50 protein-coding genes (1 of these 50 only partly in view) are annotated in these 56,463 nt (G+C 63.4%); 26 read left to right on the forward strand and 24 right to left on the reverse strand.

Translation table 11 applies throughout. The features are described from left to right. Nucleotides 1-522 precede the first annotated feature (522 nt). Complete coding sequence (locus GGR36_RS00005) at nucleotides 523-975, forward strand: hypothetical protein (protein ID WP_183630549.1); 453 nt, start codon at nucleotides 523-525, stop codon at nucleotides 973-975. 76 nt (nucleotides 976-1,051) lie between these two features. Here the strand turns inward: GGR36_RS00005 and minE are convergent, their stop codons facing one another. The 5 genes from minE to GGR36_RS00030 form a co-directional block, all read right to left on the reverse strand. Then, nucleotides 1,052-1,327 (reverse strand): cell division topological specificity factor MinE, encoded by a 276-nt coding sequence (gene minE / locus GGR36_RS00010; protein WP_183630551.1) that lies wholly within the window; start codon nucleotides 1,325-1,327, stop codon nucleotides 1,052-1,054. Nucleotides 1,328-1,329: 2 nt separating this feature from the next. Beyond that, nucleotides 1,330-2,142 carry a septum site-determining protein MinD gene (gene minD / locus GGR36_RS00015; protein WP_338086596.1) on the reverse strand — a complete coding sequence of 271 codons (813 nt, stop codon included), beginning with the start codon at nucleotides 2,140-2,142 and terminating at the stop codon, nucleotides 1,330-1,332. A 51-nt stretch (nucleotides 2,143-2,193) separates the two neighbouring features. Continuing rightward, nucleotides 2,194-2,970, reverse strand: a complete 777-nt coding sequence (gene minC, locus GGR36_RS00020) for a septum site-determining protein MinC (RefSeq protein ID WP_244971031.1) — start codon at nucleotides 2,968-2,970, stop codon at nucleotides 2,194-2,196. A 76-nt stretch (nucleotides 2,971-3,046) separates the two neighbouring features. Then, nucleotides 3,047-3,898, reverse strand: coding sequence for an Hsp33 family molecular chaperone HslO (hslO, locus tag GGR36_RS00025; protein ID WP_183630555.1), 852 nt, complete (start codon nucleotides 3,896-3,898; stop codon nucleotides 3,047-3,049). 2 nt (nucleotides 3,899-3,900) lie between these two features. Continuing rightward, nucleotides 3,901-4,248 (reverse strand): ArsC family reductase, encoded by a 348-nt coding sequence (locus GGR36_RS00030; RefSeq protein WP_183630557.1) that lies wholly within the window; start codon nucleotides 4,246-4,248, stop codon nucleotides 3,901-3,903. A 240-nt stretch (nucleotides 4,249-4,488) separates the two neighbouring features. Here GGR36_RS00030 and GGR36_RS00035 point away from each other — a divergent pair, with 240 nt between their 5' ends. Then, the gene (locus tag GGR36_RS00035) at nucleotides 4,489-4,695 is read left to right on the forward strand and encodes a cold-shock protein (RefSeq protein ID WP_183630559.1); all 207 of its coding nucleotides are present in this window, start codon (nucleotides 4,489-4,491) and stop codon (nucleotides 4,693-4,695) included. A 71-nt stretch (nucleotides 4,696-4,766) separates the two neighbouring features. Here GGR36_RS00035 and GGR36_RS00040 read toward each other — a convergent pair whose 3' ends face one another. Beyond that, complete coding sequence (locus GGR36_RS00040; protein WP_183630561.1) at nucleotides 4,767-5,615, reverse strand: 23S rRNA (adenine(2030)-N(6))-methyltransferase RlmJ; 849 nt, start codon at nucleotides 5,613-5,615, stop codon at nucleotides 4,767-4,769. 105 nt (nucleotides 5,616-5,720) lie between these two features. After that, entirely contained in the window at nucleotides 5,721-8,036 is a 2,316-nt protein-coding gene (locus GGR36_RS00045) for a Tex family protein (protein ID WP_183630563.1), read from the reverse strand. Nucleotides 8,037-8,245: 209 nt separating this feature from the next. Between GGR36_RS00045 and GGR36_RS00050 the strand changes: the two genes are divergently transcribed. After that, nucleotides 8,246-8,857: a hypothetical protein gene (locus GGR36_RS00050; protein WP_183630565.1), complete on the forward strand. Its 612-nt coding sequence runs from the start codon at nucleotides 8,246-8,248 to the stop codon at nucleotides 8,855-8,857. Nucleotides 8,858-8,864: 7 nt separating this feature from the next. Here the strand turns inward: GGR36_RS00050 and GGR36_RS00055 are convergent, their stop codons facing one another. From GGR36_RS00055 to GGR36_RS00065, 3 genes are all read right to left on the reverse strand, one after another. Continuing rightward, complete coding sequence (locus GGR36_RS00055) at nucleotides 8,865-10,529, reverse strand: methyl-accepting chemotaxis protein (RefSeq protein WP_183630567.1); 1,665 nt, start codon at nucleotides 10,527-10,529, stop codon at nucleotides 8,865-8,867. 50 nt (nucleotides 10,530-10,579) lie between these two features. Further along, a complete protein-coding gene (locus tag GGR36_RS00060; protein ID WP_183630569.1) occupies nucleotides 10,580-12,244 on the reverse strand; it encodes a methyl-accepting chemotaxis protein in 1,665 nt (554 codons plus the stop codon). Between the two features lie 90 nt (nucleotides 12,245-12,334). Further along, the gene (locus GGR36_RS00065; protein ID WP_183630571.1) at nucleotides 12,335-13,198 is read right to left on the reverse strand and encodes a tetratricopeptide repeat protein; all 864 of its coding nucleotides are present in this window, start codon (nucleotides 13,196-13,198) and stop codon (nucleotides 12,335-12,337) included. A 182-nt stretch (nucleotides 13,199-13,380) separates the two neighbouring features. On the opposite strand from GGR36_RS00065, the gene purL reads away from it, so the two are divergent. Next, nucleotides 13,381-17,316 (forward strand): phosphoribosylformylglycinamidine synthase, encoded by a 3,936-nt coding sequence (purL, locus tag GGR36_RS00070; protein WP_183630573.1) that lies wholly within the window; start codon nucleotides 13,381-13,383, stop codon nucleotides 17,314-17,316. A gap of 38 nt (nucleotides 17,317-17,354) precedes the next feature. Further along, nucleotides 17,355-18,434 carry a BamA/TamA family outer membrane protein gene (locus GGR36_RS00075; protein ID WP_207064358.1) on the forward strand — a complete coding sequence of 360 codons (1,080 nt, stop codon included), beginning with the start codon at nucleotides 17,355-17,357 and terminating at the stop codon, nucleotides 18,432-18,434. A gap of 68 nt (nucleotides 18,435-18,502) precedes the next feature. Here the strand turns inward: GGR36_RS00075 and GGR36_RS00080 are convergent, their stop codons facing one another. From GGR36_RS00080 to GGR36_RS00095, 4 genes are all read right to left on the reverse strand, one after another. Further along, a complete protein-coding gene (locus GGR36_RS00080) occupies nucleotides 18,503-20,122 on the reverse strand; it encodes a methyl-accepting chemotaxis protein (protein ID WP_183630576.1) in 1,620 nt (539 codons plus the stop codon). 148 nt (nucleotides 20,123-20,270) lie between these two features. Beyond that, a complete protein-coding gene (locus tag GGR36_RS00085) occupies nucleotides 20,271-21,200 on the reverse strand; it encodes a carbohydrate kinase family protein (protein WP_183630578.1) in 930 nt (309 codons plus the stop codon). Then, complete coding sequence (locus GGR36_RS00090; RefSeq protein WP_183630580.1) at nucleotides 21,197-22,408, reverse strand: AGE family epimerase/isomerase; 1,212 nt, start codon at nucleotides 22,406-22,408, stop codon at nucleotides 21,197-21,199. Before GGR36_RS00090 ends, GGR36_RS00085 begins: the two co-directional genes overlap by 4 nt. Beyond that, nucleotides 22,405-23,424 carry a LacI family DNA-binding transcriptional regulator gene (locus GGR36_RS00095; protein ID WP_183630583.1) on the reverse strand — a complete coding sequence of 340 codons (1,020 nt, stop codon included), beginning with the start codon at nucleotides 23,422-23,424 and terminating at the stop codon, nucleotides 22,405-22,407. Before GGR36_RS00095 ends, GGR36_RS00090 begins: the two co-directional genes overlap by 4 nt. A gap of 291 nt (nucleotides 23,425-23,715) precedes the next feature. Between GGR36_RS00095 and GGR36_RS00100 the strand changes: the two genes are divergently transcribed. From GGR36_RS00100 to GGR36_RS00115, 4 genes are all read left to right on the forward strand, one after another. Next, nucleotides 23,716-24,960 (forward strand): ABC transporter substrate-binding protein, encoded by a 1,245-nt coding sequence (locus tag GGR36_RS00100; RefSeq protein ID WP_207064400.1) that lies wholly within the window; start codon nucleotides 23,716-23,718, stop codon nucleotides 24,958-24,960. Between the two features lie 114 nt (nucleotides 24,961-25,074). Then, nucleotides 25,075-26,016, forward strand: coding sequence for a carbohydrate ABC transporter permease (locus tag GGR36_RS00105; RefSeq protein WP_183630587.1), 942 nt, complete (start codon nucleotides 25,075-25,077; stop codon nucleotides 26,014-26,016). Further along, the gene (locus GGR36_RS00110) at nucleotides 26,009-26,893 is read left to right on the forward strand and encodes a carbohydrate ABC transporter permease (RefSeq protein WP_183630589.1); all 885 of its coding nucleotides are present in this window, start codon (nucleotides 26,009-26,011) and stop codon (nucleotides 26,891-26,893) included. The genes GGR36_RS00105 and GGR36_RS00110 overlap by 8 nt, the downstream gene beginning before the upstream one ends. 31 nt (nucleotides 26,894-26,924) lie before the next feature. Then, the gene (locus GGR36_RS00115; protein ID WP_183630591.1) at nucleotides 26,925-28,040 is read left to right on the forward strand and encodes an ABC transporter ATP-binding protein; all 1,116 of its coding nucleotides are present in this window, start codon (nucleotides 26,925-26,927) and stop codon (nucleotides 28,038-28,040) included. 52 nt (nucleotides 28,041-28,092) lie between these two features. Here the strand turns inward: GGR36_RS00115 and GGR36_RS00120 are convergent, their stop codons facing one another. Both GGR36_RS00120 and otnI read right to left on the reverse strand, forming a co-directional pair. Then, nucleotides 28,093-31,026, reverse strand: a complete 2,934-nt coding sequence (locus GGR36_RS00120) for an HD domain-containing phosphohydrolase (RefSeq protein ID WP_183630592.1) — start codon at nucleotides 31,024-31,026, stop codon at nucleotides 28,093-28,095. A gap of 1 nt (nucleotide 31,027) precedes the next feature. Further along, on the reverse strand, nucleotides 31,028-31,867 hold the full coding sequence (otnI, locus tag GGR36_RS00125) for a 2-oxo-tetronate isomerase (RefSeq protein WP_183630593.1): 840 nt from the start codon (nucleotides 31,865-31,867) through the stop codon (nucleotides 31,028-31,030). 384 nt (nucleotides 31,868-32,251) lie between these two features. Between otnI and GGR36_RS00130 the strand changes: the two genes are divergently transcribed. Together GGR36_RS00130 and pal are read left to right on the forward strand one after the other, a co-directional pair. Then, on the forward strand, nucleotides 32,252-33,028 hold the full coding sequence (locus GGR36_RS00130; protein ID WP_183630594.1) for a carbohydrate-binding protein: 777 nt from the start codon (nucleotides 32,252-32,254) through the stop codon (nucleotides 33,026-33,028). A 335-nt stretch (nucleotides 33,029-33,363) separates the two neighbouring features. Further along, nucleotides 33,364-33,879 carry a peptidoglycan-associated lipoprotein Pal gene (pal, locus tag GGR36_RS00135; protein ID WP_183630595.1) on the forward strand — a complete coding sequence of 172 codons (516 nt, stop codon included), beginning with the start codon at nucleotides 33,364-33,366 and terminating at the stop codon, nucleotides 33,877-33,879. Between the two features lie 76 nt (nucleotides 33,880-33,955). Here pal and GGR36_RS00140 read toward each other — a convergent pair whose 3' ends face one another. After that, nucleotides 33,956-35,593, reverse strand: a complete 1,638-nt coding sequence (locus GGR36_RS00140) for an electron transfer flavoprotein-ubiquinone oxidoreductase (protein ID WP_183630596.1) — start codon at nucleotides 35,591-35,593, stop codon at nucleotides 33,956-33,958. Between the two features lie 132 nt (nucleotides 35,594-35,725). Here GGR36_RS00140 and GGR36_RS00145 point away from each other — a divergent pair, with 132 nt between their 5' ends. Next, nucleotides 35,726-36,139, forward strand: a complete 414-nt coding sequence (locus GGR36_RS00145; RefSeq protein WP_183630598.1) for an acyl-CoA thioesterase — start codon at nucleotides 35,726-35,728, stop codon at nucleotides 36,137-36,139. Nucleotides 36,140-36,184: 45 nt separating this feature from the next. On the opposite strand, the gene GGR36_RS00150 is transcribed toward GGR36_RS00145, so the two are convergent. From GGR36_RS00150 to GGR36_RS00160, 3 genes are read right to left on the reverse strand one after another with little or no spacing between them, the layout of a single operon-like run. Continuing rightward, nucleotides 36,185-36,730: an FMN-binding protein gene (locus GGR36_RS00150; protein WP_183630600.1), complete on the reverse strand. Its 546-nt coding sequence runs from the start codon at nucleotides 36,728-36,730 to the stop codon at nucleotides 36,185-36,187. Beyond that, on the reverse strand, nucleotides 36,730-38,046 hold the full coding sequence (locus tag GGR36_RS00155; RefSeq protein ID WP_183630602.1) for a hypothetical protein: 1,317 nt from the start codon (nucleotides 38,044-38,046) through the stop codon (nucleotides 36,730-36,732). The genes GGR36_RS00150 and GGR36_RS00155 overlap by 1 nt, the downstream gene beginning before the upstream one ends. Before the next feature lie 25 nt (nucleotides 38,047-38,071). Further along, nucleotides 38,072-39,292, reverse strand: a complete 1,221-nt coding sequence (locus GGR36_RS00160) for a cytochrome-c peroxidase (RefSeq protein WP_207064357.1) — start codon at nucleotides 39,290-39,292, stop codon at nucleotides 38,072-38,074. Between the two features lie 92 nt (nucleotides 39,293-39,384). Between GGR36_RS00160 and GGR36_RS00165 the strand changes: the two genes are divergently transcribed. Then, a complete protein-coding gene (locus GGR36_RS00165) occupies nucleotides 39,385-40,227 on the forward strand; it encodes an FAD:protein FMN transferase (RefSeq protein ID WP_183630606.1) in 843 nt (280 codons plus the stop codon). Beyond that, nucleotides 40,224-40,676 carry a hypothetical protein gene (locus tag GGR36_RS00170; protein WP_183630608.1) on the forward strand — a complete coding sequence of 151 codons (453 nt, stop codon included), beginning with the start codon at nucleotides 40,224-40,226 and terminating at the stop codon, nucleotides 40,674-40,676. The genes GGR36_RS00165 and GGR36_RS00170 overlap by 4 nt, the downstream gene beginning before the upstream one ends. On the opposite strand, the gene GGR36_RS00175 is transcribed toward GGR36_RS00170, so the two are convergent. Continuing rightward, nucleotides 40,673-40,990: a hypothetical protein gene (locus tag GGR36_RS00175; protein WP_183630610.1), complete on the reverse strand. Its 318-nt coding sequence runs from the start codon at nucleotides 40,988-40,990 to the stop codon at nucleotides 40,673-40,675. The genes GGR36_RS00170 and GGR36_RS00175 overlap by 4 nt on opposite strands. A 113-nt stretch (nucleotides 40,991-41,103) precedes the next feature. Further along, a complete protein-coding gene (gene cls, locus GGR36_RS00180) occupies nucleotides 41,104-42,561 on the reverse strand; it encodes a cardiolipin synthase (protein WP_207064355.1) in 1,458 nt (485 codons plus the stop codon). A gap of 211 nt (nucleotides 42,562-42,772) precedes the next feature. On the opposite strand from cls, the gene GGR36_RS00185 reads away from it, so the two are divergent. Further along, nucleotides 42,773-43,669, forward strand: coding sequence for a DUF6268 family outer membrane beta-barrel protein (locus GGR36_RS00185; RefSeq protein ID WP_183630614.1), 897 nt, complete (start codon nucleotides 42,773-42,775; stop codon nucleotides 43,667-43,669). Nucleotides 43,670-43,765: 96 nt separating this feature from the next. Here GGR36_RS00185 and aceB read toward each other — a convergent pair whose 3' ends face one another. Both aceB and GGR36_RS00195 read right to left on the reverse strand, forming a co-directional pair. Then, nucleotides 43,766-45,364: a malate synthase A gene (gene aceB, locus GGR36_RS00190; protein ID WP_183630617.1), complete on the reverse strand. Its 1,599-nt coding sequence runs from the start codon at nucleotides 45,362-45,364 to the stop codon at nucleotides 43,766-43,768. A 22-nt stretch (nucleotides 45,365-45,386) separates the two neighbouring features. Then, complete coding sequence (locus tag GGR36_RS00195) at nucleotides 45,387-46,085, reverse strand: haloacid dehalogenase type II (protein ID WP_183630627.1); 699 nt, start codon at nucleotides 46,083-46,085, stop codon at nucleotides 45,387-45,389. Nucleotides 46,086-46,239: 154 nt separating this feature from the next. Here GGR36_RS00195 and GGR36_RS00200 point away from each other — a divergent pair, with 154 nt between their 5' ends. The 11 genes from GGR36_RS00200 to GGR36_RS00250 form a co-directional block, all read left to right on the forward strand. Then, on the forward strand, nucleotides 46,240-47,142 hold the full coding sequence (locus GGR36_RS00200; RefSeq protein ID WP_183630629.1) for a LysR family transcriptional regulator: 903 nt from the start codon (nucleotides 46,240-46,242) through the stop codon (nucleotides 47,140-47,142). A gap of 202 nt (nucleotides 47,143-47,344) precedes the next feature. Then, nucleotides 47,345-47,851 carry a GspH/FimT family pseudopilin gene (locus GGR36_RS22040; RefSeq protein ID WP_207064354.1) on the forward strand — a complete coding sequence of 169 codons (507 nt, stop codon included), beginning with the start codon at nucleotides 47,345-47,347 and terminating at the stop codon, nucleotides 47,849-47,851. Continuing rightward, the gene (pilV, locus tag GGR36_RS00210; RefSeq protein WP_276509980.1) at nucleotides 47,851-48,453 is read left to right on the forward strand and encodes a type IV pilus modification protein PilV; all 603 of its coding nucleotides are present in this window, start codon (nucleotides 47,851-47,853) and stop codon (nucleotides 48,451-48,453) included. Before GGR36_RS22040 ends, pilV begins: the two co-directional genes overlap by 1 nt. Then, entirely contained in the window at nucleotides 48,450-49,337 is an 888-nt protein-coding gene (locus GGR36_RS00215; protein ID WP_183630635.1) for a PilW family protein, read from the forward strand. The genes pilV and GGR36_RS00215 overlap by 4 nt, the downstream gene beginning before the upstream one ends. Continuing rightward, nucleotides 49,334-49,927, forward strand: a complete 594-nt coding sequence (locus GGR36_RS00220; protein WP_183630637.1) for a pilus assembly PilX family protein — start codon at nucleotides 49,334-49,336, stop codon at nucleotides 49,925-49,927. The genes GGR36_RS00215 and GGR36_RS00220 overlap by 4 nt, the downstream gene beginning before the upstream one ends. A gap of 19 nt (nucleotides 49,928-49,946) precedes the next feature. Next, complete coding sequence (locus tag GGR36_RS00225) at nucleotides 49,947-53,684, forward strand: pilus assembly protein (RefSeq protein WP_183630639.1); 3,738 nt, start codon at nucleotides 49,947-49,949, stop codon at nucleotides 53,682-53,684. 10 nt (nucleotides 53,685-53,694) lie between these two features. Further along, a complete protein-coding gene (locus tag GGR36_RS00230; RefSeq protein WP_338086599.1) occupies nucleotides 53,695-54,108 on the forward strand; it encodes a type IV pilin protein in 414 nt (137 codons plus the stop codon). Beyond that, nucleotides 54,096-54,857, forward strand: a complete 762-nt coding sequence (locus GGR36_RS00235; RefSeq protein WP_183630642.1) for a hypothetical protein — start codon at nucleotides 54,096-54,098, stop codon at nucleotides 54,855-54,857. Before GGR36_RS00230 ends, GGR36_RS00235 begins: the two co-directional genes overlap by 13 nt. Nucleotides 54,858-54,889: 32 nt before the next feature. Beyond that, the gene (gene tsaB, locus GGR36_RS00240; protein ID WP_183630644.1) at nucleotides 54,890-55,588 is read left to right on the forward strand and encodes a tRNA (adenosine(37)-N6)-threonylcarbamoyltransferase complex dimerization subunit type 1 TsaB; all 699 of its coding nucleotides are present in this window, start codon (nucleotides 54,890-54,892) and stop codon (nucleotides 55,586-55,588) included. Continuing rightward, a complete protein-coding gene (gene rimI / locus GGR36_RS00245) occupies nucleotides 55,585-56,049 on the forward strand; it encodes a ribosomal protein S18-alanine N-acetyltransferase (RefSeq protein ID WP_183630646.1) in 465 nt (154 codons plus the stop codon). The genes tsaB and rimI overlap by 4 nt, the downstream gene beginning before the upstream one ends. After that, nucleotides 56,042-56,463, forward strand: partial view of a uracil-DNA glycosylase gene (locus GGR36_RS00250; protein WP_183630648.1) — the 5' portion only. The gene runs 400 nt beyond the window's last position; 422 of the gene's 822 nt are visible here — the first part of the coding sequence; the start codon lies at nucleotides 56,042-56,044; its stop codon lies off the right edge, out of view. The genes rimI and GGR36_RS00250 overlap by 8 nt, the downstream gene beginning before the upstream one ends.

The raw sequence follows: 56,463 nt of genomic DNA on the forward strand, positions 1-56,463 counted from the left end.
TGATATTGCGGTCTCCCGTGAGAAAGTAGGTCAGCGTCAGACTACCCCATGCCAGAACCCCCGCCTTCATATGTTGGCGGGGGTTTTTGCTTTTGCGGCTCTCCCTCCTCAAATCAAGCGGACGGAACATCTTGTTGTCCCGGTAGAATTCGACTGTCCAACCTTTTCTCGGTCAGAGCACATGAGTGGATCTCAACGAGCAGTAGCGTTTGTGGTGTGCACGCTTGCTGCACCCATGGCCCTCGCGTTCAACCTTCAGTTTGCCAGTGAAGTGCCTTCAGCCCATTTCGGAGAGGTTGATCGCGGCAAGCATGAGGCAATGCTGAACGAGCTCTTTGACCAAGCGCCTGACGGAAAACACCTTTCGTGGGCGAATGCTGATACGCGGTCCGGCGGGGATGGTGTGGTACGCAAGACTTTCAAACGCGAGGGGAAGTCCTGTCGCGAAGTCCAGGTGAAGACTTACTATCGTTCGCTCCGCGCGACTAACGTTCTGCGAGCTTGCCGGGGGGAGGACGGAGCATGGTCGATCGCAAACTGATTTTCGTGGTGCTTGGCGTAGCGTTTGCGGTGCCGTGTTTTGCCGGAGACTTGAAACTTCCTCAGTCGCGCGAGGACTACAAGAAACTATCGGAAGGTGCTGAAGCGCCTGCGGCTGTTGGGCGGCGTGGCGTTGTGTTGCGTGTGACGGCCGTAAAGAGAACGGAACGAGCGCCGACCTTGATGGATAGCCAGGCGGCGCGAAGGAGTGCGGACATCATGTCTGACCGACCGTTGGTTGCTACGCCCGCGATTGGTAAGGGGGCGAGTGAGGCGCGGTCCGCATTGGCAGAGGTCCCGAAGGTCGAATATCAAGTTGTCGTGCGCTGGACGGACGGTTCGGTAGGAGTTGTGCGGCAAGAGCACGATCCGAAGCTGAAGAAGGGTGATGCGGTCAGCATCGTCGAAGGGAAGCTTGGGCGAGTAGCCCCTTGAGGCGGGAGCATTTCGCTCCCGACGACACGAACAAAAAAGCGCCGCAATTGCGGCGCTTTTTGCTGTCTGCACAGGGTTATTGTCTGATTACTCCGTGCTCTGGTAGCACGATATTGACCTTCAGAGCTTCGTAGTTGTCCTGCTTTTCAAGCTGCACGGAAATATCATCCGGGTTCACCGTGACGTACTTGGAAATCACCGCGATGAGATCTTTCTGCAGTGCCGGCAGGAAGTCAGGGCTCGGAGCGCCGTCGTCCGAACGCTGGCGTGCGATGACAACGGTCAAGCGCTCGCGAGCGATGTCGGCGGGCCGCGGCTTCTTCTGCGTGAAGAGTTCGGACAGCCAGGACATGATTAAGCTCCACCGAAGAATCGTTTGAGAAGGCCAGGCTTTTCGTAGTTCACGAATCGCAACTCACGTTGTTCGCCGAGGAAGCGCGCCACGACGTCCTGATACGCTTCCGCCACATCGGTGTTCTTCATGTGGATCGACGGAATACCCTGGTTGGATGCCTGCAATACGATTTCCGATTCCGGTATCACCCCGAGGAGCGGCACGCGAAGGAGCTCCTGCACGTCCTTGTACGACAGCATTTCGCCTTCTTCGACGCGTTTGGGCGAATAGCGAGTAACGATGAGGTGTTCCTTCACCGGCTCCCGACCTTCCTTCGCACGACGGCTCTTGCTTTGCAGGATGCCGAGAATTCGGTCCGAGTCGCGGATGGACGAGACTTCAGGATTGGTAACGACGAGCGCCTCGTCCGCGAAAGTCAGCGACATCACCGCGCCGTGCTCGATGCCCGCAGGGGAGTCGCACACCGCATAGTCAAAGCCCATGTGCTCAAGCTCCTTGAGCACCTTCTCGACGCCTTCCTCGCTGAGCGCGTCCTTGTCCCGCGTTTGGGACGCTGGCAGAACGAACAGATTCTCGCAGTGCTTGTCCTTGATCAGGGCTTGGTTCAGCTTCGCTTCGCCGTTGACCACGTTGATCAGGTCGTAGACCACGCGACGCTCGCAGCCCATGATCAGATCCAGATTGCGCAGACCGACGTCAAAGTCGATCACAGCGGTCTTGAAACCGCGCAGCGCCAGCCCGGAGGACACCGAGGCGGATGTGGTCGTCTTGCCCACGCCGCCCTTGCCGGAAGTCACCACGATGATTTTCACGATCTTCCCTTCAGTTCAACTTCGAGTAATGGATGCATGGTCGGTGATAGGTCAGCCAAGCTGCAGCGGGTCGAGCCGCAACTGTGCCTTGTCCCCTTCCCCTGTCAGTGTGATTTGTGCGGCGCGCCCGGCGACCTCTTCGGGAAGCCCGCGCTCAAAGGTACGGAACACGCCTGCAATCGACACCAGTTCCGCGCCCAGCGAGGTGGTGAAGATGCGCGCCTTCTGGTCGCCTTGTGCCCCTGCGATTGCTCGACCCCGCAATGGGCCATAGCAATGAATGTTGCCGTCGGCGATGATCTCGGCGCCATTGCTCACGCCGCCGACCACGATCAAGTCGCAACCGCGGGCGTAGATCTGTTGGCCAGACCGCAAGGGGCGGTCGATGACCATCGAGCGGTTCGCCGATGCGGGCGTGCTCTCCGGATCGGCTTTTGAGGCAACTGGCGCTGCAGCGGGTTCGGGTTGATTCGCGCCCGCCGCGGGTGCGTTGCGCAGGTCACCCGAAAGTACCGCCAAACCTGCCTTGCGGGCACCGTCGCCGTGGGCCTCTGGAATGCCGCGTACGGCAACTGGCTGCAGGCCATAACGGCGCAACAGACTGGCAATGCCAGACCAGTCCATGCGTTCGGGAAGGCTGGTGCCGGTCAGGTCGAGCACCGTTGGTTCGCCGGCAAAGAACTCACCCATTCCGCCGAGCATGGCGTGCATCGCGTCCGCGAGCTTCATGACATTGGGGTCGCGCACGATGGCCGTCATGGCCTGCAGCGTTCCGCCCTTGAATTCAATGGTCTTGCCGTTGCTGCGATTGGCCTGCATGCCTGTCATGTGCCGGGAATAGATCTGAAAAGTTTACCATCGACGCGAGCTCGGCTCGGCGGAATTCCTGCCGGATGCGTCAGGCTCAGTGCAGCGTGGGCGGTGGCGACTTGAAAATCGCGCGCGCCTGGTCTGCATCGAATCGGTATTCGTGGTTGGACAGATCATCGCGCACGACCACCTCGCCGTGCTCCGCAAGTATGGCTTCGATCTCGGCCGAGCCAAGCGCGCGCAAGGTTGCGCGTACCTTCTCCCAGTCGGGCAGGAAATCGTGGGAAACAGTGCGTGCCTCGAACAGCCTGAGCGTTTCTTCATGGAACAGACGTTGCAGCAACACCGGGGCTTCCAGCGATAGAAGCTCCCCTGGCGTAACGGTTTGTGCCAGGCCGGCAACCCGGCGCCAGCCATCCGGGTCTTTTTCGTCGGCGGCGGGCAATTTCTGTAGAAACAAGCCGGCTGCGTTGTCGCCATCGGCCGCGAGAAATAGTGCTGCGGGCGCCTGTTCCGACTGTCTCAGGTAGTGCTCGAACACTTCCGCGATGGTTTCACCTTCGAGCGGGACGTAACTCTGATAGGGCTGTGGCGCGTTCTTTGTGTCGAGGGACAACAACAGACGTCCGTCGCCCAGTAGCTCGCCCACCGAACGACCGACGATCGGCCCCTCGGATTTGGCGAAGCCACGCAGGTTAAGGGTTTCGGAGCAGTCGATGACGAGCAGGGGGACTGCGCCGTGGCCAGACAGCTGGAAGGTGATGCGACCAGGCGTCTTCAGATTGGCAGCGATGATCGTCGTGACCGCGGCCATCTCGCCCAGCAGAGTCTCGACAGCGGCCGGGTAGTCGCGGTCGCGCTTGATCTGTTTCCAAACAGGCCCGAGCTGAACCAGGGCGCCGCGCACGTCGAGTTCCTCGAAGATGAAGCGTTGCACGATGTCCATGATCAGTCCTTCAGGGCCGCCGCAAAGGCGGACTCGTCAAGACCGACGAGCAGCTGTCGGCCCCCTTCGATGACCGGCCGTTTGATCAGGCTCGGCTTGGCGACCATCAGGGCAATCGCGCGCGCTGCGTCGATGTCCTGTTTCTCCGATTCCTCGAGGCCGCGCCATGTGAGGCCCTGCGTGTTGAGCAGTTTCTTCCAGCCTGCTTCAGACGCCCAGCGTTCCAGTGTTGCGACGTCGATCCCCGACTTCTTGTAGTCGTGGAAGTGGTACTCGATACCGTTCGCGGCAAGCCAGTCGAACGCCTTCTTCATGCTGTTGCAATTCTTGATGCCGTAGATCGTGATCACGTCGGGATGCCAGATTCGGGTGAAATGTCACGCAATTATCCCTGATCGGACGCAAACAGTTGCCGTTTTGGCCGGACTGCATCCATAATGATTTGAGCAGGATTTCCAGGTCGTTGAATTGCGCGTGACCCCGCCGTCCAGAAACGGTGAAAGTTCGTCGGCTTTGCCTCCCTGAATTCCGTGCCAACGGGGCCGCCAGCCCCACAAATAGTAATTTTTTCGATTCGAGGACGCATCGACATGGCAACTGGTATCGTCAAGTGGTTCAATGACTCCAAAGGTTTCGGCTTCATCACCCCGGATGGCGGTGGTGACGACCTGTTCGCGCACTTCTCCGCGATTCAGTCCAAGGGTTTCCGCACCCTGGCTGAAAACCAGCGCGTGACCTTCGACGTCGTCGAAGGCCCGAAGGGCAAGCAGGCTGCGAATATCCGCCCGACTGAATAAGTAAGCGGCGGTTCCGCCAAATTGAAAACGCCCGGCTTGCCGGGCGTTTTTTCATTTCCGCGATCGCTGACCTATGCGTCGCCGCCGGTTTCCAGTTGAAAGCGCGCGTGACCATCCTGGGCAAGCGTTTGGGTCAGCCAGGGTAACGATTGCTCCAGAGTGGTCTTCAGTGTCCAGGGCGGATTGAGTACCAGCATACCGCTGCCGTGCATGCCCAGTCCGCTCAACGCGGGCTTGTGAACCGTCAGCGTGACGTTGAGCCATGCCTTTGCCGGGAGTTCTTTCAGCTGTTTGGGGAGTTCGTGGCATTCCGGACGCTGCAGCAGCGGATACCACACTGCGTAGGTGCCGGTGCTGAAGCGTTGCAAGGCGTCCTTGAGCACGCTGACAACGGTGCGATAGTCCGTCTTCACTTCGTAGGGCGGATCGATCAGCACCAGGGCGCGGCGCGGGGGCGGTGGCAAGAAGGCACGCAGGCCCTTGAAGCCGTCGGCGCAATCGATGATCAGTTGCGAGGCGAGGGGTTCGAAGTTCTGAGCGAGCAGATCAGCGTCCGTGGGGTGGAGTTCGAACAGGCGCATGCGGTCCTGATCCCGCATCAACTCGGCAGCAAACCAGGGTGATCCGGGGTAAAAGCGCAGCGGTCCGGGCCCGTTGAAACGCCGCACCAGATCGACGTAGCCGCCCAGCGCTGGCGGAAGATCGGGCGCGTTGATCAGGCGCGCGATGCCGCTTTCGAACTCCGCGTTTTGCACCGCATAACCGCGATCAAGCTCATACGCACCCGCACCTGCGTGGGTGTCGATGTACCACCAGGCTTTCTCTTTCTGGTTCAGGTAGCGCAGCAGTTCGACTTCGATGAAGTGCTTGAGCACATCGGCATGGTTGCCGGCGTGAAAGGCGTGGCGATAGCTGAGCATCGTGTGACTCCGGGCAGTGCTGCGCGTTTATTTTAGGTGACGAAGCCGCTGCCGGGCGGCGGAAACCTCCCGGCAGCGGTCGGCAGATGGGTTTGCGCGCCGCGCTCAGCGTTTGAGCGCTTTCGCGAAAGCGCTCGCGAAAGCGTTGGCCGGCGCCGGCTTTTCGTCGCGCCGCGGTGATCGTGCGGGAGCGTTGGTGCGACGGTCACCACCTTCCTGCTTGCGAGCTGCCTGGACTTCATCGGCAAGTCGCATCGTCAGCGCGATGCGCTTGCGCGCAACATCGACCTCCAGCACCTTCACCTTGACGATGTCGCCAGCCTTCACGACCTCTGCGGGGTCCTTGACGAACTTGTTCGACAGCGCAGAGACGTGCACCAGACCGTCCTGATGCACGCCGATGTCCACGAAGGCGCCGAAGTTGGTGACGTTGGTTACGACGCCTTCGAGCATCATGCCGGGAACGAGATCCTTCAGATCTTCGACGCCGTCGCGGAAGCTGGCGGTCTTGAACTCCGGGCGCGGGTCGCGGCCCGGCTTGTCGAGTTCCTTCAGGATGTCCTGCACGGTGGGCAGGCCGAAACGTTCGTCGGTGTAGCGCGCCGGCTGAAGCGAGCGGATGAAGCTCGCGTCGCCCATGATCTCGCGCACGTTGCGTTGCACGTCGGCGAGGATGCGCTCGACCACCGGATAGGCTTCCGGGTGTACCGCCGAGGCATCGAGCGGATTGTCGCCGTTCATCACGCGCAGGAAGCCGGCGCACTGCTCGAAGGTTTTTTCACCGAGTCGCGGCACGGCCTTGAGCGAAGCGCGGTTGCGGAAAGCGCCATGCGCGTCTCGGTGGGCGACGATGTTCTGCGCCAACGTGGTGTTGAGGCCGGAGATGCGTGTCAGCAGTGCGGCGGACGCGGTGTTCACGTCAACGCCGACCGCGTTCACGCAGTCCTCCACCACCGCGTCGAGCGACTTGGCGAGGCGCGATTGGTTGACGTCGTGCTGGTACTGGCCGACGCCGATCGATTTCGGATCGATCTTGACCAGTTCGGCGAGCGGATCCTGCAGGCGGCGTGCGATCGACACGGCGCCGCGCAAGCTCACATCAAGCTGCGGGAATTCCTTGGCCGCCAGCTCCGAGGCTGAGTACACCGATGCGCCGGCCTCCGACACGACGATCTTCGTCATGTGCAGTTCCGGCAGTTGTTTGACCAGATCGCCCGCGAGCTTGTCGGTTTCGCGACTGGCGGTGCCGTTGCCGATCGCGATGAGTTGCACATTGTGCTTCTTCGCCAGCACGGCCAGCGTATGCAGCGCGCCATCCCAATCGCGGCGCGGCTCGTGGGGATAGATCGTGGCGGTGTCGAGCAGCTTGCCGGTGGCGTCCACCACCGCGACCTTCACGCCGGTGCGCAGTCCCGGGTCGAGGCCCATCGTGGCGCGCGGGCCGGCCGGTGCTGCGAGCAGCAGGTCCTTCAGGTTCTTTGCGAAGACGCGGATCGCTTCTTCCTCGGCCTTCTCGCGCAGCACGCCCATCAAGTCGAGCTCGATATGCAGCGAGAGCTTCACGCTCCAGGCCCAGCGCGCGGTTTCCACCAGCCAGCGGTCGGCCGCGCGGCCTTCGTTGCGGATGCCGGCCGCGCTCATGATGCGGCGTTCGCAGGGGTTGGGTTCGGCGAGGCGGGTGCCGTCCTGCGGGTCGGTGTCGAGCACCAGCTTCACGCGCAGGATGTCCTCGTTGCGGCCGCGGAAGAGGGCCAGCGCACGGTGCGAGGGGATGTCCTTGAGCGGCTCGCGGTAGTCGAAGTAGTCGCGGAACTTCGCGCCGTAGTTCTCCTTGCCTTCGACGACGTTGGAGACGACGACGCCATGCGCCTCGACATACTCGCGCAGATTGCCGACCAGGCCAGCGTCTTCCGAGAAGCGCTCCATCAGGATCTGGCGTGCGCCGTCCAGCACCGCCTTGGTGTCGGCGAAGCCGGCCTCGGCGTTGAAGAAGCGCGCAGCCTCGGTTTCCGGCACCAGCGTCGGGTCGGCGAGCAGGGCGTCGGCGAGCGGTTCGATACCGGCTTCGCGCGCAATCTGCGCCTTGGTGCGGCGCTTCTGCTTGTAAGGCAGGTAGAGGTCTTCCAGGCGCTGCTTGGTTTCCGCGTGTTCAATCTCGTCGCGCAGCGCAGGCGTCAGCTTGCCTTGTTCGCCGATGCTGGCGATCACCGCGGCGCGGCGGTCTTCCAGTTCGCGCAAGTAGCCCAGGCGCTCTTCCAGCATTCGAAGTTGGGTGTCGTCTAGGCCGCCCGTCACTTCCTTACGGTAGCGAGCGATGAAGGGCACGGTGGCGCCAGCATCGAGCAATTCGACGGCGGCGATGACCTGGCGCGCCTGCGCGCCGAGTTCAGTGGCAAGGCGGGATTCGATCGGGGGAAGCATCGGGACTCTGCGGCAAAAAACGGAAGGCGCGGACTATGGCGGAAAGCGCCGCCGTCTTCAAGCGAGCATGCCCGACCGCCCCGGTGCGGATGGGATGCCCTGTCCGCTGCGGTAGAATTGCCCCACTGCATCCACTCGAACGGGCGATCCGCCCGGCAAGGTATCGCGTGAAGTTCATATCGTCCCCCCTGGCACGGCGCGCCTACGCCGTGCTGTGCGCGCTGATGTTCGGCCTGGTCGCGGGCACAGCGTTCCCATCTGTCGCGGAAGCTGCCCATCACCACGCCCATTCGGCGTCTGCCGGGAGCCATTCCAGCGGAAAGCACGCTACGACGAAGAAGCAATCTCACGGGTCGGGTTCGCACAAGTCCGGCCACTCTTCGTCGAAGAAGTCGTCGGGCAAGTCGAAGACCTGTTACGAGACGGTGAAGCGCAAGGGCAAGTCAGTGAAGGTCAAGAAGCCTTGCGGCGAGCCGGCAGAAACGGTGGTGAGCAAGAGCCCGATCCGGCAGGGTTCGCTGGAAGGGGCGGCGGCCGGCAGCGAGGGTGCCCCGCTGAAAGCGCGATCCGCGCCGATCCGTGCCTATGCGGTCGACGGCACAACCTTCTTCCACAACGGTCGCAAGATCGTCGTGGACGGTCTGCCGCTCGACGCGAACGCCGGTCTGACGCATGAACATGCCGCCCAGCGCTTGCAGCGTCTTCTCGATTCGGGGGCGGTATCGATCGATCCCGTGTCGGCCGATGACAACGGCGCGCTGCGCGCGCGCGTACGCGTGGATGGGAAGGATGTTTCGGAGCTGATGCGCGCCCAGCCCTGAGGGCCGCTCAGACCTTGAAGCGGTTTGCTGCCTCGCGCAGAGCGACAGCGAAGGCCTGGAGTTCTTCGGCGACACGTGAAGTTTGCTCGGCGGCGTCGGTATTCTCGTGGCTCATGCGTGCAACGTCCTCGACCTGACGCGCTATGTCCTGCGCAGCGGCGCTCTGCTCGGTCAAGGCCGCAGAGACTTCACTGATGGCCGATCGAACCTGCGTGGCGGACGCCTGGATTTCGTTCATCCGGCCAGCTGCCTGACCTGAAAGCGCCTTGCCGTCGAATACGCGATTGATGACTGAATCCATGCCGGACACCGCGTTGCGGGCCGACCCCTGCATCGTGACGACCATCTGCGCGATCTCTTCGGTAGCCTTGCTGGTACGTTCGGCGAGCTTGCGTACTTCGTCGGCCACCACCGCAAAGCCACGGCCCTGTTCGCCGGCGCGCGCGGCTTCGATCGCCGCGTTGAGGGCAAGCAGGTTGGTCTGGTCGGCGACTTCCTTGATCACCTGCATGATCCCGGAGATCCTGTCCGACTGACGGCCCAGATCGTTGATCGTCTCGCCGGCTGTCTGCACCGTACCTGCGATCTGGTCCATTTCGCTGTTGGTCTGCGCGATGATCGACGCGCCCGAATCGGCGGCCGAGCCGGCGTCCTGGGCGCGGACCTGAGCGTCGCGGGTGTTGTCGGAAATGTGGTTGATCGACACGGTCATCTCCTTGATGGCCGACGCCATGGCTGCTGCCGATTCGCTCTGGTTTGCCGAAGCGTCTGAGACCTGCCGCGCTGCCAGAGAGGCCCGGTCCGAGGCTTCCGCGATGCGCGCGGCGTTCGCCAGCACTTCACGCAAGGAGCTCTGCATCTGTTCGATCAACTGATTGAAAGCTGACGCGGTCTGGCCGGCCTCGTCATGTGACCGCACCGTGGCGCGCAGCGTGAAATCGCCGCTACCCGCCACGGCCACGATGGTTCCCCGCATCGCGTCGAGCGACCCGGTGATGGCACGCACGATCAGAAAGGCAAGCACCACGACGGCGGCAATCGAGCCGAGCGACACGAGTGCCACGAAGCCGCTGAAGCGCGAAACGGTGGCGCCGGCCTGCGCCTGGGTTGCGGCCATCCGCTTGAGGCTGAGGGCCTGGAGTTTGCCGAGGTCGCCTCGCACCGCATTGGCAGCATTGCGCTGGGCGTCGATCAGCTTGTAGTACGCCTCGAACAGTTCGCGCTGTTTGACCGGCTGATCGTTGGTGCTGAGGCTGGCGATGACCTCGTTCAGCGCGGTGTCCTGCTCGCGCCAGGCTTCGAACGGTTTCTTCAGCGCGATCCAGGCCTGCTCTTCCTCAGCGTTGCGGGGCGCGGCGGCGTAGGCCTTCCAGCCTGCGTCGATCTCGCTCCACGCCGCGTCCTTCTGGGCCATCAGCCCCTTGAAGAACTCCTGCGCGTACATGTCCTGCTCTTTCAGGGCGACTTCAAGCGTGGCCTCGATCACCCGGGCCTGCCCTGCGCGAACCTGCTGCAGGCCGACCAGGCCGGGCATCTGTTGCTGCGTGACGCCCGCGAGCGTGGCACCGAGCGCGCGCAGGCCCACCCATCCGCCAAGCGCAGCGGCACCGACCGCAAGGACAGCGATGAATGCGAGGATGCCGAGGCGCATCCGTATGCTGATGTTGCGCATGCAAAGCCCCCTTGCATCGACTCCGGCGAAGTGCAGGCCCTGGGCGGACGTCAGACCTTGAAGCGCGAAGCGGCCTCTCGCAGTGCGGATGCGAACGAATCAAGCTCCGTCGAGATCCGGGCGGTCTCCTGCGCTGCGTAGCTGTTGTCCTCGCTCATGCGGGCAACGTGCTCGACCTGCCGTGCGATGTCCTGCGCGGCGGCACTCTGCTCGTTGAGCGCAGCGGAAATCTCGTTGATCGCTTCGGTGACCTGGGTGGCGGAGCCCTGGATCTCGTTCATCCGCGCAGCAGCCTGATCGGACAATTCCTTGCCTTCGAACACGCGGCTCACGACCGAATCCATGCCCGACACCGCATTGCGGGCCGAGCCCTGCATCGTAACAACCATCTGCGAGATTTCCTCGGTCGCCTTGCGGGTGCGCTCGGCGAGTTTGCGCACCTCGTCGGCCACCACCGCGAAGCCGCGGCCCTGTTCGCCGGCGCGCGCGGCTTCGATCGCCGCGTTGAGCGCGAGCAGGTTGGTCTGGTCGGCGACTTCCTTGATGACCTGCATGATCCCGGAGATCTTGTCGGACTGCCGGCCCAGGTCGTTGATCGTCTCGCCTGCCGTCTGCACGGTGCCGGCAATCTGGTCCATTTCGCTGTTGGTCTGCGAAATGATCGTGGCGCCTGAATCGGCGGCGGTACCGGCTTCATGGGCCCGGTGCTGCGCATCGCGGGTGCTGTCGGTGATGTGGTTGATCGAGACGGTCATCTGTTCGATCGCCGAGGCCATGGCCGAGGCGGATTCACTCTGGCTGGTGGATGCGTCGGAGACCTGGCGTGACGCCTCGGCGGCCTTGCCGGCCGCGCCGGAGATGCTTTCGGCGTTGGTCAGCACCTCGCGCAGCGACTCCTGCATTTGCTCGACGAGCTGGTTGAACGCACGGGCGGTCTGGCCGGTCTCGTCGTTGCTCGTCACGTCGGCACGGATGGTGAAGTCGTTGTTCGTAGCGACCGAGGTGATCGCACGGCGCATCTTGTCGAGCGCGCCCGTGATGCTCTTGAAGAAGAGCCAGCCGAGGGACAGCAACACCGCAACGGCGATCGCGAACACCGTAAGCATGACGCCGATCGCTGCCTTGCTCGACGTTGCGCCCGACGCGCCGGCTTCTTTCGCGTACTTGACGTTCAGCTCGACCAGCTTGTTCAGGTTGCGCTCGACTGCGTACTGCGCGTCTTTCCAGTCGGTGACGTAGAAGTAGTACTTCTCGAACAGCTCAGCCTGATGTTCGAACTCTGTGTTGTTGCCCAAGTCGGTGATCACCGCGTTGAGCTTCACATCGAAATCACGCCAGCGTTTCAGGCCAGGCTCGAGTGTCTTCCACGCTTTGTCCTCATCCTCGGTGCGCGCCTGAGCCGCGTACGCCTTGAGTGCGGCGTCGAGGGCCGCGGTGGCCTTCTGCTTTCGTTCAAGAATGTTCTTGAACTGGGAGTTGGCGTATTTCTCCTTCTCCCAGGTGGCCGCTTCAAGCGTGTAGGCGTACAGCGCGTACTGGTTGCTGCGAACGTCAGAGAGCGCGATCACAGATGGCAGTTGGGTGCTGCCCAGTTGCGTCATCGCATTGCCAACCCGGCTGATGCCGACCCAGCCGGAAAGACCGACCAGTACGAGTGTGCCGATCGAGATGAGAACCAGCAGACCGAGTTTGGCCTTGACGGTCAGGTTGCCCATGAGGGTGCTCCTCCAGCTTTAAGCTTGTCGTTATCGATAGTCCACCGGCGCAGGTGGCTACTACGGATAACGGCACCCTGTGGGCGGGCTTTAGCGATTGAGTGTCGCGGCCAGTTCCGAACGGTAGCGGCGTACCAAAGATTCGTCCGGGATCGCTGCAAACAGTTGCAGCATCATCAGGCGTCCGGCGTCGTCCTCGAAACTGCGGTCGCGACGCACGATTTCGATCAATTGCGCGAGCGCCGGCTCGTAGTCGCGGCGCGCCGAGAGCAGGCGGGCAAGCGCCAGCCGGGCGCCGAGGTCACCGGGGTTTGCCGCGATGCGGGCTTCCAGCGCGTCGCGTTCGCTGTTGTCCGGCGCGCCTTCCTGCAGGGCAAGGCGCGCGCGCAGGGCAGCGAGTCGATCGACGTCGCGGGCGGGTTCAGCTGCGCCGTCGATCAACAGGCGGGCGGTCGGCAGGTCTTGCTGATCGAGCAGCACCTCGATCAGGTCGAAATAGCTGGCTTCGTCGCGTGGGTCGATGTCCTGCGCCTGCTCGAGCAGCGAACGTGCTTCGTCGAGGCGACCCGCGTCACGGGCGATCCGCGCCGCCTCGCGCAAGGGCGCGGCGGGCGAGGGCAGCAGGCTTTCGATGAAGGCGCGCAGCGTCGCTTCGGGCAGGGCGCCGGTGAATTCGTCGACCACCTCGCCGGCGACCACGGCCTTCACATTCGGGATACCGCGCACGCCGAACTTCGCGGCCAGCGCCTGGTTCTCGTCCGAATTGACCTTGGCAAGCAGGAACTTGCCGCCAAACTCTGTGGCGAGTTTCTCGAGCACGGGGCCGAGCGCGCGGCAGGGGGCGCACCAGGGCGCCCAGAAGTCGACCAGCACCGGTGCGTGGTGCGACGCGGCAAGCACGCGCTGCTCGAAATCGGCGGTGGTGACATCGAAGATGAATGCACTGCTTGCCATGGTGGACTCCAATGATTGCGTTTTACTGCTCAAGTTTGGGCAGCTGCCGGCCGTTTCAAGAGACTTCGAAACCCTGCCGACGAGGCGCCAAGTCCCGGTATAATCACGGTTTTTCACCGCCGGCGCCCATTCAGCGCGTCGGTCAGAACCGATTTCCCCTGGCTAGCCCCTTCGGAACCACCATGCCCGAGATCCTCAAGCTGCGTGGCGCGCCCGCGCTTTCCGCTTCCCGTCTGGAGCGCCTCACGGCCCAGCTCAAATCCGCCCTGCCGAAGTTGAAGGGGCTCGCCGCTGAACACTGGTACTTCGTCGAGATCGACACGCCGCTCGCTGGCGACGAGGCCGAGCGCCTGGCGGACCTGATCGGCGCCTATCCGCAGGGTGACGCGCCCGCGGGCGAACTGCTGCTGGTCACCCCGCGCCTGGGCACGATCTCGCCCTGGTCGTCGAAGGCCACCGACATCGCGCACAACTGCGGCTTCGCGAAGATCAAGCGGATCGAGCGCGGCACCGCCTACACGCTTGAAGTGCGTGGTGGCCTTGATGCCGACGCCCGCGCTGCCGCGCTGCCGGTGCTGCACGATCGCATGACCGAATCGGTGCTCGACAACGTCGACGCTGCGCACGGCCTTTTCGCCCACTATGCGCCGCAGCCGCTCACCACGGTCGACATCATCGGCGGTGGCCGTGCCGCGCTGGAAGTGGCCAACGGCGAACTGGGCCTGGCCTTGTCGGATGACGAGATCGACTACCTGGTCGACAACTTCACGAAGATGGGCCGCAACCCGACCGACGTGGAGCTGATGATGTTCGCGCAGGCGAACTCTGAGCACTGCCGCCACAAGATCTTCAACGCCAGCTGGGTGATCGACGGCCGCGCCGAAGAGAAAACCCTGTTCGGCATGATCCGCGATACCCACAAGGCGCAGCCCGAGCACACCGTGGTCGCGTACTCGGATAACGCCGCGATCTTCGAGGGCGCCGAGATCCAGCGCTTCTATCCGGAGAAGGATGGTCGCTGGAGCTACAAGCCGGAGCTGACCCACATCCTTGCCAAGGTCGAGACGCACAACCACCCGACCGCGATCTCGCCCTTCCCGGGGGCGTCGACCGGCGCGGGCGGCGAAATCCGCGACGAAGGCGCGACCGGCCGTGGCTCCAAGCCCAAGGCGGGCCTCGCGGGCTTCACCGTGTCGAACCTGCGTATCCCGGGCTATGAGCAGCCTTGGGAAGTGAACTACGGCAAGCCGGAACGCATTGCCTCGGCGCTGCAGATCATGATCGACGGCCCGCTCGGCGCGGCCGCGTTCAACAACGAGTTTGGTCGCCCGAACCTGACCGGCTACTTCCGTGCCTTCGAGCAGGAAGTGATGGGCGAGGTGCGCGGCTACCACAAGCCGATCATGATCGCGGGCGGCGTCGGCAGCATCCAGGCCGAGCAATCCTTCAAGAGCGACTTCGCAGCCGGCACGCTGCTGATCCAGTTGGGCGGGCCCGGCATGCTGATCGGCCTGGGCGGCGGCGCTGCCTCGTCGATGGCGACCGGCACGAATACCGCGGATCTGGACTTCGCCTCGGTGCAGCGCGGCAACCCGGAAATCGAACGCCGCGCCCAGGAGGTGATCGATGCCTGCTGGCAGCAGGGCGAGAACAACCCGATCCTGGCGATCCACGACGTTGGCGCCGGCGGCCTCTCCAACGCGATGCCGGAACTGGCCGATCACGCCAAGCTGGGCGCGCACTTCGAGCTGCGCAACATCCAGATCGAAGAGCCGGGCATGAGCCCGCGCGAGATCTGGTCGAACGAAGCGCAGGAGCGCTACGTCCTCGCGATTTCGCCGGACCGTCTGGCCGACTTCGAAGCGATCTGCGTGCGCGAGCGCTGCCCGTTTGCGGTGCTCGGCACCACCACCGCCGATGGCCGCCTGACGGTGAGCGACAGTCACTTCGGCAACAAGCCGGTCGACATGGACATGCAAGTGCTGCTCGGCAAGCCGCCGCGCATGACGCGCGACGTGGCCAAGCGCGACATCTTCCTGCCGCCGCTCGACACCACCGCGGTGGATCTTGCGGATGCCGTGGGCCGCGTGCTGCGTAACCCGACCGTCGCCTCGAAGAACTTCCTCATCACCATCGGTGACCGTTCGGTAGGCGGCCAGACCGCGCGTGACCAGATGGTCGGCCCGTGGCAGGTGCCGGTGGCTGACGTCGCGGTGACCACTGCCAGCTTCCACGGCTACCTCGGCGAAGCGATGGCGATGGGCGAGCGTACGCCGCTGGCCTGCGTGTCACCGACGGCATCCGGCCGCATGGCGGTCGGCGAGTCGGTGACCAATCTGCTCGCCGCTGATGTGTCGGACATGAAGCAGATCAAGCTTTCCGCCAACTGGATGGCCGCCTGCGGCCACCGTGGCGAGGACGCCCACCTGTTCGCCACCGTGAAGGCGGTGTCCGAGTTCTGCCAGGGCGCACAGCTGGCGATCCCGGTCGGCAAGGATTCGCTGTCGATGAAGACGGTGTGGCAGGACGAAGGCGCCGAGAAGAAGGTCGTCGCGCCGCTGTCGCTGATCGTGACCGCCTTCGCGCCGGTTGGCGATGTGCGCCGCACGCTGACGCCGGAACTCAAGACCCTGCCGGGTGTGGAGACCGAGCTGGTGCTTATCGATCTGGGCCGCGGCAAGCATCGCCTGGGTGGTTCGGTGTTTGCGCAGTGCTTCAACTCGGTCGGCGAACACGCGCCGGATATCGATGCGGAAACGCTGAAGGCCTTCGTGGCCGCGATGGCCGAGCTCAAGCGCGATGATCGCGTGCTCGCCTATCACGACCGCGGCGATGGTGGCCTGCTCGCCACCGTGGCCGAGATGGCCTTCGCGGGCCACACCGGTGTGTCGCTGGAACTCGATTCGATCGCCTACGACGGCCACCTGTCGGATGTGGATGGCGGCGAGAAGAAAGCCGGCATGCTCGCCGGCCGCTTCAACGATCGCGTGCTGGCCGCGCTCTTCGCCGAAGAACTCGGCGCGGTGATCCAGATCCGCCGCGACCAACGCGATGCGGTGCTGGCCACGCTGACCGCGCACCAACTCGGTGGCGCTGCCCACTTCATCGGTCAGCCGAACGATCGCGATGAACTGCGCATCTGGCGCAACGCGAAGATGATCTTCGCCGCACCGCGCGCGGAACTGCAGCGTGCCTGGAGCGAGGTCAGCTACCAGATCGCGAAGATCCGCGACGACGCGACCTGTGCGCAGGAAGAATTCGACAGCCTGCTCGACGCCAGCAACCCGGGCCTGTCGGTATCGCTGTCCTTCGACGCGGCCGACGATATCGCTGCGCCGATGATCGCTACCGGCGCACGGCCGAAGATCGCGATCCTGCGCGAGCAGGGCGTGAACTCGCAGGCCGAAATGGCCTCCGCGTTCGAACGCGCCGGCTTCGAGCCGTTTGATGTGCACATGTCCGACCTGTTCTCCGGCCGCTACACGCTGGACCAGTTCAAGGGCCTCGCGGCCTGCGGCGGCTTCTCGTACGGCGACGTGCTGGGCGCGGGGCAGGGCTGGGCGAAGTCGATCCTGTTCTCGGACGCCTTGCGCGCGCAGTTCGAGGCCTTCTTCGGCCGCAACGACACCTTCGCGCTGGGCGTCTGCAATGGTTGCCAGATGATGGCGCACCTCGCTCCGATCATCCCCGGTGCCGAGTGCTGGCCTACCTTCCAGCGCAACCGCAGCGAGCAGTTCGAAGCGCGCTTCGTGATGGCGGAGATCCCGGAAAACCCGTCGATCCTGTTCGCCGGCATGGCGGGCAGCCGCATGCCGATCGTGGTGTCGCACGGCGAAGGCCGCGCGGTGTTTGACGGCATCGACGCGCAGGACAACGCCAGGATCGCGCTGCGCTACATCGACAACGCGGGGCAGGTGGCGACCCGCTATCCGGCGAACCCGAACGGTTCGCCGGACGGCATCGCCGGCCTGACGACGCCGGATGGCCGCTTCACGATCATGATGCCGCACCCGGAGCGCTGCCGCCGCACGCTGCAGATGTCCTGGGCGCCGGACTTCCTCGGCGAAGATTCGCCGTGGATGCGCATGTTCCGCAACGCGCGCGTCTGGCTGGGCTGATGCGCCTGCGGTGCGCCGCACTGCTTTCGGCTTGCGTTATGGCAGGTGCCGCGCAGGCGGCGCCTGAGCGTTTCACCGACCCGGAAGACGGCCGCGTTGACGCCAGCGAATACCTGTTGACATACAAGGGCCTGCTGCCGGTTCCGGTGATCATCACCGAGCCGGCCGTGGGCTACGGCGGTGGCATGGTGGCCGCATTCTTCGATCAGTCGATGTCGGAGGCGGCGCAGAAGAACCTGGAGGAATCCGGGCGCGCGGCACCGCCGAACATCTCGGCGATTGGCGGCTTCAAAACGGAGAACGGCACCTGGGGTGGCTTCGCTGGCCACATGCACACCTGGCAGGGTGACCGCATCCGCTATCTCGGCGGCGTCGCGAAGCTCGACATCCGGCTCGACTACTATGGCCTGGCCGGCCAGGCCCGGCGTTACGGCGTCGAGGGCGTTGGCACGGTGCAGCAGGTGCTGATGCGCGTTGCGGACACGCCGTGGCTGATCGGCGTGCGCTATGCCTATCTCGACTCCACGATGCGCTTCGAGCGGGAGCGACCGCCTGAACTGCTGCCGGAATCGACCAAGGCGCGTATCGGCAGCGCCGGCTTGCTGGTCGACTACGACACCCGCGACAACTTTCTCTCGCCCAACAAGGGTACCTACGTCGAGGGTGAAGCCAACTTCATCCGCCCGGCGCTCGGCGCGTCGATGAGTTTCGATCTGTACGGGCTGCGTGCATACCATTGGTTGCAGCTCGCCCCGCAGTGGGTACTCGGCCTGCGCGGCGACTACCAGCATGCGACGGACGGCGTGCCGTTCTGGGGCCAGCCTTTCGTCAAGCTGCGCGGTATTCCGGCAGCACGCTATCAGGACCGCAGTACCGCGGTCGGCGAACTGGAACTGCGTTGGGCGCTGGACGAGCGTTGGTGGCTGGTCGGATTCAGCGGTGCCGGCAAGGCTTATGGCCCGCGTACCGAATTCAGCGCGGCAGAGACTGCTTACGCCTGGGGCGGCGGTTTTCGCTATCTGATCGCCCGCAAACTCGGCTTACTGGCCGGCCTCGATGTCGCCCGTGGTCCGGAAGACAGTGCGTTCTATATCCAGGTGGGCAGCGCGTGGCGCTGAGTCCGCAGCGCGCTATCGTCTGAACCCCCCGGTGCTCAGGCGCTCACGCGGGCTGACGCGCGATGGGCTCAGACGCGGAAGCGCCCGATCTGCTGGTTCAGATCACGGGTCAGGTCGGAGAGGCCCTTTACCAGCGCGCTCACCTGCGACACCGCATTGTGATTCTCTTCGGTCATCGCGGCGATGCGCTCGATGTTCTCGGTGACGCCATGGGCGGCGGCGCTCTGGCTGTGGAGGGTGCTCGATACGCCATGCACCTGCGTTACCGTGCTTGCCGACGCCTGCAGAATCTCGTCGAGTGAGCGGGCCACCCGATGGGTGCAGTCGACGCCTTCGTCGATGCGGCTGCTGGCGTCCTGAATCCGCTGGTTGGCCTGGCTGGTCTCGGACAGCACCGTGGCAATCCGCCGCGAGATGTCGTCGGTCGACGCGGTGGTGCGTTCTGCAAGTTTGCGCACTTCATCCGCGACCACGGCGAAGCCGCGCCCCTGTTCGCCGGCGCGCGCCGCTTCGATCGCGGCATTGAGCGCAAGCAGGTTGGTCTGATCGGCGATTTCGCGAATCGTGCGCACGATGGTGTTGATTTCCGCCGAACGGTCCACGAGGGTGTTCATCACCTGCGAGGCGTCCTTGAGCGCCAGCGCGACTTGTTCGATCTCGCCCTGCGCCTGAGCGGCCGCTTGTGCGCCTTCCTGCGCCTTGAGGCTGGTGTGTTCGGCGTCGTTGCGCAGACGATCGGTGCTGCCAGAGAGCAGGTCGATGCCGTTGCTCATTTCGCTGACGGCACTGGTGGCGGCGGAAGACGCCTGCGCCTGTTGCGAGGAGGCTTGTGCGACCTGGTCTGCGAGCTGTTCCATCTGGCCGACGGTGCTGTCGAGCTGCCGGGCCTTGAGCGTCGTTTCGCCGATGAAGCTGCGGATCGACTGGAACACCTGGCGGAACGCCCGCACGGTGGCGCCGATCTCATTCGCGCCCGCATCGGGGATGTCGCGGCTGAGGTCGTTCTCCGCGGCGATTGCGGTGGCTGCTTTCTGCGTGCTTTCAAGCGGCCGCCGGATCGAGAGGGTGACGAGCACCGCGATGGCCGCGCCCGCGAGTGCTGCGACCGCCGCGAGCGAAGCGAGCATGGTCGTCACTTTGTTGCGCAGGTTGGCCAGCTGGGCGGAGGCGCCGTCCGAGCGTTTCTGGCTCGCCGTTGCGAGCCCGTTTAGCGTCGCCTCCAGTTTGGTGACCGCCTCGACGGCTGACTGGATGGCAGTGCTTGCGTTGGCCGAACTGCTGAACTCGCCCTTGCCGATCCGGTTCGCCAGATCGTTGTAGCCGGCTGCATAGTCCTTCATCTGGGCTTGCATCGCATCGAGCTTGGCCCCGTCCTCAGGCTCGGCGAGCTTTCGGCCGGCGGAGAGTGCCGCGCCGAACCGGGCGTTAGCCTCGCTCCACTGTTTGCGCAGTTCTTCGACCTTCTTGATCTGAACGAAATTGATCAGCGTGTCTTTCTCGATCGAGCGCATTACGCCGAGCGCGTTGCTCATTTCACCTACACGGACGTAGAGCGCGATGTCGGAGTCGATCAGGCGGGTGATCTGGTCGTGCTGGCTGCGCACGCCGAAGATGCCGATCAAACCTACCAGCAGAATCAGCGCGAGCATGATCGCGAAGCCGGCGCCGATCCGAACCGCAATGGACAAATCCTTCATCCTTCCCCCCGCCGAGTGTCTTGAATGGCGGCATCAACCGCCAGCGCCTCGATACGTGCGCTTGTCGGGGGGTTAACGGCCGCGCCGCACCGCACTTGAATGGTGCAAGGCAGCACCCTTCATTCGTCAATCCGTGCGATCAAGTGGTCGCGTGAACGCTTACTTGCTTAATCAAGGGGGCGATATCGCCCGGGGTCGGCGGGGTAGCACCGGCGTGCAGACATGCTGCGCTGCCGCAGGCAATGGCATGAGCGAAGTGCTCCGGCCATGACGCTCCGGGCGCCTGCATCAGGCTTGCGACGAGGCCCGCGATCGTGGCATCGCCCGCGCCGACAGTGTCGACTACCTTGACGGCGGGGGGCGCTGCCGTCCATTCCCTGTCGGCGACAAAGAGGCTCGCGCTTCTCGCGCCGGTTGTGTAAAGGACAGGCTTGCCGCCGCGCGCGGCGAGCAGCGACGGCAGCGCATCGGTGGCGTTGGCTGTGCGATAGAGGCCGCAAAGGTCTTCATCCGAGACCTTCACGACATCGGCAAGGGCGAGCATCTGCTGGAGCGTCGCGTCGTAGCGCTCGTCCATCAGTACCCGGTAATTGGGGTCATAGCTGAGCTTTACCCCTTGCTGATGCAGCGCGTGGGCGAGATCGACCAGGCGCTGCGCGAGGCCGGGCCGGGTGAGGCTGATGCCGCCGAAGTGCGCCCACTGGATCGTTTCGCGCCAGCCCTGCGGCAGAAGCGCGACGTCGAATTCGAGATCGGCCGCGCCAGCGCCGATGAAGAAATACGCGGGTGGCCGTGTCTGATGGACGATTGCCAGCAGCGGGGCGGCGTGGGCCCGCTGCAGGTAGCGCAGATCAAGGCCTGCACTGGCACTGGCGTCAGCAAGCGCATCGCCGAAACAATCCTTGCTGACGCAACCGGCGAAGGCACTGGCCACACCGAGCGCGGCGGCGGCACGGCCAACGTTCCAGCTTGCGCCGCCGTTCTTGGCGTGCCACGCATCGCCTTCGCCGCGGATCATGTCAGTGAGCGCTTCGCCAAAGCTGACGAAGCGCGCGAGCGGCAGTGTCATGCGTGATGTCCCAGTTGGCCGAGGACTTCGTAACAAGCGCCCATGGTGTGGTAATCGACCTTGCCGGCCGGGCTCTTCTCGTCGCTGTAAGGCTTGTTGTCCCCGGTGAGGATGCGGAACCAGGCGCCGTAGCGATGATCCACGAAGTGCCGCCAGGCGTAGTCCCAGATGCGGTCATACCAGGTCCAGTAGCCGGACTCTCCGGTGCGGATCGCCAGGCACGCGGCTGCGGCAAGGCTCTCAGCCTGCACCCAGAAATACTTGTCGTCGTCGCAGATGCTGCCGTCGGGCGCGAAGCCGTAGTAGATGCCGCCATGTGTATCGTCCCACGCGCGCTGGAGCGCCGTGTCGAACAGGTGGCGCGCACGAGGCAACAGCCATGCGGGATCGTTCGCGAGTTGCGCACGATGCCGTTCGAGCGTCAGCAGCAGCTTGGCCCATTCGGTCAGATGCCCGGGTTGATAGCCCCAGGGCCGGAAGATGTTGCTCTTGTCGTGGCGGTTGTAGTCCCAATCGACCGACCAGTCGGCCTTGTAGTGCTCCCACATCATGTCGCCGGCGAGCGCTGCCTGACGGACGGTGATGTTGTGCGCAAGCCGTTCGGCGCGATGCAGGTGACGGACTTCTCCGGTTGCGTCGTAGGCCGCAAGCATCGCCTCGCAACTGTGCATGTTGGCATTCTGACCGCGGTAGTCGCTGACCACCCAATCGGCATCCGCCTCGTCGGCGTAGAGGCCAGCTGCTTCGGACCAGAATCGCGCTTCCATCAGCGCGATGGTCTCGTCAAGCCATGCGCGGCATTCGGTGATGCCGGCCATCAATGCATGTGCGTAGGCCAGTACCACGAAGGCGAGGCCGTAACAGTGATTGGTCGAGTCGGTGACGGTGGCTTTGCCGGTTTCGTCAAGCTGCAAGGTCCATGCATAGCCGCCATTGGGTTGCCGGTGCGCCTCGCGCAGGAAGCGGACGGCATGCATGCACGCGTCGCGATAGGCGTCGTTGCCGAAGCGACGGTAAGCCATCGCGTAGGTAAAGACGAATCGCGTGCTGCTGACAAGGTGACGGCTGTCACTATCGTAGATGCTTCCGTCATCGCGGAAGTAGTGGAACATGCCGCCGCGGGGATCGATCGCTCGCGGATGGTAGAAAGCCATCGTATGGCGGATGTGCGCCAGCAGGAATTCGGGCGCGCGAAAGTTCGGGTTCATGATTCGACGCCTCCAAGGTCGTCTGGCGCGATGCGCGCGCTGCCACGCACCACGAGTTCGACAGGCAGCACGACCTTCGTAGCGGGCTTGCCTGCGGTGATGTCGGCAAGGCACTGCATGCCGATGCGGCCCATTTCTTCCTTTCCGATGCGCAGCGTCGTCAACGGCGGGGTCGAGAGTGCGGCCGCGCCGATATCGTCGAAGCCGATGATCGAGATGTCTTCGGGAATCCGCACGCCGCGACGCTGGCAGGCACGCATCGTGGCCAGGGCGCAGACATCGTTGTAGGCAAAGATGGCTTCGGGCGGGGTCGGCCGCGCAAGCAACTCATCGACCGCGCGGGCGCTGGCGCCTTCGGGGTCGTCCGAGCGATCCAGCAGGATCTCGAGCTCGGGGTCACCGGGAATCCCGTGGTGAAACAGCGCGGCGCGGTAGCCGCGCATCCGCTGCAGGATGCTGTGGTGCGACAGCGGCCCATGGATGAACGCGATGCGACGGTGGCCCGATGCGATCAGTCGGGAGATGGCGGTAAAGGCGCCACCTTCGTTGTCGGCATTGATGGCGGGCAGATCGCGCCACTGGTAATCGATCAGCACCAGGGGGTGCCCGGTGGCGACCAGCTCCGAGAGGACTTCATCCTCGAGAAACCCGGCGCACAGGAACCCGTCTGGCTCGTGAAGGGCAACGATCATGTCGTGCAACGGGTCGGTCGGGGCGACCGAAAACAGCGACATCGCAATGCCGTGCTCTCGTGCTGCGGCTTCCGCGCCCTGCACTACATGCGAGAAGAACTGGTTGCCGGTCAGCGTGGAGTGCTGGCGATGAAGCAGGCACACGACGCGCTTCAACGGACGGGCACGCAAGCGCCCGATGTCGTATCCCAAGGTGTCTGCCGCGGCCAGGATGCGTGCGCGGGTCTCATCGCTGAGACCCGGTTGGTTCTTGAGTGCACGGGACACGCTGCCGACCGACACGCCGGCGCGCGCTGCCACTTGGCGAATGCTCACTGGTTTCATGGCGCGCAAGTATCCCGCACGGACGGCGTTTAGTAAACAAAAGTGCTTGCAGCTTTGATAAAGATCATGGTATACCCTGATTTGCAAGTCAGCATTAGCTGTCTTGGCAATTAGATGTTGCGTTGCAAGGTCGAAATGAACAAAAAATGCGCTTGCCGTTCTTTTGTTGTTTAGTAAACTGCATTATGTTCAGTCGGCTCTAAGAAGGGGCCCGCTCGCTCATGCGCTTATGGGGCGATGTCGGGTTACCGCCAGCAGCACGGAGGAGAAACCACAATGAAGGAGACAAAAATGCGTGTAGCGGGAATTGCTCTGGCAGTCGGTCTGGTTTTCGGTATGAATGCGGCGCGTGCCGCTGAAATCGAAGTGCTGCACTGGTGGACCTCGGGTGGCGAGGCAAAATCGGTGGCTGAACTCAAGAAGATGCTTGAGGCCAAGGGCCACAAGTGGAAAGACTTCGCAGTGGCTGGCGGCGGTGGCGAAAACGCGATGACGGTGCTCAAGTCTCGTGTCGTTTCGGGCAACCCTCCGGTGGCCGCACAGATCAAAGGCCCGTCGATTCAGGAATGGGGCGAGACCGGAAAGCTCGCCAACATCGATGCGACCGCCAAGGCCGAAAAGTGGGATTCGCTGCTGCCGGCTGGCGTGGCGAACATCATGAAGTACAAGGGGCATTACGTGGCGGCGCCGGTGAACGTGCACCGTGTGAACTGGATGTGGGCCAACCCGGAAGTCTTCAAGAAGGCCGGGGCGGAAGTGCCGAAGACCTGGGACGAGTTCTTCGTCGCGGCCGACAAGATCCAGAAGGCAGGGTTGATCGCGGTGGCGCATGGCGGACAGCCGTGGCAGGACTTCACCGTGTTTGAGTCGGTGGTGCTCGGCGTAGGCGGCCCGGCCTTCTACAAGAAGGCGCTGGTTGACCTTGACCAGGCTTCGCTGAAGAGCGACACGATGGTCAAGTCCTTCGAGGTATTCGGCAAGGTACGCAAGTACATCGACAAGGACAGCGCCAACCGCGACTGGAACCTGGCGACTGCGATGGTGATCAATGGCAAGGCCGGCATGCAGTTCATGGGCGACTGGGCCAAGGGTGAGTTCACCGCCGCCGGCAAAGTGCCGGGCAAGGACTTCATCTGCGCCGCCGCACCGGGAACGGACAAGGGCTACACCTTCAACGTCGACAGCTTCGTGATGTTCCAGCAAACGAATGCGGATACCACGAAAGGTCAGGGCGACCTCGCTGCGGCCATCATGAGCAACGAGTTCCAGGAAGTCTTCAACCTGAACAAGGGCTCGATCCCGGTTCGCCTGGGCATGAAGATGGACAAGTTCGACGACTGCGCGAAGATGTCCTCCAAGGACTTCGTCGCAACGTCCAAGTCGGGTGGCCTGGTTCCGTCGATCGCGCACGGCATGGCCGTTCCGTCGGCGACCGCCGGTGCGATGCAGGACGTCGTGACCCAGTTCTTCAACGGCACGGGTGTCACACCGAAGCAGGCTGCTGACAAGCTGGCTTCCGCCGCCAAGACCAAGTAAGCGGCATTGCACGGCAAGGGGCGGGGCTGCGGCTCCGCCTCTGTCGCAGAGTCCGGAATGCAGGGGCGCGGCATGCGGCCGCCTGCAGGGACGACGTATGCTCGGAGTTGCCCAATGAGTGGTGAGACCGCCCCGGTCGCCAGCAGTCCGATCGCAGGTAAGCGTGCTCCAACGAGCAGCCTGTACGACCTGATCGAGAACTGGTTGCCCAAGATCGTGATCGCGCCGACTTTTGTCGCGTGCCTTGTTTTCGTGTACGGCTACATCTTGTGGACGGCCATCCTCTCGATGACGCCTTCACGCATGCTGCCGACCTACAGCTTCGTCGGCTTCGAGCAGTACACCAGCCTGTTCGACAATGATCGCTGGTGGCTGGCGTTGAAGAACCTGGTGATCTTTGGCTTGCTCTTCGTGATCATCTGCCTCGTGGTGGGCTTGCTGCTGGCGATCCTCCTCGATCAACGCATCCGCCTCGAAGGCTTCATCCGTTCGATTTACCTGTACCCGATGGCCTTGTCGTTCATCGTCACCGGCACTGCCTGGAAGTGGGTCCTCAACCCGGGGCTGGGTATCGAAAAAGTCGTACGGGATATCGGTTTCTCGGACTTCACCTTCGATTGGCTGGTGAATCCGGATCGCGCCATCTACACCGTAGTGATCGCGGGGGTGTGGCAATCGTCCGGCTTCGTCATGGCGCTGTTTCTCGCCGGCCTGCGCGGGATCGACGACTCGATCATCAAGGCCGCGCGAGTGGATGGCGCTTCGATGCCGCGCATCTACTGGCGCATCATCCTGCCCAGTCTGCGCCCGGTCTTCTTCTCCTGCTTCATGATCCTGGCGCACATCGCGATCAAGAGCTTCGACCTTGTCGTGGCGCTGACCGGCGGCGGACCGGGCTTCTCCAGCGACGTGCCCGCCACCTTCATGTACACCCATGCCTTCACGCGCAACCAGATCGGTCTGGGGGCAGCCAGCGCCATGATGATGTTGATGATCATCGTGACGGTCGTGGTGCCGATGATCTGGTCAGAGACCCGGAGGACGAGCAATGGCTGAGGGACGCGTCATCCTGCCCGGCGAGTCGCGCTTCTCGTTTGGCCGCATCTTCGTTTACGGCGCGCTGGCTCTGGTCTGCCTGTACTACCTGATGCCACTGTATGTAATGGTGACGACCTCGCTCAAGACGTTGGACGAGATCCGCGTCGGCAATCTGCTTGCGTTGCCCGAGACGGTCACCCTGGAGCCGTGGGCCAAGGCCTGGGGTTCCGCGTGCACCGGCGTGCTGTGCGGTGGGCTCAAGGGTTACTTCTGGAATTCCGTTTCCTTCGTGGTTCCAGCGGTGCTGATCTCGACCGCGATCGGCGCTTTCAACGGCTATGTGCTGACGATGTGGCGCTTCCGCGGCTCGGACACCTTGTTTCTGCTGCTGATGATGGGGTGCTTCATCCCCTTCCAGGTGGTGTTGCTGCCCATGGCGCAGACGCTCGGGCTGATGGGGCTGGCGAGTTCGATCGCCGGCCTGATCTTCGTGCACGTGGTCTATGGTCTGTGCTTCACGACCTTGTTCTTCCGGAACTACTACGTGTCGATTCCGGAGGAGTTGGTGAAAGCCGCCCGCATCGACGGCGCGGGCTTCGTGCGCATCTTCCTGCGCATCATCCTGCCGCTTTCGGGCCCGATCATCGTCGTGTCGATCATCTGGCAATTCACCCAGATCTGGAATGACTTCCTGTTCGGCGTGGTGTTCTCGTCTGGCGAACGGCAACCGATTACCGTGGCGCTCAACAACCTGGTGAATACCTCCACCGGCGTCAAGGAATACAACGTGAACATGGCGGCGGCCATCATTGCCGCCTTGCCTACGCTGTTCGTCTACGTGGTTGCCGGCAAATACTTCGTGCGCGGCCTGACCGCCGGGTCGGTCAAGGGCTGAAGCCCCTCAGAAGACAAGGGAAAAAGACAATATGGGTGCGCTATCCATCCGCAACGTCCGCAAGGCCTTCAACCAGACCGAGGTGCTCAAGGGCATCGACATCGAGATCGCAAAGGGGGAGTTCCTGATCCTGGTGGGGCCGTCGGGCTGTGGCAAATCGACCTTGCTGAACCTGATTGCCGGGCTGGACAACATCACGTCCGGCGACATCCTGATCGACGACCGCGTCGTCAATCACCTGTCACCGAAGGACCGCGACATCGCGATGGTGTTCCAGTCGTATGCGCTGTATCCGAACATGACGGTGCGCCAGAACATCGCGTTCGGGCTTGAGATGCGCAAGATCCCCCCGGCGGAACGCCAGGCGAGTGTCGACCGCGTTGCGCAGATCCTGCAGATCGGCCACCTGCTCGATCGTCGCCCGTCGCAACTCTCCGGCGGGCAGCGGCAGCGAGTTGCGATGGGCCGGGCAATCGCCCGCAATCCGGCCCTGTTCCTGTTCGACGAACCGCTGTCGAACCTCGACGCCAAACTGCGCGTCGAGATGCGCACCGAGATCAAGATGCTGCATCACCGTCTCGGTACCACGATCGTGTACGTCACCCACGATCAGGTCGAGGCCATGACGCTGGGTGACAAGATCGCAGTGATGAACGCCGGTTCCGTGCAGCAATTCGGCACCCCGCACCAGCTCTACGACGACCCGGCCAATCTCTTCGTAGCGGGGTTCATGGGCTCGCCGTCGATGAACTTCATCAACGCGCGGGTCGAAGATACGGGCGACGGGGGCTGCGGTCTGCGTCTGGAGTCGGACGGGCAGACCTTCATCTTCCCGGCGTTCAACCAGACCGGCGGGCTTCGCAAGTATGTCGGCAAGGAAATCGTGTTCGGGATCCGGCCGGAGCAGATCACCCATGTGCCCCCGGGTTTGGGCGATTTGCCGAACCTGCGCCGGGTGTCGCTCAAGGTGCATCTCGACGAGCCCACCGGGCCGGATACGCTGGTCCTCGTGCTGATCAACGGGGGCAAGGTGACCTGCCGGGTGCACCCGGAATTCGCGCGACCTGCCGGCGAAATGCTCGATCTCCAGTTCGACCTGAGCAAGGCGGTGTACTTCGATCCCGACACGCAGGAGCGCATCCGCTGACGGCGACCCTGGTCCGCGATGACGCCCGGCCATTGCGCCGGGCGCTTTCGTTTTAGCCGGCCGCGAGCACCGCGTCGACATCCACCGCATCGACATATTCGGGCGCCATGAAACGCTCGGCGTAGGCGCGATACACCCCCGAGCGCAGGAATAGCTCGAAGAGGTCAGGGTCGATGTGCTGGTCCTTCTTCATCGCGGCCATGATCCGGATCGCCTCCGACAGCGTCTTGCCCTTCTTGTACGGACGGTCGATCGCGGTAAGCGCCTCGAAGATGTCGGCGATCGCCATCATGCGGGCGACCGGGCTCATCTGCTCGCGTGTCAGGCGTTTCGGGTAGCCGCTGCCATCCATCTTCTCGTGATGGCCTCCCGCGATTTCGGGCACCTGCTGCAGGTGTTTCGGGAAGGGGAGCTGCGAGAGCATCACGATCGTCTGCACGATGTGGTCGTTGATCTTGTAGCGATCTTCGTTGGTGAGGGTGCCGCGCCCGACAGTGAGATTGCTCAATTCCCCCCGGTCATACAGCAGCGCCGGTGCCTGCATGCGGATGCCCCATGGGTTGTCATCGGTCATGCAGTCGCCTGCGCCGCGCGGAATCCGGTGCTCCGGTTTGTCGGCCAGCAAGGGCTCGGTCACCGGCAGGGGCGCTGCAGTTGCCGCGGCCTTGCGCTGCGCTTCTTCATGGGAGATGCCGAGACGGTCGTCGAGCGTGCGCAGCCAGGTGCGCTGCGCGATCTGACGCAGACGCTCGATCTTGTCGGGCGCCATGAACTCGCCCCCCTGATTGCACGCCGCGACAAACGCGAATTCGTCGTCCAGCGTACGCCATTGCGCGTCGCGCTCCTGTTCGGCGGTGGCCACGTCCGCGCCGTCCTGTATCGCACGCAGCATGCGGATTTCCGCGTCGCGCTTGAGCACCTCGAAGCGCATCCGCACCTCGTGGATGCGGTCGTAGATCGTTTCGAGCTTGGTGGCCTTGTCCACCACGAATTCGGGCGTGGTGACCTTGCCGCAGTCGTGCAGCCACGACGCGACATGAACCGCCTCCCAGCCGCCTTCGTCCAGCGAAAAATCGCGGAAGGGGCCTTCGTTCGCCGCGCAGGCGGCATGGGCCAGCATCTTGGTGAGCTCGGGTACCCGCGCGCAGTGGCCGCCGGTGTAGGGGCTCTTCGCATCGATCGCCGATGCGATCAGGCGGATGAAGGCTTCGAACAAGGCTTTCTGGGCCTTGATGAGTTCGCGCGTTTCGAGCGAGATCGCCGCCGTGCCCGACAAGGCGCTGATGAAGCTCAGCTTTGCCGGGTCGATCGACGTCGCGCCGAAAAGCACGATGGCGCCAACGAGCTTGTGAGCCCGATTGAACAGGGGCACAGCCACGGCAGTACCGGCATCGGCCAGTGGCGCGAGCGGGGCGACCTGCTCGCCGAATACAGCAATCGCCCGACTATCGATGTTGCCTGCGCGTGCGCCGCCGTTCGTGTGGCTTATCGCGTCGCGCAGCAGCAGCGGTGTCGTGCCGACACTCACCGTCGCGGCGGCGCTGAGCGTGCTGGTACGACCCTCGACGCTAAGTGCCACCGGCTCGAGTGCGCTGGCGCCTGCGTCCGCGAGCAGCAGCAGCCCCCCTTGTGCCTCGGAGGTCGCAATTGTCTCGTCGAGCAAGCGCGGGAGCAGGCGATCGAAGTTGTCTTCTTCCGCGACCGCCCTGCTGATGTCGAGGAATCGCTGGATCGTGCGCTTCATGTGCTGCATGGTGTCGGCGAGTTCGTCGACCTCTTGCACCATCGAACTCACCTGGATCGGTCGCGCGAAATCGAAATGCCGGATCGTGTCGGCCTCGCCGACCAGACGCCGCAGCGGGTCGGCGATAGCGCGCGCGACGACGAAAGTGAGGGGGATCGCCAGCAGCATCACCAGGGCGGTCGCAAGCAACATGTCGCGGCGCAGCGAGCGCGCGTGTGCGAGCAATTCGTCATCAGGCACGGCGAGGCCCAGGTACAGCGGCCGCGCGTTGCGCGCCGACACGCGTACCGAGGTCGAATGCCAATCCCGCCCGCCCGCTCTCACCGCGTGGGGGCGTTCGGCGCCGGGCGTCCGGTCGTCCGCATGCAACCGGGCGATTGCCGGGTTGCCGAACTCTTCGAGGGTCACCAGGCGCGGGTGCTCGCCTTGGGCGTCGGTATGCACGAGGCGTTCAATCTGATCGGCCGCCAGGATCTTGCGCGACTCGTCGAACATCACCAGTTGCGTGCCCGGTGTGATCTTCTGTTCCTTGAGCAACTCCGCCAGCCGCTCAAGCCGGATGTCGACGCCCACGATCGCATGCGGATCCATCGATCGTCGCGCCAGCGTGATACCGACTTTCCCGGTCGTGAAGAACACGTAAGGTTCGGTGCGGATCACTTCGCCGGAGGCAGACGCCTGGGCATACCACGGCCGCGTCCGCGGGTCGTAGGCGGCATACGCGGCGCGCGCATCGCGGCCAAGCGGTTTCAGGTCAGCGTCGAAGAACAGAAACGCCCCGTTCGATTGCCCGCCTTCGCGTTCCACGCTCTGGACCGCATAGGCAGTGCCCGGTGGTGCGTTCAAGAGTCGGGCGGTCGGCGCGTCGTCCACCTTGCGCACCAGGAAGAAATCACCGTCGTCGTAACCGACATAGAGTGCGGTTGCGGCGGGCGAGGTTTCGAGGGCGCGTGTGAAGTAGGCGAGGCTGTCGAGCCGTTCGGCCTGGTTGCGCGCCCGCACTGCGCGCTGCTCCGCGAGCAGCGTGATGGCGGTTCGCGCAGGCGCGACGGTGCTCTCCAGTTCGCTCGTGGTCTCCCGCACGATGCGTCCGAACACATCCTGGACGGCGTCTTCGATGATCTGTGCGCTGCGCTGGTAGGACAGCCAGGCCAGCGTCGTGCCGACCGCGAACAGCAGCAGCATGAACAAGGTCGAGATGTGGAGGTAAAGCGGAAAGCGCCTGCGTCTGGGCTGTTCCATGTCATCCCCCGGAAAGTGACCCGAACGCTCCGAGTGTAGGCGTCGGTGGCTGTTCGGCGCTGCGCCCGGTCAAGCTTTCCCGCCAGCTCAGCCCGTCTTCGGTGGCTGCCGCGGGCGCGTACTCGCAGCCCACCCAGCCTGAGTAGCCGGATGTGTCGAGCTGCTGGAAGAAGGGGCGGTAGTCGAAGTCGCCGGTGTCGGGTTCATGGCGCCCGGGGCTGCCAGCGATCTGAACATGCGCGACATGGGGCAGGGCGATTCGCAGTTGCGCGATCGGGTCTTCACCCACCCGATGCACATGGTAGGCGTCGAACTGCAGTCGAAGGTTGGGTGCGCCAACCTCGCGCAGGATGTCCAGCGCCTGCGCAACGCGGGTCAGGTAGTAGTGCGGCATGTCGATCGGGTTGATCGGTTCGATCAGCAGGTCGATCTGCAGGGCGGCGGCTCGCGCAGCGGCCGCACGCAGGTTCGCGACGTAGGTGGCGCGTTGCTGGCTCCGTGGCACGTCCGGTTCGGTGAGTCCGGCCATCACATGCAACTGGCGCACGCCCAGCGCACGTGCGTGCAGCAGGGCCAACTCGATACTGAAGCGGAAGTCCTGCTCGCGACCGGGCTGCGCGGCAAGACCGCGTTCACCGTTACGCCACTCGCCCGGTGGCAGATTGAACAACACCGTCTGCACCTTGGCGTCGCGCTGAAGGCGCGCCAGTTCTTCCGGTGCGTATTCGTACGGAAACAGGAACTCGACCGCCTCGAAGCCGGCGCGCGCTGCCGCAGCAAAGCGTTCTGCAAAGGGCAGCTCGGCAAACAACCATGAAAGATTGGCGGCGAATCTTGGCATCTTGTCTGGTAAATCGTGGCCCGTGGTGCGCAGAAGATAGCGCTTCCGCGGCGCGAACGGGCGTGCGCGGCGAGCGTTTTGCCGCCGGTCGTGGGGTTGGGATCTTTGTTCGCCACATGGACGAAACGCCCTCGCGGCGAAGCGTTGCGGAATTCACAACAGTGCTGGTTGCCTCTGCCCGGAATGCCGGCGGCCCGGGTGACGCCTAACTGCTTGGCAGGCCATGGATTTGTGCAATCGCCATGGATCAAGGTGTTGCGGCCATGATGGATTCATAAATGAATGCAATCAAGCGGGCTCATGAGGATCGTTAGATTGCCGCTCGCGTACCGGTAACGGCACGCGGGGGCCGGGGCAATGCATCGATTGAATGGAGTGGTACTCATGACTCAAGTTTGGATCCGTATCTTCCTGGCCGTGTTGCTGGCCTTGCCTGGTTTTGCGCTGGCGGCGGGCGAAGTCGGCTTGCTCAAGGCCAACAGCTACATCTCTTACTACCGTGGCTATTCCCATATCGGGCGCTTCGAGGTGCAGGTTGCGAACCTCGCGTATGAAAAGCAGGTCAGCGCCTACATCAAGCGTAGCGACGGGGTGTGGGTCGACTACCCATTGAGCTTCGTTCGCGCGACCAACGGGAACAAGGAAATCTGGGCCGCGGATTTCTACAGCTACTCCTTGCCCGATACCGGCAGCAACATCGAGTTCGCGGTGAAGTACGCGGTTGGCGGCGCGACCTACTGGGACAACAACGGTGGCGCCAACTACAAGCTTGGCAAGGGCGCCGGCACCTTGCTCGGGAACGGCGTGAATGTGTATGGCGCCTACTTCAGCCCGGAAGTGGTGGTGGGGGCAGGCACGACGACTTGGTCCAACTACACCACGGTGCGCAATCTCGCCTACGCCAAGGAAGTGAAGGTTGTCTATACGACCGACAACTGGGCGACGACCAAGGTGGCCACCGCGACTTACAGCAAGGACTTCTGGAACTCGAGCTACTACACGATCCCCAACCCGAACGTGATGGGCTTCGAGGAATGGCGCTACACGCTGGATATCGGCAACGCCACACAGGTCGAGTACGCCATCTCGTACAAGGTCAACGGCGTGACCTACTGGGACAATAACTACGGTCGCAATTACTTCAGCCGCCTGATTCGCTGAACGCCAGCATCGCGGCGCATCCAGCAGGGCGCCCGCTTTGGCGGGCGCTTTGTTTCTTATGATTTCGGCGGGTTCTTGCATGCGTCGGGTAACCATGCAGCGGCAGCGGCGGCGCCATTTGTTCTCGCGGGTGTGCGGCGTCCGGTGGCGGTCGCATGGCGCGGCTATCGAAACCCTGCCTGTCTACGGCTGAACTTGGCGTGTGAGAGCGGCGCGTTTGGTTTTACGTATCGGCTCGCTATATTGAAATGAGCGTTTTTGGTACGCCCGCGGAAGCTCGCGGGAGTTGCGTGCTCGCGCCAAGGCAAGCACTGTCTTTAGAGAGGAGAACGAGAATGCTGAGAACTTACCTGCTGGTGAGCGCTGCGGCGCTGCTTGCAGCCTGCTCCACCACGCCGACGCAACCGGTTGCCGAATCCAAGCCGGCCGCGCCCGCGGCGGCGCCTGCCAAGCCTGCCGCCCCTGCACCGGCGGCCGAAGTGCTGCCGCCGCATCGCGACCCGAACAGCGAGCTGTCGAAGAACAACGCGGTGTATTTCGCCTACGACAAGTACGTAATCGAGGATAAGTACAAGGCGACGGTGGATCTGCACGCGAAGTACCTGGTGGCGCATCCCGAGCTGAATGTCCGCCTCGAAGGCAATGCGGACGAGCGTGGCAGCCGCGAATACAACCTCGCGCTGGGCAACAAGCGCGCCACCGCGGTGCAGAGCGCGCTGGGTCTGCTGGGCGTGAAGGCGTCGCAGATGGAGGCTGTCAGTTTTGGCGAGGACAAGCCCTTGGCGATTGGCCACGACGAGGATTCCTGGGCACAGAACCGCCGTACCGACATCGTCTATCCGCAACGCTGAGCGGTAGATAAGAAAACGGGACGACGCCCATGCGGGCGCCGTCCCGTTTCATTTGTGCAGCGGGTGAGGGGGGCGCTTACATCTGCGCGTAGATCGGGCCTTCGCCGCCCTGCGGTACCACCCACACGATGTTCTGCGTCGGGTCCTTGATGTCGCAGGTCTTGCAGTGCACGCAGTTCTGCGCGTTGATCTGCAAGCGCGGCCCGGCTTCTTCCTTGACGATCTCATACACGCCAGCAGGGCAGTAGCGCTGCTCGGGGGCGTCGTATTCGGCGAGGTTGATGCGCACCGGCACGCTGGCATCCTTGAGCGTCAGGTGGCAGGGCTGGTCCTCTTCGTGATTGGTGCTCGACAGAAAGACCGACGAGAGGCGATCGAAGGTCAGCACGCCATCCGGTTTCGGATAGTCGATCTTCGGGCAGTCCGCTGCTTTCTTCAGCTTGGTGTGGTCGGCGGTGTTGTGCAGCGTCCACGGCGCCTTTCCGCCGAACAGCTTCTGGTCGATGCCGTAGAGCAGCGTGCCGAGCCACAGGCCCTTGGCCATGTAGGGTTTGAAATTACGGGCGCGATACAGCTCGTCGAACAGCCAGGACTGCCGGTAGGCCGCCGGGTATGCGGAAAGCTCGTCCTGAGCACGACCGGCGGCGAGGGCTTCGAATGCCGCTTCGCCCGCGAGCATGCCGCTCTTGATTGCCGCGTGGGAGCCCTTGATCCGCGCGGCGTTGAGGAAGCCGGCATCGTCACCGATCAGCGCACCACCCGGGAAGGTGAGCTTGGGCAGGCTTTGCAGTCCGCCCGCTGCAATCGCGCGTGCGCCGTAGGCGATGCGCTTGGCGCCCTCGAAGACGCCCTTGATCGCCGGGTGCGTCTTGTAGCGCTGGAATTCCTCGAAAGGCGAGAGGTGCGGGTTGGTGTAGCCCAGGCCCACCACCAGCCCGACGGATACGAGGTTTTCGCCGTAGTGGTACATGAAGCCGCCGCCGTAGGTGTCCGGATTCATCGGCCACCCGGCCGAGTGCAGCACCAGGCCCTTCTCGAACTTCTCCGGTTTGACTTCCCACAGCTCCTTGATGCCGATGCCGTAGGTCTGCGGATCGACGCCCTCGCGCAGCTTGAATTTCTCTTCCAGCTGCTTGCCCAGGTGCCCGCGGCAGCCTTCGGCAAACAGGGTGTATTTCGCCAGCAGGGCCATGCCGGGCTGGAAGTTTGGGCCGGGTTCGCCATCGCGGCCGCGGCCCATGTCACCGGTGGCGACGCCGGTGACGCGACCTTGCTCGTCGTACAGCACTTCCGCGCCGGCAAAACCGGGGTAGATCTCGATGCCCAGCGCCTCGGCCTGCTCGCCGAGCCAGCGCGCCACTAGGCCGAGGCTGACGATGTAGTTACCCTCGTTCTTCAGGGTGTCGGGCATCGCCCAGTGCGGCACTTCGGTTGCGCCTTCGCGCGAGAGGAAGAGCACGCGGTCGTGCGCCACTGCGGTGTCGAGCGGCGCGCCGCGCTCTTTCCAGTCAGGGAAGAGTTCGGTGATCGCGCGCGGGTCCATCACGGCACCGGACAGGATGTGGGCACCGATTTCGCTGCCCTTTTCGATCAGGCAGACGTTGATCTCCTGTCCCTTTTCCTGCGCCAGCTGCTTGATGCGGATCGCTGCGGACAGGCCTGCAGGGCCGCCGCCCACCACCAGCACGTCGAATTCCATCGACTCGCGTTCCATTCACTCACTCCTGGAAGATTCATCGCATCCGCCTGACGCGTGTCGGCGAGATGTCATTCACCATACGGTACGGTATGGTAGATTACCCCCGGCAGGCGCCCCGAATCAAGGCGCGAAAACCCGGAGAAGATCATGCAGGACACCACCCGTACGCTGCTTCACGAATGCGACATCCCGGTTCGCTGGGGCGATCAGGATGCGCTGGGACACGTCAACAACACCGTGTTCTTCCGCTTCATGGAACAGGCCCGCGTCGAGTGGCTCGACAAGCAGGGCTTCATCTGCGACCCCGCTGAACCGCAGGTGCCGGTGATCGTTCACGCCGCCTGCACCTTCCTGCAACCGATCAATTATCCCGCAACCGTGAAGGTAAAGCTCTATGTGGGCGATCCGGGGCGTTCCAGCATCCAGACCAGTTACGAGCTGACCGACGCTGACAACGGCAAGACTTACGCCACCGGCGAGGCCAAGGCGGTGTGGATCAACCTCAATACCGGCAAGTCGGCGCCCTTGCCGCAGAAGCTGCTGGACATGATCGCGGCGTGATCGGCAACCGTGGCCGGATGCGATTCCGGCCAGGGCCTTGAAACACTAGCGCGCCGGAGTGAGGCCGCGCAGCACCGCGAGGCGTTGCACCCCCTCGGTGACATGGCGGCACGACAGCGTGGCGCCCGAGATGCTCTTGATCTGGTCGCCGAAGCGCAGTTCGTCGAGCGATTTCCTGCCGACGAACTGCTTGCGCCACGCCGGCAGGCGGATCTCCTGCCCATGCGATTCGCGATAGGCGAGGATCTCCACCGCCTGCACTTCGCCACCGGCGCCGAAGGCGACCGCGTAGGTGATCAGCTCGTACTTGCCGATCACGTCGTCGATGTACACGGTGCCGAGCAGCTTGCCGGCGGCATCGTATGCGGTCCACCCTCTGACCCGGCGCGGCTTGCCGGCGTTGCCGAGCGCCTGTTCGAGTGCCTGCTGCTGAGCGGCACTCGGCTCGAAGCTGACCTCGTCGAAGCGGGCTGCCTGCGGGTAAAGCGCCCCGCGTGCCTGTTCGGCGCTCATGTACACCACCGCATGCACCGGCAGCACGATGGCTGCCGGCGTCAGCGCGAGGGCGGCGATGATCCAGCGACGGTTCATCAGTACGCGACCCCCAGGCCGAGGTTGAAGATGTTGCGGGTGCTGTCCTCACGGAACCACTGGTAGTCGGTCTTCAGCACCACCTGCGGATGAAGCTTGAAGCTCAGGCCTGCGGTGACCACCTTCTCGGTCGGCCGGGCGCTGTAGCCGAACTCAGTGAGCGCGTCGTCGTACTTGCGCGCGGTATTGAAGGCCTCATAGCGTGCGAATGGCGACAGCGTGTGATCGCCGGCGCTCCAGGCTTTGTAGGCGGCTTGCACGTACCAGCCATCAAAGCGTTTGGGTACCGGGTAGGGGTTGCCCACCTGGGTCAGGTTGTAGGCCTCGGTATTGCTGAACTGGCCGATCGCATACAGCGTCGAAAGGTCCCAGTTGCCCGGCGTCCAGCGCGCATGCGCTTCGGCCAGCGTGAGGCGCGCGTCGGGGCTGGCGAAGTCGGCCTGCTTCTGCGCGACGCCGCCATGGAAGATGCCGCCGCCGGCGTTGAAGCCGGGAATGCCGTTGTAGTTCAGCGCGCCATACACCGCGAGGTTTCCGGCCTTGGCGAGCTGGCCTTCCTGGTGGATTGCGCCAAGGGGCGATTCGATCGCCTCGCCATCGGTCGAATCCCATTTCGTCAGGTCGAAGCCGGTGGTGACGCCGGCGTCCCAGCGCAAGCCGAAATCGGTGTTGCCGGTGAGGCCCAGACCGATCTCACGCCAGGTGGTCGGGATGATCGCGGTCTCTACGAAATTGCGCTTGACGCCGTAGTAGTTGGGCGGCTCGTGCGATTCGTTCATGTAGCCGAGCGGGATCAGGTACAGGCCGGCCTTGGCCGCGAGGCCATCGTTGATCTGGTGCTCGATGTAGGCCTGCTCGATGGCCACTTCACCGCTGTCGTCGGCCGAGACCACCGCATGTTCGACTTCCAGTTCGGTGACGAACTTGGTGCGTTCGTTGAATTGGTGACCCAGTCCGAATACGACGCGCCCGGCGGTCGCTTGCGTGGCGGCGGCATCCTTCGGCCGGCTGTAACTAAGTTCTGCATAGCCGAAGAGGCTGGTAGCGGATTCATGTTCTGCCGCGGCAGGCGCCGGGGCAGTCTGCGGTGAGGGCGACGGTGTGGGCGTCGCCGTGGCTAGCGGGGCGACGGCTGGCGCAAGCGGTGCAGAGGGCATCGGGACGGGCGCCGTCTTCTTTACGGCGTCGAGTTCGGCGCGCAGGCGCTGGACTTCTTCGCGGAGGGCGCGCATCTCGGCACGCAGGTCTTCCTGGGCGATCGCCGGTGTCGTGCTGAACAAGGCCGCCAGCGAAGCGGCAATCAAAGTCTTCTTCATTGTGGGTGGCTCCGGTGTCTTGGGCTTAGTGCTGGGGCGTCCAGCCGTCATTGAGGGTGGTCAGGAAGGCGATCAGATCGTCGATCTCGCTGTCGTTCAGCGCAGGGGCGTCGCCCGCCTTGCGGTTGTAGGGCACTTCGGTGGCGTTGACGTTCTTGCGCCAGGCCGCTGGCAGATCGTCGAACTTGTCGATAGAACCGTCGGGCAGGCGCGGGTACCACTCTTCCGGGTTGGTGTCGCGACGCACATAGAAGCGCATCGCCTCCTTCAGCGTGGCGAAGCGGCCGTTGTGGAAGTAGGGGCCGCCCACCGCGACATTGCGCAGCGTCGGCACCTTGAACGCGCCACACAGGTCTGTGCGGCCGGTCATATCCTTGCGGAAGGGGCCGCACAGGCCGAGGTCGAAATAGTTGGTGTCGCGGTTGGCGCGGATCTTGTCGTTGCGGGGCACGCCGAGAACGTCGTAGCTGAAGTCGGTGAACAGCGGGCCAGGTACGTTGGCGCTGCGAGCGCTCGGGTGGCAGGCGGCGCAGTTGCCCTTCTGCGGATCGTTGAAAAGCGCGAGACCGCGAAGCTCGGTCGGCGTCAGCGTCGTCTTGCCGGCGAGGAAGGCGTCGTACTTGCTGTCGAATGGCGCGAAAGCCGGGTCTTCCTTCTGGTATTGGGCCAATGCGTAGGCGATCCGGTCGAGTGCCTTGGCCGGGTCCCCAAAGACGTCGGCGCCAAATTGTGCCTTGAAGGCCGCAGCCCAATTCGCCGCGCCAGCCTTGCTGGCCAGCTCGGCTGCATTGGCAAGCGCCATCTCATGCGGCTCGAAGAAGGGCTTTCCGGCTTGTTCGGCAAGGCTCTGGAAGCGGCCGTCGCGCATGAAGCCGCCGTTGGGCGTGCCCTCAGCGTCGAAGTTGAAGGCCGGCGCGAACTTCAGGTAGCGCAGCGAAGGCGCCTTGCGGAAGCCCTGCACGTCGAGCGCCGGGCCACCGTCTGGCGTGCCGATGCCGTTGGTGCCGGATGCCGGTGCGGCGTGGGCGGCCGCTGGCTGATGGCAGGTCGCGCAGGACATCTTTCCCGAGGCTGAGAGCGAGGCATCGTTGAAGATCTGTTCGCCCAGTGCGGCGACGCTGCTCAGCGTCTCATTTGGGAGCCCTGGCGTGGCGGTGCCGCTGCTTTCGCTGCCACCCCCACAGGCGACGAGAATGAAAGTGGAAAAGATCAGGGCAGCGCTGTTTTGCAGGTAGCGTTCGGACATTGTTAAAACGCATGTGCGAGTGAGAATGGTTCGCATTATGTATTGAACGGTGCTTTTGGTACACTGCAGCGAATGATTTCTTGGAGCCGGCCATGACGCAGGAACCCCGCTCAGCCTCGTTTCGCCGAGCCCGTATGGCCATGGGCACCCTGGTCGAAATCGAGGCCAGCGGTGTGAGCGCGGACGCGATCGCAGATGCGTTTGTGCGGATCGATGCGTTCGAGGCGGCGTTTTCTTTCTATCGCCCGGACAGTCTTCTTGCGCGCCTCAACCGCGCGCTGCCGGGAGATGAATTCGCGCTTGAGGCGTGGCAGTCATTGGTGCTGCAGGGCGCGATGGCCTTCGAGCAGGCGTCGGGCCTCGCATTCAATGCCAATCTCGGTGCTGATCTGATCGCACTGGGTATGCGGCCGGCGCTGTTCGATGTGGCCGGTGTCGTCGCCGGAGGGGCGAGCGACGCGCTGCGCTGGCTGGCGCCGGATCAACTGCGCATCGAACGCCGGGTGTGTCTGGACCTTGGCGGCTACGCCAAGGGGGCCGCAGTCGATGCGGCGCTTGCAGTGCTGGGCGCGGCCGGGGCGAAGTCTGCCTGCGTCAACGCCGGCGGCGACCTGGCGGTGATTGGCGAGCATGCGGTTGGCGTGCGCGCATTGGCGGACTGGCGTCGACCGGCACGCGCCGTGACGCTGCGTGATCAGGCCATCGCCACTTCAGCGCGCTATGCCTTGAACGGCCCTTTTCATGGACGGCGCGGGCTGGCGGTATTGGGGCGGGATCGTGTCGATGTGGCGTCCCAGCCGCGCGGGGTCAGCGTCATCGCGCCGCGCTGTGCGGTGGCTGATGCGCTGACCAAGGTTGCGCTGGTAGATCGCGAGCGGGCGGAAAGTTTGCTGGCGGCACACACCGCTGAACTGATCGAGCTGGAGCAAGAATGAGACGACAAAGAAGATCGCGCGCGCCTGGGCTGCAACACCGTGCATGGAAGCCGGGGCTGTTGCTGCTTCTGGCTGCACTGCTTGGCAGCGGGTTGGTGCTGTTTGAACCGATCGCAATGCGCCTGCCGGACGCAGTCCTGCTGGAATGGCGACACGCAAATGCAATTGCGCACGGGCTGCTTGCGGGTTGGTCGCTCCTGCTGCTGGGTGCCGTGCTGGCGCGTCATGTCGTGCCGATGTGGCAGACGAACAGGGTGCGTTGGAGTGGCGTGGCGCTGGCTGCGGTGTGGGCGGTGCTGGCGCTGTCGGGTCAGTTCGCCCAGTACGGCAGCGATGGGCGAACCCGCGATTTCATCGTTGCCGCGCACGGCTGGCTTGGCTGCGCGCTGCTGGTGCCAGTCGCGCTGCATCTGCTGCGCCGGCGCCACCAGCCTGAAATCGTCCCCTAATACGAAATGGCCCAGCCCGCCGTGTCGACGCGGACATGCGGCCGACCGACGATTTTCAGGGTGTTGCGTGCATACACAACGGCCCAGTCGCCCGGCTGAGCAAAACGCGCCTCGCCGCCGTATTTGCCGACGTTGAGGATCTGGTCGACGATCAGCAGCTTGCCCATCGGGTTGGTCGGCGTGCATTCGAGCTCGACAAACTCGCGGTCGAACCATTGGCGCGCGGCCCGGGTTTCGATGGCGGCAAGTTCGTCGTCGCTGGCGTGGAATTCGTAGTCGCGGCCCTCGCCGAAACTCACGATCAGTATGTTCATGGCGTGCGGCTCCGGAAACTGCGCAAAACCGCATTGTGCGGCTTACGGCCGCGCGAGAGGCTGCCGCTTTGTCGGTGCTCTGACAGTGGTCAAGCGTGTGTGACGGGGTGGGGCTACAGCAGGGGGCTGACCAGGTGTGCCGCGTTTTCGGCGAGACGTGCGCCAGTACTGCGTCGTGCCCAGATTGCCGCATCCAGCGGTGCCGACGCATCCGCATAACTTGCCTGCAGTTGCCGCAATGCGGTGGTGAAGGCGAGGTCGTAGACCACCAGCGTGACCTCGAAATTGAGCCGGAAGCTGCGGATGTCGAGATTCGTCGTACCGAACAGCGACAGCTGACGGTCCACCGTCACGCTCTTGGTGTGCAGCAGGCCGCCATGGAACTGGAGGATGCGCACGCCGGCTGCGAGCAGCGGTTCGAATGACCAGCGACTGGCGTGCCGTACCAGCACCGAGTCAACCCGCGCCGGCACGATGACCGTTACCGCCACGCCGCGTTGCGCTGCCGCCTCGAGCGCGAGGAACAAAGGTTCGTCGGGCACGAAGTAGGGCGTTGTCAGCACGATTTCGTCACGCGCCGCGTAGATTGTCGCCAGCAGCAGGCTGCGCGCACCCTCGCCTTCGAAGCCGGGGCCTGAGGGCAGCACCTGCACCTCGGCGCCGTTCGGCAGTGGCGGCGCAACTGCGTCGGCAAGTCCGGGCGCGACTTGGCCGAGTGGCTCGCCGGTTTCGACGCACCAGTCCCACAACACGACACCGGCCAGCATCTCCACTACCGGCCCCTGGATCCGCGCCATGGCGTCGACCCACTCGCCGAATCCTGCGTCCTGCTTGAAGAAGCGCGGGTCGATCAGGTTGAGGCTGCCGGTCCAGCCGACGAGGCCGTCGATCACCACGATCTTGCGATGCAGGCGCAGGTCGAAACGTACGAAGGCGGCCCGCAGGATGCTCACCGAGAGCGTTTCGACCACCGCCACGCCAGCACTGCGCAAGAGCTTCGGCCAATCGCTGCGGAAGAAGTCGCGGCTGCCGACGGCATCGAGCAGCACGCGGCAAGCCACGCCGCGCTGCGCGGCACGCATCAGGGCCTGGCCAACCTGGTCTGCATCGCCGCCAGGCTGCCAGATGTAGAACTCCATCAATACGGTGTGCGTGGCGGTCTCGATATCCTGCGCGATCTCGGCGAGGATCCGCGAAGAGGCGTCGCGCAGCGCGATGCGGTTGCCCACCGTCGGCTCAAGCCCGGCTGCGCCGTGCGCCGTCTTCCGGATCGAGAGCCAGCGGTCGCCATCGCGCTTCGGGCTGATGATTTCGGGCGGCAGTTTGCGCACCCAGTCTTCCAGCAGCGGCAGCAGCATCCGTGCGTGCTGGCCGCGCCGTCGCCCTAGCTGGCGTTCGCCGATCAGCAGATAAAGGCCCGCGCCGAAGTAGGGTACGCCGATGATCAGCAGCAGCCAGGCCAGCGTGGTCGAGGGCGGGTGCCGCTGCATCAGTGCGCGCACTGCGAAGGTCACGGTGATGACCAGGTGTGCGACGGCTGCGAGGCTTCCGAGTGTCGTGGAAAGGGTCATGGGCGGGCGATGCCGGGCTGCATGGCTTGCGTCAGCATAGCGGAGCATGGAACTTTCGGCAGCTTGCGGTGCTCAATGAAGGCCCGGCGGCGAGCGTTCGGGAAATGCGCCACACGCGATCGTGATGGTGAGGGGCGCGGTGCCGGCCGTCGCGGCCCCGATGCTATGCTCCCGCGCGATCTGGATTCCACTGCTACTTTGGAGCTTCACAATGCGTCAGTTCTTCCCCTTCATGGCCGCGACCGCGCTCGTGGTGTCGATGCCTGCCATGGCCGACCCGGCGTCAATGGACTTCTCGGCGTCGTGGATTCATGTACTCAACAGCGATCTGGACAAGGGGGGCTCGGTCAGCATGTCTGGCTGGACTCTGAAAGGCGGGTCGACGTGGAAAGTGTCGCCGGCGACCACGCTCGGACTCGATCTGCGCGCCGACATCGACGACTGGCATTTCGACGGCGCGCCAGCGGGGTTCGGCGGCAATCTGCCGTGGAAGTCAGTGAATCGTTTCTCGGCCAGCCTGCCGTATGGTTTCGGTTTCGGCGAGGGCTGGCGCGTGTCGGTGAGCCCGAGTATCGAATTGAGCGGTGAAGAAGGGGCCAACGCCAGCAAGGCCCTTGGCTACGGCCTCGCCGGTATCGCCATCAAACCCTATGCCCGCGACAAGGTGATCGGCTTCGGTCTGGCCGCGTATCGCACGATCGAACAGACCAAGGTCTTTCCCTTCCTGATCGTCGACTGGAAGATTGCCGAGAACTGGCGAATCTCGAACCCGCTTCAGGTCGGCCCTTCCGGCCCTGCGGGCCTGATGCTTTCCTATGAACTCACGCCCAGGTGGGAACTCGGCGTCGGCGCAGCCTACCGCAGCTATCGTTTCCGGCTCGCGGAAGACAATCCGACAGCGAAGGATGGCGTCGGTGAGGCGAGCTATGTGCCGGTGTTTGCCCAGGCAACCTACCGTGGCGAAGGTGGCTGGCGCTTCGATGTGTACGGTGGTGCGATGACAGCCGGCGAGATCAAGGTCAAGGATACGACCGGCAAGGAGGATCTCGCCCAGGACAAGGTCAAGACCGCGCCGGCGTTTGCTGCGTCGTTCTCTGTGGCGTTCTGAGCTGACTAGCACCTAGGCACGAAGCAAAAGCCCGATCCTCTGGATCGGGCTTTTTCATTTGGCGAGCGCGTCGGCAAAGCGAGCGTCTGCGCTGGTTCATGCCATCTCTTCGTACAGCGGCAGCGTGAGGAATTCGGTGAAATCTTCACGGGTGCTCATGTTCTCGAAGATCTGCGCAGCACGTTCGTAGGTCGAGGTGTTTTCGCCCTGGGCGCTGACCGCCTTGCAGACTTTCGTCAGCTCGTCGGCGGTGAAGCTGCGCACCAGTTCGGCAGTGACCTTGCGGCCATCTTCGAGCACGCCTTTGGGCGAGCGAATCCACTGCCAGATCTGTGAGCGGGAGATCTCGGCGGTGGCGGCGTCTTCCATCAGGTTGTGGATCGGCACGCAGCCGTTGCCCGCAAGCCAGCTGCCGAGATAGTGGATGCCGACATTGATGTTGTTGCGCACGCCGGCCTCGGTGATTGGCGCTTCGGGCTGGAAGTTCATCAGGTCGGCACCGGTCACGGTCACATCGTTGCGCTGCTTGTCGATCTGGTTGGGCTTATCCCCCAACACGGCCGTGAATTCGGCCATCGCGGCTTCGACCAGCCCCGGGTGCGCCACCCAGCCGCCGTCGTAGCCGTCGGTCGCGTCGCGCTTCTTGTCGTTGATGATGCCCTGCATGGCAATCGCGTTTTTTTCCGGATCGTTCTTGATCGGGATGAGTGCCGACATGCCGCCAATTGCAGGTGCATTGCGCTTGTGGCAGGTTTTCAGCAGCAGCAGCGCGTAGGCACGCATGAACGGCGTCGTCATCGTGATCTTGCTGCGGTCAGCCAGGCAGAAATTCTTGTCCACCTTGAACTTCTTGATGCACGAGAAGATGTAGTCCCAGCGCCCGGCGTTAAGGCCCGACGAATGCTCGCGCAGTTCGTAGAGGATCTCGTCCATCTCGAACGAGGCGAGGATCGTCTCGATCAGCACCGTCGCCTTGATCGTGCCGCGCGGGATGCCCAGCTCGTCCTGCGCCAGGCAGAAGATGTCGTTCCACAGGCGCGCTTCGAGGTGCGATTCCATCTTCGGAAGGTAGAAGAAGGGGCCGGCGCCGCGTGCGATCTGCTCCTTCGCGTTGTGGAACAGGAAGAGGCCGAAATCGAAGATCCCGCCCGACATGCGCTGGCCGTCCACCAGCACATGCTTTTCGTCGAGGTGCCAGCCGCGCGGCCGCACCACCAGCGTGGCGACTTTTTCCTTCAGGGCGTAGCGCTTGCCGTTCGAATCGAAATCGATCTGGCGGCGAATCGCGTCGTAGAGGTTGATCTGGCCCTGGATCTGGTTCTCCCAGACCGGCGAGTTCGAATCCTCGAAGTCCGTCATGTAGCTGTCGGCGCCGGAATTGAGTGCGTTGATGATCATCTTGCGCTCGACCGGGCCGGTGATCTCGACGCGACGGCATTCAAGCGCCTTCGGAATCGGCGCGATCGTCCACTTGCCTTCGCGGATGTGTCGCGTTTCCGGCAGGAAATCCGGGCGTTCGCCCGCGTCCAGGCGCTTCGTGCGTTCGACACGGGCGGCGAGCAGTTCCTGACGGCGGGTTTCGAAGGCGCGGTGCAGTTTGGCAACGAAGGCCAGTGCATCGGGCGTCAGGATCGCTTCGAATTCGGGCGTGACCGGGGCAGTGATCTGCATGCCGGCGGGCAGTTGAAGGGCCATGAGTGTCTCCTTGGTCTCTGGATCAATGGATCTGGCGTTTGCCGGCGCGCTGGCCAGCAAGGAATTCGGTCAGGTCGGCCAGCGAGCGGCCTTCTGCGGTGGGGGCGATGTCAAGGTTCTCGCGGGGATGGCCACCGCGGTTGCACCAGAAGGTGCTGTAGCCGAACCAGCCGGCGCCGGCGGCGTCCCAGCCGTTCGACGACACGAACAGGATTTCGCGCGGGGGCCGTCCGAGGGTATGAGTGCCCAGTTGGTAGGCGGCCGGCGACGTCTTGTAAGCGCGCACCGCATCGACCGACAGCACGTGGTCGAGCAGGGCGGCAATGCCTGCGCTCTTGATCGCGATATCCAGCATCTGCGGCGTCCCATTCGACAGGATGCCGACAGTGAGGCCGGTGTCGCGCAACTGCTTGAGTGTCGGTTTCACGTCGGGGAACGCGGCGAGGCAGGCGTACTGATTCATCAATCGCTCGCGCTGCGTTGCGTCGAGGTTCAGATTCAGCCGCGCATTCGCGTAATCCAGCGCGTCGCGAGTCACTTCCCAGAAGGGCTTGTAGCGGCCGCCCAGCGTACGCAGCTGCGTGTATTCGATCTGCTTCTGGCGCCACAGCGCCGACAACTCGGCGCCGCGCCCCGGCGCGAGTTGCTCGGCCAGCGCCGCCACCGAATGCACGTCGAACAAGGTGCCGTAGGCGTCGAAAAGAACCGCCGAATAACGCATCTTTTCCCCCGAAAAGGCAGCCGCCGCCTCTCGTCCCCCCGGCGAGAGGCGGCGCTGCGCAACTGAATGCGCACGCTGCAGATGCAGTGTATTCGTGTTCAAACGTGTTTAGAATCAGTCGTAAGGTCAAATAATCTTTGTCTCTTGGTCAACAATGGATCGATTCAAGGAACTGTCCGCATTCGTGATTGCAGCGCAACGAGGGAGTCTTTCGGCTGCAGCGGCGGCCGAAGGCGTGACCCCAGCGGTCATCAGTCGAAGACTCGATTCGCTGGAGTCACGGTTGGGCGTCCGACTGCTTGTTCGCACGACACGTCGCATTTCGCTGACGTTCGAAGGCAATGCGTTTCTCGAGGACGGTCAGCGGGTACTCAATGAACTCGCCAACGCCGAGGCGGCGGTGAGTCTCGGTGGGGTCAAGGCGAGTGGGCACATTCGGTTGAGTGCGCCCGCAGGGTTCGGCCGCCGGCATGTGGCGCCTCTGGTCATGGCGTTCCTGGAAGACAACCCAGATGTGTCGGTGAGCCTTGACCTGTCTGACCGCATGGCCGATCTGGTGAACGAAGGGATCGATGTCGCGATCCGGTTGGGCGAAATGCGCGACTCGAGTCTGGTTTCGATCCGGCTAGGGCAGAACCAGCGCGCTGTCGTAGCCAGCCCGGCGTATCTGGCGCGCTGTGGCGTTCCGGCAACACCGGACGAATTGGCGCATCATAATTGCCTCGCGCTTTCGCAGCAGCGAGGATGGGTCTTCCGGGATGCGACTGACGCGTCAGGATCGCGTGTCCTGAGAGTCTCTGGAAGTTTTGAGTGCAATGATGGCGCGGTACTCCGCGAATGGGCGCTGGCCGGGGCGGGGCTCGCGTGGCGATCAATGTGGGAAATCGGGGCGGACCTTGCGGCCGGGCGCCTCGTCTCGGTGCTGGATGAATTTGCTGCGGCCCCTGTGGGCATCTACGCGGTGTTTCCGCAGCGCCGCCAGGTTGCACTGCGCGTTCGCCTGCTGATTGACCGGCTCAAGCATCATTTCTCGCATCCGGACTACTGGAAGCCATAGTGTCCATCGCCACCTGACGCGCCACCACTCGCGCTGTTCTGGTTTCGGAAATACGTCTCGCGATCCGCTGTGGCCCATAGCCGCCGGCGCCGGCCCGATTCGCCTGCGACCCGCTTGTCTGGCGCGCGTGTCCGTTCGTCGCACTTGGCGTTCAATTGCGTTTTGTAACGACTACATTTCAGTTGCCGCAAAGGAGACCTCGGTGAACCAAAAGGGATTTACCTTAATCGAACTGATGTTTGTCATGGCTGTGACCGCCATCCTGATGGCGATCGCCGTGCCCTCTTTCAGCGATTTGATCGCGAGGCAACGCATTGCCAGTGCTGCGAGCGACTTCTCGACAGATCTTGCGCTGGCTCGTATGGAGGCCATGCGCCGGGGCGGCCGGGCGACGGTGTGCGCCAGTACCGACGGCACCACATGCGCTGGGGGTACTGCTTGGCGCACGGGCTGGATCGTGTTTGCCGATACAAATGGCAACGGGGCTCATGAAGCGGCCGAACCGCTGATCAAGGTGCGCCGGCTTGAGTCCGCGACGCTTCAGTTTACCGAGGCGGCAGGCACCGGGTTTGCCATGTTCCAGAGTACCGGTCGGCTCAACGCGCAGTTGATCTGGACGATTTGCAGTACAGGCCGCACCGGTCGCGTGCTGAACGCGCGCATCACTGGTGCTGTCACCGGCTATCCAACCGCAACGGTGTGCCCATGATGCAACCTGCTAAGGCCTTTCCAGGCAACTCAAGCTCAGCGCAACGAGGCGTGAGCCTGATCGAAGTCTTGGTCGCAATGGTCGTTGTTGCGATCGGGCTGCTCGGCGTATCCGGCATGTTCGTCATGAGTACGCGTGGCACCGCCGATTCGGCTGCCCGTACTGCCGCGGCGCAGGCGGCGTATGAACTCGCAGACAAGGTACGTGCGAACAACGCGGCGATTGCGACCTACCTGGCGCCCACCTGGGGCGTGGCGACCGCTATCCCTACTGCCGCTGCGCCCGCGACCAACTGTTTCACGGTGGCCTGTACACCGGCCCAGCAGGCTGAATTCGACATGGTGGTCTGGGCGCGTTCGCTGACCAATGCGGCGCTGGCGGGTATGGCTCAAGCGCGAGCGTCCCGGCTCACCGCCGCGCAAGCAGTGTTGTGCCGTGATCTGACGCCGGACGACGGCACCCCGGCGGCGCCTGCGTGCAGCGGGGGCGCGACGGACCCCCTTGCCATCAAGATCTGGTGGAGCGAACGGGCGCTGAACGCCACCGAGGGCGCGGGCGTGCCGAGCCTGCAGCGACGTTACGTGATGAGTTTTGTGCCATGACTTCCAGCTTCCTTCACAAAATGCCCAAGAACACGAACCAAAGCGGTGTGTCGCTCGTCGAACTGATGGTGTCGATGGTGATCGGCATGCTGGTAGTGCTGGCCGCAACCCAGTTGTTCGGCGGCAACGTGACTGCGTCGCGGGCCACGAAGGACATTGCCCAGATTCAGGAAGGCGCCCGCGTCGGTTTTGACATTCTCGCGCGGCAGATTCGCATGGCGGGGTTTCATCCCGTTTCGTCATTCGACAATTTCAATATCATCAACGCAGGATGCGTGGCTGATTCGGCCCAGGCGATTTGCGGCGTCAATGATGCCGCCGCGCCGACTCCGAATCTTTCGGATGAGGTAAGGGTGCGTTTCTGGGGGGCTGACGGGTCCACGCCCGGCGTGGCGGATGGCGCAACGATGGACTGCGAGGGCCTCGCTGTCGGTGCGGGGCAGGTTGAAGAAGAGCGCCTGCGTATCGTTACTTTGCCGACCAACCCTGGCGACGCCAGCACAAACACCCCTACCCTGGTGTGCGAAGTGATTCGTGGCGCGGCCAACATCGCCGCCGGGGGACCGATTGCCGCGCAGGTGCCGCTGGTGTATGGCGTCGACACCATGCAGATCCTCTATGGCGAGGACACCAACGGCGACAGCTCGCCGGATATCTGGCGCCCGGCGAATCTCGCCAACATGGCGAATGTCAATGCTGTTCAGGTGGCGCTGCTGCTGAGAAGCGAGGGCACCAACAACCCGAGCCTGACTTACACATACAGACTATTTGGCGACCTGTATGGAGGTGCAGGGGATGCCGGCGCGAGTTTCGCCGACCCCTCTGATGGGCGTGCCCGCCGCATTGTCACCTTCTCGGTCAATCTCCGGAACCGGACGAAATGAAGATTCTGATAACGCACCGTCGCCGGCAGCGCGGCGCCACGCTGATCGTCAGTCTGTTGTTGCTGGTGATCATTACCATCATGGGTTTGGCGGCCATTCGCACCTCCACGCTTGAAGAGCGCATGGCCCGCTACGGGGTCGAGCAAGGGGTCGCCTTTCAGGCTGCCGAAGCTGCCCTGAGGGACGCCGAGATCGACCTCACCGGCAGTACCAGCACGCGCTTTGGCATCGTGCAAGGCGTGACCGGTTTTGCTGCCGATTGCAACGCGACCGCAGCCGCTGCAGCGAGAATCAATGGTCTCTGCCTGCCGGCGCCGGCGGGGTCTGCACCCGTATGGCAAACACAGATGGGGGTGGCAGGCGCTGCAGTGACCTATGGCACCTATGGAGGCAATCTGCCGTTGCCAACCACAGGAGGGCCGTCGTCGGTGGCGCAGCAACCTCGATACGTAGTCGAAGGGATTACCACCCCCGGCCCGGGAACCTCACTCAAAGTCGGTACGGTGAATGCGCGTTATCGCGTGACAGCGCAGGGGTTTGGTCCGCGCCAGGAAGTTCAGGCCTGGGTCCAGACCATGGTTCAACCCTGAACCAACAGGAGAATTGATCATGCAGATTTCGAATGGACTGAAACGGAAATTGGCTGGCGGACTGGCCTCAGTGCTGGGTATTGCCTGGCTGCCGGCAATGGCCGCGCCTCTGGCGCTGTCGCAGGCGCCGTTGTTCCTCGCGATTCCGCAAAAGCCGAATCTGCTTGTTACGCTGGATGATTCGGGCAGTATGACCTGGGCTTACGTGCCGGATGCGTATGGATCCGACATGCAGACTGGTACGTCGTTCAGCCCGAAGCGCATCTTCAGCGCTGACTACAACTCGATGTACTACAACCCGGCGACTACCTATTCGCCCCCCTTGAAGGCGGATGGCACGTCTTTCAGCACTTCCTTTTCCGCGGCGTATTACAACGGCTTCGACCCCTCCCAAGGGTCGGTCGACCTGCGTACCGCGTACCGGCCGACAAAAGACTACAACCCGACCGGCGCGTCACATACTCTAGCGACTCACCCGAACGACCTGACCGCACTCGGGGTCGCGACGAAAACGACCGCTGGCCCGGCGTATTACTACACGTTAGACAAGACGAATAGCGGTTGCGCTTCGCCCTTTACCGCGGACGCCTGCTACGACGTGCATCTGGTCACTGCCGAAACGGCCGCCCAGCAGCAGAACTTTGCGAACTGGTACTCCTTCTACCGAACCCGCAATCTGGCCGTCGCGTCGGCGGCGACGCTGGCGTTCTCGCAACTGGATGGAGGCATCCGACTCGCCTACCAGTCGATCAACAAGTGCAATTCGTTCAATGATTCTTGCCAGGGATGGGATTCGGTCGGTCGCAAGAACAAGATCCGGCGCTTTGAATCAAACAAGGCCGATTTCTACAACTGGCTTTCGCGCTTGCCGGCGAGCGGCAGCACGCCTTTGCGTACCGCCTATCAGCGTGTCGGCAACTACGTCATGAACGCCAGTCTGGGTGACGGCGATGTATACGCCTTCGATCCGAACGTATCGGGCGGCGCCAATCCCAAATACGCCTGTCGCTCGACCTATGCCGTGCTGATGACCGACGGTATGTGGAACAGTGATACCCCGACAGCATGTACTGGCGTTGCAGGGTGTACCAGTTCCGATATCGATGGCACCGGCTATACGTTGCCTGACGGAAAGGTTTACTCGCCGATCAACCCGTACAAGGACGGGACCGGCACGGCAAATAATCTTGCTGACATTGCATTTGCCTATTGGAGCCGCGACCTGCGGACGGATATCGGCAATCAGATCATCCGTCGCAGGGCTGACAAGGATCCGACCAAGACCTCGCCGGATGCAACGGTGTTGTCGAAATGGACCGATGCCGAGTATTGGGCTGCGCAGAATGACCCGGCGAACTGGCAGCATATCGGCCTGTACGCAATCGGGCTGGGGCTCGCCAAGGGTTTGCCGCTGGCAACGCCTCCGCTGACATGGGATCCCGCAGTGGGCACCTTCGGCGGTAGCTATCCGGACATTGTTTCTGGCGCCACCACCTGGCCTGTTGTGAGCGCCGGCACGGACAACCCAGCGAAAATCGCGGATCTGTGGCATGCCGCGATCAACGGGCGTGGGCGCTTCTATGCCGCGGAATCCGCGAGTGACGTGGTGAAGGCATTTGCGGAAATTGTTGCTGCTATCAACACTACCGAAGCGGCGGCGGGTGCGGCAGCCGCCAATACGCAGTCCTTTGTTGCGGGTGCGGCCACCTACATTAGTGTCTATCACCCCAATGCTTCGCCGGCAAAAGACACCGCAATACGCCCTTGGTGGGCGGCTCTGACCTCGTCGGACTCGCAACTGTGGTGGGGGGACATGGAGAAACTGCCGCTCGTGAAGACAACAGGATCGCCGCTGGATATCTCCTCCACGCCCACTTGGTCGGCTGCGGCGGGTTTGATTCATGATGCGAGTGTTGTTGCTACGCCGAACAAGTATGTCGATGCGCGCACAATTCTCAGTTATGACCCGTCCAAGACCGGGTCAGCCGGCGCTATCCCTTTCCGTTGGGCGAGTTTGTCTTCGTCCCAGCAAACCGCGATTACTGGCGCCACGTCCCCCAGAACCGGGGCGGACCGTTTGAACTGGTTGCGCGGGGATGCGACCTACGAAGGTGACTACGACGCGTCTAGTGGTAAAGGTGGATTGCGCGCCCGCCCGGTCACGAAGCTTGGCGACATCGTCTATTCCTCGCCGGTGCTGGTTTCAACGCCCAAAGACGGTTGGCCTGATCCGACCTACGCGGCATTCCGTTCTGCCAAGTCCAGCCGCACCGGAGTGATCTATGTTGGCGCGAACGACGGCATGCTGCACGGATTCCGTGAATCCGATGGTAAGGAGATCCTGGGTTATGTTCCGTCGGAGGTTTATCCCTACCTCCGCACGCTGACCGAAGCGAGTTATCCGCATCGTGCTTACGTTGACGGCCATATTCAGATCAATGACGCACAATTCAGCGATGGTTGGCATACCGTATTGGTCAGTGGCTTGCGTGCCGGCGGCAAGGGCTACTTCGCGCTGGATGTGACCACGCCGTCGTTCTCAGAGGGTTCTCCGGGTTCAACCGTGCTGTGGGAATTCAACAGCACGACTGATTCGGCGAATATCGGTTATTCCTATGGGCGCCCGGTGATCGCGAAACTGCGTAACGGCAAGTGGGCCGCCATTTTCGGGAATGGCTACAACAGCACCAGTGGCAAAGCGGGGCTTTATATTGCCTATATCGAAGCAGGCAAGTCTGGCTGGGTCTCCGGTTCCAACTTCCGCTTCATCGACACCGGTGCCACCGTCGGTGCCTCGCCCAATGGCCTTTCTTCGCCGGCGGTGATTGACATCGACGGCGACGGCACCGCGGACTACGCCTATGCCGGAGACCTCTACGGTAATGTGTGGAAGTTCGATCTGACCAGTACTTCCATGGCGGCCTGGAGCGTCTCCAAGAAGCTCTTCTCGGCTGTTGACACCGGTGGCAAGGCACAGCCGATCACGACCGCGCCGGAAGTCATGTTGCATCCCAAGGGCGGTTACATGGTGCTGGTGGGAACCGGCAAAGCGATTGAAGATATCGACATGGCCGACCAGAGCCTGCAATCCTTTTACGGAATCTGGGACTCTTCGTCGCCGGATACCATCACGCGTAGCCGAATGCTTCAGCACGTGTTTACGCTCACTGATACTGAGACGCCGGTAAATCCCGCCACGGGCGTCACGTACAGTTGGGAATTGCGGACCGTCGATAAAAATACGCCGAATTGGTACGACCCGGCCACCAATCCGACGGGCCAACTGGGGTGGTACGTTGATTTGAAGGAGGGGGTGTCGACGCTCGCGGCCATTGGTGAGCGCGTGATCGAGGACCCTCAGGCGCTCAATGGACACGTCCTGTTCGTATCAGCGACGCCGACAAATGACCCGTGCAATGGGGGGGGAAGCGGCTGGATCAATGAAATGGACGCAATAACCGGTGCCCGCTTGCCGGTGCCGCCCTTCGATCTGAATGAAGACCTGAAGTACGACGACTCAGACAAGATGGATACAGCTACCGAAGGCCGACAATCGCCGACAAGTCGGCGTGTGAGCCCGGTGGGTGGCCTGCCGGTCGTGATCAAGGACAAGACCATTTGCCCTGCATCAGGATGTGGGCCCGCTTCATTGACTTGTAACCGACTGGTCAAACGGAGCGACGGGTCGGTGGAAGTCATTAGCGGCATGTGTCCGGCCTCAACTGGCCGCCTGAACTGGCGCGACCTCACGCGCTAAGGGGAACGTTGTGAGAACCAAGCCAAGGGGTTTTACCCTGATCGAATTGATGCTCGTGATGGCGTCCATCGCGATTCTTACCGCGATCGCGTTGCCCATCTATTCGAGTTTCGGCGATCGTGCGCGTCGCGCTGAGGGGCGTGCCGCCGCGGAACAGGCGGCGCAGTTGCTTGAGCGGCTTTACTCGCGAACCAACACCTACTCGACCACCCTCGCCGACGCGGGTATCCCGGCGTCTTCCGCCAGCGGCCGTTACACGATCAGCGTGGCGGCAATGGCGGGGGACACGATCGCTACCTCGTACGTGGTGACGGCAACCCCAAGCGGGTGGTCCGATAGCACATGTGGCAACCTGACGCTCAGCAGCACTGGCCAGCGGGGCGTCAGCGGTACCGGGTCGGTGACGGACTGTTGGCAACGATAGCGGGCGATCCGCCGCGCCCGAATGGCCCGTTGATACGGGCCATTTTTCTTTCGGTCGCGCTGCATGTGCTGCTGGCGGTTGTGCTGGATGGCTGGATGTTGCGGCGACCTCTAGCTATCCAAACTGCCCATCCGGTAACGCTGAAGGTGGTCGCACTGGGGCGTGTCGTCCCCTGGGCGGGTCGGGCCGGCAATGTGCACGTCGCAGCTCCGGCACACAAGCCGCGCGTGCCTCCCAGGATCACTGCTCATCAGACTGACGCCGATGCCGCGCAGGTCATGGCCCCTCCGCCGGCCAATGTCACGCCATCGCCAGATGATCTGACCGCATCGAGGGCGGAGACGCCAGATCCAGCCCTGCCTCCGGCGCCTGCGCAGCACGAGGCGGAGGAGGCAGTGGGTGTGCGAGAGGCGGCGCTGGAGGACATTGAGGGTGTTCCGCTGCGGCTGCCGACGCCCGAGGAGTGGCACCCGTCGCTCGAATTAGGGCAGCGACCGTATGCGCTGGATCCATTGGCAATCGAGTTCGGGGACCTGCCGCAGCCACGCGAGGACATTGAATTCCACATAGCTGTGTTTATCGACCGGAAGGGAGTGGTTGTCTCTGCACAGGCCGTGGGGCGCGATGACGGATATGCCGTGGCTGTGATCGACGCGATCAGCAAAGTGCGCTTCACGCCGGGAATCCTCCATGGCAGTCCGGTACCGACCGTAATGGTGCTGTGGTTCGGCCTCGCGGGTGGCCGCTAGGGCTTGGGTTGGCAATTGGTATCATTCACAGCATGAAACTCCTTGCGCTCGAAACCTCGGTCACCGCGGCAACCGTAGCCCTACACGATGGCGCCCTCACGACGGAACTTGCTGTGGATGCCTCGGCGTCCGGCCCGTCGGGGAGCGTGCTGGTGTGCGTCGATCGCCTGATGGCGTCTGCCGGTGTTCAATTAGCGGATCTTGACGGCATTGTCGTGGGCAGCGGACCCGGATCGTTTACCGGCGTGCGGGTTGCCTGTGCGGTGGCGCAGGGTTTGGGGGTTGCGGCGGGTGTTCCGGTGATTCCGGTGCTGTCGATTGATGCGCTTGCCAGTACATGCGCAGGCGACTTTGTACTGGCCCTGCTCGATGCTCGTATGGAAGAGGTTTACTGGGCGATCTACGGGCCAGCAGCGGAAGGCCTATCCCGCATCGGCGATGTGCTGTGTACCACGCCTGAACGGATCAGTTTGCCGGACTCGCCGCATGAGTGGCGGGTGTGCGGGTCTGGCATTGCACGTTACCGGACGGTCTTGCCCGGTGAAGTGACATCGCGGATTGCGGGAGAGCCGGGCGCGTCCGATCCAACGGCGGGCATGCTGATTCGTTACTTCCTCGATCGGGCGTCGCAGTTGCCGGGAGTCGATGCCGCTGCCCTTGCCCCCCACTATGTGCGCAACAAGGTCGCCCTGACCACCCGTGAGCGCAACGCCCTGAAAGCCGGGCAATGACCGAATGTCGCGGGCTGCTCAGGCCGATGCGCCCGTCCGATCTCGACTGGGTCGCTGAGCAAGAGGCGTTGGCGCATGTGTCGCCGTGGAGCATTGGCCACTTTCGTGACTCGATCCAGGCCGGCTACAGCTGTTGGGTGTTCGTGGACAGTGATACTGCGATCGGATATGCGGTGTTGATGACCGTTCTCGATGAGGCGCATCTGCTCAACATCACCGTGGTGGGAGCGTCACGGCGTCAAGGCTGGGGAGCACGGCTGCTGGAAGCCATCGCCAGCGCGGCATATGACAATGGCGCTCGCCAGATGTTCCTGGAGGTGCGCCCGTCGAATCTGCCGGCGCGTGGTCTGTATGAAAAGCATGGATTCCGGATCATTGGCCGCCGCCCGGGCTACTACCCTGGGGTCGATGGGCAGCGGGAAGACGCCATCGTGATGCATCGGGAACTCGCACATGAGTGATCGCCAGCTGCTGACGCGCTTGGGTCTTGGCCCCACATGGCGTCTTCGCGAGGCCGTGTCGCGCGCGAACGATCTTGAGCCGAGCCCGGTCGCAGAGCCGACATCGCCAGTGATCCTTGAAGCCGAGTCCTGCGACTCCGGCGTTACGACCCCGGAGTTCGTTGCCGAGCAGCGATCGAGCGACCGGGCGAGTGAACCGGTGGGATCGGGATTGGATTGGCCCGACCTGGACGACGCGATTTCAGCCTGTCGCGCATGCCGCTTGTGCGAGCAACGCACACAGGCCGTCCCCGGAGTCGGCGATCGTTCTGCTGACTGGCTCTTCGTCGGCGAGGGGCCGGGGGCGGAGGAGGATCTGCGCGGCGAGCCTTTCGTCGGACAGGCGGGCAAGCTGCTTGACGCGATGCTGGCGGC

Origin of the sequence: Niveibacterium umoris, assembly GCF_014197015.1 — a bacterium.
Lineage (GTDB): Bacteria > Pseudomonadota > Gammaproteobacteria > Burkholderiales > Rhodocyclaceae > Niveibacterium > Niveibacterium umoris.

What these genes read in the sequence shown, in the direction of transcription:
- GGR36_RS00005 (WP_183630549.1), top strand. Translation starts at nt 523, where the DNA reads ATGGTCGATCGCAAACTGATTTTCGTGGTGCTTGGCGTAGCGTTTGCG.
- minE (WP_183630551.1), bottom strand. Translation starts at nt 1,327, where the DNA reads ATGTCCTGGCTGTCCGAACTCTTCACGCAGAAGAAGCCGCGGCCCGCC.
- minC (WP_244971031.1), bottom strand. Translation starts at nt 2,970, where the DNA reads ATGACAGGCATGCAGGCCAATCGCAGCAACGGCAAGACCATTGAATTC.
- hslO (WP_183630555.1), bottom strand. Translation starts at nt 3,898, where the DNA reads ATGGACATCGTGCAACGCTTCATCTTCGAGGAACTCGACGTGCGCGGC.
- GGR36_RS00035 (WP_183630559.1), top strand. Translation starts at nt 4,489, where the DNA reads ATGGCAACTGGTATCGTCAAGTGGTTCAATGACTCCAAAGGTTTCGGC.
- GGR36_RS00040 (WP_183630561.1), bottom strand. Translation starts at nt 5,615, where the DNA reads ATGCTCAGCTATCGCCACGCCTTTCACGCCGGCAACCATGCCGATGTG.
- GGR36_RS00045 (WP_183630563.1), bottom strand. Translation starts at nt 8,036, where the DNA reads ATGCTTCCCCCGATCGAATCCCGCCTTGCCACTGAACTCGGCGCGCAG.
- GGR36_RS00055 (WP_183630567.1), bottom strand. Translation starts at nt 10,529, where the DNA reads ATGCGCAACATCAGCATACGGATGCGCCTCGGCATCCTCGCATTCATC.
- GGR36_RS00060 (WP_183630569.1), bottom strand. Translation starts at nt 12,244, where the DNA reads ATGGGCAACCTGACCGTCAAGGCCAAACTCGGTCTGCTGGTTCTCATC.
- GGR36_RS00065 (WP_183630571.1), bottom strand. Translation starts at nt 13,198, where the DNA reads ATGGCAAGCAGTGCATTCATCTTCGATGTCACCACCGCCGATTTCGAG.
- purL (WP_183630573.1), top strand. Translation starts at nt 13,381, where the DNA reads ATGCCCGAGATCCTCAAGCTGCGTGGCGCGCCCGCGCTTTCCGCTTCC.
- GGR36_RS00075 (WP_207064358.1), top strand. Translation starts at nt 17,355, where the DNA reads ATGGCAGGTGCCGCGCAGGCGGCGCCTGAGCGTTTCACCGACCCGGAA.
- GGR36_RS00085 (WP_183630578.1), bottom strand. Translation starts at nt 21,200, where the DNA reads ATGACACTGCCGCTCGCGCGCTTCGTCAGCTTTGGCGAAGCGCTCACT.
- GGR36_RS00090 (WP_183630580.1), bottom strand. Translation starts at nt 22,408, where the DNA reads ATGAACCCGAACTTTCGCGCGCCCGAATTCCTGCTGGCGCACATCCGC.
- GGR36_RS00095 (WP_183630583.1), bottom strand. Translation starts at nt 23,424, where the DNA reads ATGAAACCAGTGAGCATTCGCCAAGTGGCAGCGCGCGCCGGCGTGTCG.
- GGR36_RS00100 (WP_207064400.1), top strand. Translation starts at nt 23,716, where the DNA reads ATGCGTGTAGCGGGAATTGCTCTGGCAGTCGGTCTGGTTTTCGGTATG.
- GGR36_RS00105 (WP_183630587.1), top strand. Translation starts at nt 25,075, where the DNA reads ATGAGTGGTGAGACCGCCCCGGTCGCCAGCAGTCCGATCGCAGGTAAG.
- GGR36_RS00110 (WP_183630589.1), top strand. Translation starts at nt 26,009, where the DNA reads ATGGCTGAGGGACGCGTCATCCTGCCCGGCGAGTCGCGCTTCTCGTTT.
- GGR36_RS00115 (WP_183630591.1), top strand. Translation starts at nt 26,925, where the DNA reads ATGGGTGCGCTATCCATCCGCAACGTCCGCAAGGCCTTCAACCAGACC.
- GGR36_RS00120 (WP_183630592.1), bottom strand. Translation starts at nt 31,026, where the DNA reads ATGGAACAGCCCAGACGCAGGCGCTTTCCGCTTTACCTCCACATCTCG.
- otnI (WP_183630593.1), bottom strand. Translation starts at nt 31,867, where the DNA reads ATGCCAAGATTCGCCGCCAATCTTTCATGGTTGTTTGCCGAGCTGCCC.
- GGR36_RS00130 (WP_183630594.1), top strand. Translation starts at nt 32,252, where the DNA reads ATGACTCAAGTTTGGATCCGTATCTTCCTGGCCGTGTTGCTGGCCTTG.
- pal (WP_183630595.1), top strand. Translation starts at nt 33,364, where the DNA reads ATGCTGAGAACTTACCTGCTGGTGAGCGCTGCGGCGCTGCTTGCAGCC.
- GGR36_RS00140 (WP_183630596.1), bottom strand. Translation starts at nt 35,593, where the DNA reads ATGGAACGCGAGTCGATGGAATTCGACGTGCTGGTGGTGGGCGGCGGC.
- GGR36_RS00145 (WP_183630598.1), top strand. Translation starts at nt 35,726, where the DNA reads ATGCAGGACACCACCCGTACGCTGCTTCACGAATGCGACATCCCGGTT.
- GGR36_RS00150 (WP_183630600.1), bottom strand. Translation starts at nt 36,730, where the DNA reads ATGAACCGTCGCTGGATCATCGCCGCCCTCGCGCTGACGCCGGCAGCC.
- GGR36_RS00155 (WP_183630602.1), bottom strand. Translation starts at nt 38,046, where the DNA reads ATGAAGAAGACTTTGATTGCCGCTTCGCTGGCGGCCTTGTTCAGCACG.
- GGR36_RS00160 (WP_207064357.1), bottom strand. Translation starts at nt 39,292, where the DNA reads ATGTCCGAACGCTACCTGCAAAACAGCGCTGCCCTGATCTTTTCCACT.
- GGR36_RS00165 (WP_183630606.1), top strand. Translation starts at nt 39,385, where the DNA reads ATGACGCAGGAACCCCGCTCAGCCTCGTTTCGCCGAGCCCGTATGGCC.
- GGR36_RS00170 (WP_183630608.1), top strand. Translation starts at nt 40,224, where the DNA reads ATGAGACGACAAAGAAGATCGCGCGCGCCTGGGCTGCAACACCGTGCA.
- GGR36_RS00175 (WP_183630610.1), bottom strand. Translation starts at nt 40,990, where the DNA reads ATGAACATACTGATCGTGAGTTTCGGCGAGGGCCGCGACTACGAATTC.
- cls (WP_207064355.1), bottom strand. Translation starts at nt 42,561, where the DNA reads ATGACCCTTTCCACGACACTCGGAAGCCTCGCAGCCGTCGCACACCTG.
- GGR36_RS00185 (WP_183630614.1), top strand. Translation starts at nt 42,773, where the DNA reads ATGCGTCAGTTCTTCCCCTTCATGGCCGCGACCGCGCTCGTGGTGTCG.
- aceB (WP_183630617.1), bottom strand. Translation starts at nt 45,364, where the DNA reads ATGGCCCTTCAACTGCCCGCCGGCATGCAGATCACTGCCCCGGTCACG.
- GGR36_RS00195 (WP_183630627.1), bottom strand. Translation starts at nt 46,085, where the DNA reads ATGCGTTATTCGGCGGTTCTTTTCGACGCCTACGGCACCTTGTTCGAC.
- GGR36_RS00200 (WP_183630629.1), top strand. Translation starts at nt 46,240, where the DNA reads ATGGATCGATTCAAGGAACTGTCCGCATTCGTGATTGCAGCGCAACGA.
- pilV (WP_276509980.1), top strand. Translation starts at nt 47,851, where the DNA reads ATGCAACCTGCTAAGGCCTTTCCAGGCAACTCAAGCTCAGCGCAACGA.
- GGR36_RS00215 (WP_183630635.1), top strand. Translation starts at nt 48,450, where the DNA reads ATGACTTCCAGCTTCCTTCACAAAATGCCCAAGAACACGAACCAAAGC.
- GGR36_RS00220 (WP_183630637.1), top strand. Translation starts at nt 49,334, where the DNA reads ATGAAGATTCTGATAACGCACCGTCGCCGGCAGCGCGGCGCCACGCTG.
- GGR36_RS00225 (WP_183630639.1), top strand. Translation starts at nt 49,947, where the DNA reads ATGCAGATTTCGAATGGACTGAAACGGAAATTGGCTGGCGGACTGGCC.
- tsaB (WP_183630644.1), top strand. Translation starts at nt 54,890, where the DNA reads ATGAAACTCCTTGCGCTCGAAACCTCGGTCACCGCGGCAACCGTAGCC.
- rimI (WP_183630646.1), top strand. Translation starts at nt 55,585, where the DNA reads ATGACCGAATGTCGCGGGCTGCTCAGGCCGATGCGCCCGTCCGATCTC.